This is a genomic window from Actinomadura bangladeshensis (assembly GCF_004348335.1).
Classification (GTDB): domain Bacteria; phylum Actinomycetota; class Actinomycetes; order Streptosporangiales; family Streptosporangiaceae; genus Spirillospora; species Spirillospora bangladeshensis.
Genome location: NZ_SMJW01000040.1, coordinates 1 through 41,918, shown reverse-complemented (window position 1 = coordinate 41,918; position 41,918 = coordinate 1). Strand labels below are relative to the sequence as shown.

Below are 41,918 nucleotides of genomic sequence, written 5' to 3'. Positions count from 1 at the left end.
GTGACACACCGTCAGCGGCAACCGCCGCAACAGCGCCTCCTCCACCGCCCACCGCAAAGCCAGCTCACTCTCGCCGGACCCGTCATAGCCCACCACCACATCGCTCATCACATACCTCCTCAACTCGCCCGAACCCCATCCCACCGCCGGACAGGCCACCGCCACAGAGCCGAAGGACCCCTTTCACCGGGACCTCCGCCTCGGGGTCAGGCGGCCTTGCTCGCAGTTTCGACGTGTACGCCGATTCGCGGCGCATTGAAGATCGAGTTGCGCACCGCGCACATCTCCACGGCCCTGCGCAAGCCGTCAACGGCCTCATCCGGGACCGGGATGCGGGGACGCAGCCACAGGACGATCTGCGACACCCGGGCCGGAACGTCTCCGTTCATGGCGAAGTCAGCGGTGACCTCCAGCCCCTCCGCGGGAAGGCAGTGCCGTACCAGGTGCCTCCGCGCGGAGTGCGCCGCGCAAGCCGCGAGCGACGCGACGAAGAGCTCGACCGGTGTGAGCCCACCGTCCATCCCGCCGGCAGAGTACGGCTGGTCCACATGGAGCACGTGATCGCGGACGAGCACGGCGAAAGCGTCATCGTCCTGATGAACGACCAACATCTCGCTCATCGCGTCATCCCCCTAGCTCGGACTTTTACGCCTTGGCTCCAGCCTCGGCGGTGCGCTGCTCCGCAGGTAAGAGCCATTGGTCCTTCCGACGGAGACCAGACGTCATGGACAAGGGCCTTCCCTCGATTTGCAGGATTTCCCTGCTCTGGCGGTCTTCCCAAGCGGTGACGGCGCGCAACAGGGCGCCCGCCGCGAGGCGGACGCCCTGCTGGGAGCGCGGTCGGCTACTTGAGGATGGGGAACCGCTTGACCAGGCCAGTGCCTGCCCACCAGCGGCCGAGGCCCAGGGTGTCGCCGGCGCTGACCAGGGCCAGCCCGACGATCAGGAGCGCGTAGACGATGTGGTCGTCCATGAACAGGTTGTTCTCCGGGGGCAGGACCGCGGTCCACATCAGGACCAGCAGCGCCGCGCCGCCGGCGGCCGCGACCCGCATCCCGATGCCCAGGATCAGCGCCGCGCCGACCCCGGCCAGCCCGATCATGAACAGCCAGTCCGCCCACGCGGCCCCGGCCAGGTCGTTGTAGAACCCCGCGAACGGGCCCTTGGGCGCGTGCGCCAGGAACCCCTCGGTCGGGCTGCCGCCGTCCAGCCAGCCCTTGCCCGCCGGAGTCTCGTGGCCCAGCCCGAACAGCTTGTCCACGAACGCCCACGCGAAGATCCAGCCCAGCGCCAGCCGGGCCGCGGCCCAGATGTAGCGGGCGGCGGGCGTCTCGGTCAGCGGCTTGGGAGCCACCACCCGGATCAGGGTGCCGCGTCCCGTGTGCGTCTTGTGCTCGGAGACTGCCATCGCCGTCTCACCCTCCATCACATCGCCGGTTTCTGCACTCCTCACTCAACTCCCCCCGGCACCTCGGCCATAGGACCGTTCGGTCCATGATCACAGGGACCAACGTCCCGCGACCGGCGCTTCCGGGACTGAGGGTCGATCCGCCGCGGACCGCGGTCAGACCTGCTTGAGCGGTGCCCGCCAGGTGAGGATCGTGCCGCCGTCCGGGCGGGGACCGGCGGCGAAGGAGCCGCCCAGCTTCTCGGCCCTCTCGGCCATGTTGCGCAGGCCGCTGCGGCGCCCCTCCCCGGGAATGCCGACACCGTCGTCCTCCACGCGCAGCAGCAGATCGTCGTTCACATCGATCGCCACCATGACCTGGGACGCGCGGGCATGCCGGGCGACGTTGGACAGGGCCTCGCGGACGACGGCCTGCAGATGCTCACCGATATCGTCCTCGACCGCGGTGTCCAGCAGACCGTCCAGCCGCACCGACGGAGCGAACCCCAACTGCTCGGCCGCGTCGTCGACCAGAGCATGCACACGGCTGCGCAGCGACTCGGTATCGGCCGGCGCCTGCAACGCGAAAATCGTCGAACGGATCTGGCGCATGGTGTCGTCCAGATCGTCCACCGCCCGCTGGATCCGGACCGCGACCTCCCGCTTCTGCGTGATCTTGATCGCCGCCATCAACGTCATCGCCGTGGCGAACAACCGCTGGATGACCGTGTCGTGCAGATCCTTGGCGATCCGGTCGCGGTCCTCCAGCAGCGCCAGCCGCTCGGTGTCACGGCGCCGGTGGGCCAGCTCCAGCGCCACCGCCGCCTGCCCCGCGAACGCCTCCAGCAGCCGCTGCGACGCCTCCGAGAACACCGGCCCGCCCGGCGGATTGACCACCGACAGCACCCCCAGCGCCGACGACCCGAGCCCCAGCGGCACCACCAGCAGCGGCCCCACCGGCACCCGCGGCGGCACCTCCGCCTTCCGGGCCGCCTCGCCCCCATCCGGCAGCCGCTGCGCGACCCCCTCGTGGAACACCGCCCCGGCCACCGGGTGGTCCCGCGGCACCCGCAACCCGGCGAGCCGTTCGGCGCCCTCGCCGTGCGCGGCCTCCACCACGAACTCCGCGCCGCCCTCCTCCAGCAGCGCCACCGCCGCAAGCCCGGCATCGGTGATCTCACCGGCGCGCTGCGCCACCAGCGCGGTCACCTCGTGCGGATCAGTACCCGACAGCAGCGCCGTGGAGATCTCCGTGGACGCCTGCAGCCACCGCTCCCGGCGCCGCGTCTCCTGGTAGAGGCGCGCGTTCTCGATGGCGACGCCCGCGGCCGTGGCCAGGGCGGTCACCACGACCTCGTCGTCGTCCTCGAACTCCCCGCCGCCGGCCTTCTCGGTCAGGTACAGGTTCCCGAACACCTCGTCCCGCACCCGGATCGGCACCCCCAGGAACCTGCGCATCGGCGGATGGTTCGCCGGGAACCCCACCGAATCGGGATGCCCGCCCAGATCCGCGAGCCGGATCCCGCGCGGCTCACGGATCAGCAGACCCAGGATGCCGCGCCCGTGCGGCCAGTGCCCGATCGCCTCGATCTCGTCCTCTCCCACCCCCACCGTGATGAACTGGACGAGCCGCTCCCCCTCCTCAGCGATCACGCCCAGGGCGCCGTAGCGGGCGTCCACCAGAGTCGTCGCCGCCTCGGTGATCCGCCGCAGCACCGACTCCAGATCCAGCTCGCTGCCGATCGAGACCACGGCCTCCAGCAACGCATGCACCCGGTCACGCGTCGCCCGCGCCGCCTCCAGCCGCGACTGCAACTCGGTCAGCAGATCATCGAGTTGCAGCTGCGGGAGAACCAGCCTCGCCCGATCTCCGCCCGCCTGAGACTCGCCCGCCATAGGCCCAGTATTCCCAATGCCTCCCGCGATGTCAGCTCCGCGACCCATGGGGCCCGCTCACCCGGTCAGGGTTCTTCGATCATGACCTCTTCGACAGGGCGGCGAACCGATCCGAGGTCCTCACCGGCGGCGATGCCGAGTCTCAGCAACATCTGCGGGTACGAACCGCCGCAGAACCGGTCGCGGATGAACACGCGCAGTTCGGGGACTTCGAGGGCCTGGGTGTGGAAGGCCGCCGACAGGCCGCCCTCTGTGGCCCTCAGCAGCGCACGCTGGAGCGCCTGCCCCGCGCGCAGCCAGTCGGCGGGCCCATCGCCGTCTGAGACCAGCAGCAACGTCGACCCGGCCTGCACCGTTTTCCCGTCCTGTGCGGTCTGCGCGCCCCAGCCGTGGCCGCGAGCGAAGTCCCGGGCCGGGAAGTGCGGCCTGGTCTGCGGGACCTGCCGCGGGTAGGCGGCCTCCTGGACACCGTCCGCCCGGGAGGTCCGGGGCGAGGGCGCCCAACGGGCGATCTCCGCCGCATAGGCCGGCGTGCGCTCCTGCACATGCTCGGCCGCCTCGGTCAGAGCCGCCAACGCCCCCTTGACATGAACGTCCACCGCCTCGACCAGCCGAGCCCCCTCACGCTCGGCGTCATGCCGCATGGCCGACAGAACCCCGGCGGGCACCGGATCGGAACCGAACCCGCCCCGATGGGTACGACGCCGCCGCACCTGCGCATGCTCGCCCAAATCCCGCTGATCCGGCCGCTCCCCCGGCTCCAGATGGACATCCGCCAGAAGATGCGGCCGATCGGGATCGGGCAGCAGCCGCACACGCGGCTCGTACCCGAGCGCACGCAGCGAACTCCTCAGGGTGTACAGCGCCGCACCGCAGCTGATCAGCATCTCGCGGCCGTCCGGGTCCGCGACATCGAGACGGCGGTCGATATCCGCGCTCAGGCTGATCCGGGCCCCCCGCACCCCGAAGCGCCACGGCTGCGTGTTGTGCACCGAGGGGGCCCACACCGCGTCCTCGATGGCCGCTCTGACATCCGCCGATACTTGTTCGGACGGATCTACCGCATTGCCGTATTGCATTGGTCACTCCCTCCCAGGCCTGCTGTTCCCATTCATGCCCCGTATGCCGGGCGACCTGCAGGGACGAAGGTCTGTTGCGACGACGGCCCCCTGCGCCCAGTCGGCCGGGAACCCAGGCGACCGCGCAAATCTTCGCCCTCGCGACCCTCCTGCCGACCGGGTAATGTCCAACAAAGCACCAGCGAGATGGGAATGATGGGATGACCAGCCCGAGCCCTGAAGCCACCGGGTCCATCCGGGTGTTCCTGCTGGACGACCACGAGGTCGTCCGCCGCGGGGTGGCCGCACTGCTGTCGGCCGAGGACGACATCGAGATCGTCGGGGAGGCCGGCACCGCCGAGCACGCGCTGGCCCGCATCCCCGCCGCCCGCCCCGACGTGGCGGTACTGGACGTCCGGCTGCCCGACGGCGACGGGGTCGGCGTCTGCCGCGAACTCCGCTCCCAGATGCCCGACCTGGCCTGCCTGATGCTGACCTCCTTCGACGACGAGGACGCCCTGTTCGAGGCCGTCATGGCCGGCGCCGCCGGATACGTCCTCAAGCAGATCCACGGCTCGGACCTGGTCGGCGCCGTCCGCACCGTCGCCACCGGCCAGTCCCTGCTCGACCCCCGCTCCACCGCCCGCATGCTGCAGCGGCTGCGCGACCGCCAGGACAAGCAGGACCCGCTCAAGGGCCTGACCGAGCAGGAGCGCCACATCTTCGACCTCATCGGCGAAGGGCTGACCAACCGGCAGATCGGCGAGCGCCTCTTCCTGGCCGAGAAGACCGTCAAGAACTACATCTCCAACATCTTCGCCAAGCTCGGCATGAGCCGCCGCACCCAGGCCGCCGCCCTCGCCGCCAAGCTCAAGGCCGACTCGGCCCGCCCCGGGAGGCGGCGCGAGTGAGGCGCTGAGGCGACCCCGGCCTGCGAATCGCCGGGTCGTGGGGGACGGACCGCGTTGTCAGGTGACTTGCCGCGGCTGCGGGACGATCGCCACCGCGCACGGAGCGTGGTGCAGCATGGTCGAGCTCGTCGCGCCCAGCAGCAGCGGATCCAGGCTTCCGGTGCCGCGATCGCCCACCACCAGCAGATCGGCTTCCGCGGCCGCCGCCAGCAGGGCCTCGCGAGGACGCTCCAAGAGCAGTGATACCCGCACGGCGACCGTCGGGTAGCGCTGCCTCCAAGGCTGGACGGCCTTGTCCAGCATGGCGGCGCGCGTCTCGAAGAGCTTGCTCTTGTCGGTGAACAGGGGCAGGTCGGCCTCGGGGACGGCCCCGGGTTCCCAGGCCCCGTAGACCACGCGCAGGTCGGAGCCGCGGAGGGCGGCCTCCTCGATCGCGAAGCCCAGAGCCGCGTCCGCACCGGCTGATCCGTCGACGCCGGCCACGATGAGCCCGCGCCGTCCGCCGGCGCCGCGGACGGCGATCACCGGGCGCCGCGTCCGCGCCGGCAGTTGCACCGCGGTGGACCCGTCGAGCAGCTGGTACCGCTCGTGGGAGCCGACGACGATCAGCTCCGCGTCGTCGGACTCGTGGACGAGTGTCTCGGTGACGGGTTCGCGTCTGAGCAGCGTGGAGACTTTGCCTCCCGCTCCCAGGTCGCGGGCTCGCCGGGCGCCTTCGCGCAGCAGGTTCTCACCGGCTCGCTGGACGGTCGCCTCGACACCGGCGTCCGCGTATCCCGGTGGATAGGGCCAATGCCAGCAGTGGCACACGATCAGGTCGAGTTCACGGAGCCGGGACTCCTCGGCCGCCCAGGACAGCGCGGGCTCGTTCTCCTCGGTCCCGTCATAGCCGAACAGGATGTTCGGCCGCTGGGTCCGTGTCAGCGCGGTCATCCGCCCGCCCCCTTTCTCAGGCCATGGACGCAGTTCCAGTCTTGGCAGGCCGCACACACCTCGGAGGGGCCCAACGTCCCGGGGCGGGCAGGTCGTCCGGCACTGCCCGGGAGGGGACGGCCGGTGAGAACGTGACGGTGCCGGGAATGCCCTGCGGACGGCCCTGGAAACTGCGAGAGGTCACCATGGAGCGGTGGATCCTGTCCTATGACGACTACGCCCCTGAAGCCGAGGGGCTGCGGGAAGCCCTGTGCACCTTGGGCAACGGCTACGTCGCCACCCGGGGCGCCGCCGCCGAGACGTCCGCCGACGGCGTCCACTATCCGGGGACCTACATCGCGGGCTGCTACGACCGGCTGCCGGCGGAGATGGACGGGCGGCACACCGACAACGCCGACCTGGTCAACATGCCGAACTGGCTGCCGCTGACCTTCCGCGCCGCCGACGGCGCCTGGTTCGACCCGGACCGCGCCCAGCGGAACGGGCGCCTGCTGTCGTACCGGCAGGAACTCGATCTGCGGCGCGGCGTGCTGACCCGCCTGGTCCGGGTGCGCGACGCACAGGGGCGGACGACACGGGTGGCCCAGCGCCGGATCGTGTCCATGGACGATCCCCACCTGGCCGCGCTGGAGACCACCCTCGTGGCCGAGGACTGGAGCGGCCCGATCCAGATCGAGTCGGCGGTGGACGGACGCGTCACCAACTCCGGAGTGGAGCGGTACCGGAACCTGCCCGGTGCGCACCTGGCACACGAGGAGAGCACCCCGCAGAGCGACCCCGAACTGCTCCTGCTGCGCGCTTCGACCGTCACATCCAGGATCGGTGTCGCCGTGGCGGCCCGCACCCGGGCGTCGGCTCCGGTCGAACGCGCCCACCGCGCCGAAGAAGGCTGGACGGGCCAGGACCTCACCATGCACGTCCGCGAGGGTGTGCCGGTCACGATCGAGAAGGTCGCCGCCGTGTTCACCTCCCGCGACCGCGCCATCGAAGAGCACGGCCGGGCGGCCCTGTCCGCGGCCGCCGACGCCGGTGACTTCGACGCCCTGCTGGAAAGGCACACGCTGGCGTGGTCCCGGCTGTGGCGGCGCTGCCAGCTGAGCGTCGACCACGTCGACGTGCAGCGCGTTCTCAACCTGCACATCTTCCATCTGCTGCAGACGGTGTCGGAGCACATCGTCGACCTCGACGTCGGCGTCCCCGCCCGCGGCCTGCACGGCGAGGCCTACCGCGGCCACGTCTTCTGGGACGAACTGTTCATCCTGCCGTTCCTGACCATGCGGTTCCCCGGGATCGCCCGCGCGCTGCTGATGTACCGGTGGCGGCGCCTGCCCGCGGCGCGCCGCGCGGCGGCCGGGGCGGGCCACCGCGGCGCGATGTACCCGTGGCAGAGCGCGGCCGACGGAGGCGAGGAGACCCAGCGCATCCACCTCAACCCGCGCTCGGGCCGGTGGCTGCCCGACCACTCCCACCTGCAGCGCCATGTCGGGCTGACCATCGCCCACAACGTGTGGCGCTACTACGAGGCGACAGGGGACGCCGAGTTCCTCGCCGAATACGGCACCGAGACCATGCTGGAGATCGCCCGGTTCTTCGCCGACCTGGCCGTCTACGACCGCTCCACCGACCGGTACCGGATCCGCGGCGTCATGGGCCCCGACGAATACCACGACGCCCACCCCGGACGCGACGAGCCCGGCCTGGACGACAACGCCTACACCAACGTCCTCACCGTCTGGGTGCTGCGCCGGGCGCTCGACGCGCTCGCCCTGCTGCCCGAAGACCGCCGCGTGGAACTGCGAGAGCGCCTCGCCCTCACCCGCGAGGAGATCACCCGCTTCGAGGACGTCGCACACAAGATGTACGTTCCGTTCCACGACGGCGTGATCAGCCAGTTCGACGGCTACGCCGACCTGGAGGAGCTCGACTGGGCCGGCTACCGGGAGCGGTACGGCGACATCCGCAGGCTGGACCGCATCCTGGAAGCCGAGGGCGACTCCACCAACCGCTACAAGGCGTCCAAACAGGCCGACGTGCTGATGCTCTTCTACGTCCTGTCCCCCAGCGAACTCGACGACATCCTGCGCCGGCTCGGCTACGGGCACGGCCCCGGCCTCGCCGCCAAGACCATCGACTACTACCTGCCGCGCACCTGCGACGGCTCCACGCTCAGCTCACTGGTCCACGCCTGGATCGTCGCCCACACCGACGGGGACGAGGCCTGGCGGATCTTCCTGGAATCGTTGTTCAGCGACATCACCGACGCCCAGCACGGCACCACCCCCGAAGGCGTCCACCTGGGCGCCATGGCCGGGACCGTCGACCTCGTCCAGCGCTGCCACGCCGGGATCACCACCCGCGGCGGCACCCTGCACCTGGAGCCGCGGCTGCCCTCGGCGATCAGCGAACTCCGCCTCGGCCTCCGCTACCGGGGCCACTGGGGCATCGACCTGACCTGCCGGCAGGACCTGGTCCGCGTGGCACTCCGGCCCGGCGCCGCCTCCCCCATCCGCATCCGCTACGCGGACGAGGACGTCCAGATCCCCCCGGGCGCATCGTGGGAGAGCTCGCTCCAGTACGGCAGGACGGCACCACCCGCCGCCTGACCCCGCTGGGGCACGACCCGAGATGACTTTGGTCCCGGCCGCGGGTGACTCATGGCCGTGGGGGCGATCCGCGTCCGGCGGAAACATGAAGGTGCATGCCACCGATGAGGAGCGCAAGCATCCGGATGCCGACCACGCCCCTCACCCGTGGGTGCCGCTCAGATCCGAGCCGAGGGAGGCATCATGAGCGCACTGGAGCGGCGCGAAACGCGCGGCATCTTCCCCGAACTGTTCGACTGGATCGAGTCGCCGTTCACCGTGTTCCGCACCGGGACCGGCCAGGCCATGCGGGTCGAGAACTACATCGACGAGGGCGACCACGTCATCCGCGCCGAGCTGCCGGGCATCGACCCCGACAAGGACGTCGAGATCACCGTCACCGGAGGTGTCCTGCGCATCCACGCCGAGCGCCACGAGGAGAAGAAGGAGGGCCACCGGTCGGAGTTCCACTACGGCTCCTTCACCAGGTCCTTCACCCTCCCGGCCGCCACCGAGATCGACGCCATCAAGGCGTCCTACGACAAGGGCATCCTCACCGTCCGGGTGCCGATGCCCAAGGCCGCCAAGGCCGAGGCCAAGCGGATCACCGTCGAGAAGTGAGACCGGCGGGCGGAGGGCATCGCATCGAGAACTCGGTTCGATGCCCTCCGTTCTCGTTCGCGCCCGGTTCAGGCCGGAGCACAGGCCGGAGCCATCGGCACGTCGGCCTCACACCCCGGTGGGACAGGAGACCACTGCGACCGGGCAGTGCGCGTGGTGGATGAGCGCGTGCGTCACCGCGTGGCTGCGCGCCACCGGCAGGCCCGTGCGCGGGTGCGTGCCGGCGATCACGAGGTCGACGTCGCGGGACGCGGTGACGAGGGCGGCGGCGGGATTGTCCTGGACGATGTCCTCGACGACGTCCACACCCGGGTGGAGCTTGCGCATCGGGGCGTGCGCCTCGATGACGCGCCACCGCGCCCGCTCCTCGATGCGCCGCAGGTCGGCTCCCGCGCCGGGCTCGTCCAGCGCTTCGGGGAACGGCCAGGCGTGCACGATCCGGAGCCTGGCGTTGCGCGCCGCGGCGGCCCGGAAGGCGTACTCCAGGGCCGCGGAATCGTCTCCGAGGCCGATGCCCACGGCGATCTCGCCCCGCCCCGCCGCCGGTTCGCCGCGTACGAGCACCACCGGGGACACGGCGTTGCGGACGACTCCGAGCCCGACCGACCCCAGCAGGAGCCCGGCGAAGCCGCCGAGGCCGCGGTGCCCCACCACCAGCTCGAACGACTCCCTGGAGTGCTCGGCCAGCACCTGGACGGTCCGTCCGGACGCCAGTTCGACGCCCACCTGCACCTCGGGCCGGCGGGCGTGGGCGATGCGCTCGGCACCCGCGAGCACCTCGCCGCCCGTGCGGGACAGCGAGCCCGCCTCCCCGGGCGCGAGGGTCAGCGGCACGTCGAACGGCCATTTCTCGATGGCGTGGACGATTCTCAGGTCGCTCTTGTACCGGGCCGCCTCGTCGGCCGCCCAGGCCACCGCGTGCTCGGACGGGGCCGAGCCGTCGGCGCCGACGACGATCGGATTGGACATGATCAACGCCTCCTTTCACACCTTCAAGGGCTGCCCTTGCACCCGCTCCCACCCCGGCAGCCGCCGTCGTCCCGGGGCGGAGGCGGGGAACTGCGGCCACCACGGGGATGACCGCAGGTCCCATCGTTGAATCAGCGGGTCAGGACGACCTTGAGCGCGCCGGTGTCGGCGGCGTCGCCGAAGACGTCGTAGGCCTTGATGAACTCCTCCATCGGGAAGTGGTGGGTGATGAACCGTCCGGCGTCGAGCTGACCGCCGGCGACCAGCCGCAGCAGGGTGGGCGTGGAGTAGGTGTCCACCAGCCCCGTGGTGATCGTGATACCGCGGATCCACTGCTCTTCCAGGTGCAGGGTGGCCGGGCCGCCGTGCACACCGATGTTGGCGATCCGCCCGCCCGGCCGGGCCAGCGCCACCGCCGCCTCGAAGGTCGCGGGCACGCCGACGGCCTCGATCGCCACGTCCGCGCCCAGCCCGCCGGTGAGCTCACCGACGGCCGCGAGCGGATCCTGCCGGGAGTTGTTGACCGTCACATCGGCGCCGAACCGCTTGGCCGCCTCCAGGCGGCTGTCGGCCAGGTCGATCGCGATGACCCGGCTGGGGCTGAACAGCCGCGCTCCCATGATCGCCGACAGCCCGATCGGGCCGGCGCCCACGACCGCGACCACATCCCCCGGGCGCACGGCGCCGTTGAGGACACCGACCTCGTACCCCGTCGGCAGGATGTCGGCCAGCATCAGCACATCCTGGGCGGGCACCCCGCCCGGGAGCGGATGGACCGAGGTGTCGGCGAACGGCACCCGCACGTACTCCGCCTGCGTCCCGTCGATCTTGTGCCCGAGGATCCACCCGCCACCGCCCACGCACAGCCCGTAGCGGCCCTCCCGGCAGAACCGGCAGGTTCCGCAGGCGGTGATGCACGACACCAGCACCTGATCGCCCGGCTTGACCGTCCGCACACCCGCGCCGACCGCCTCGACCGTCCCGACCGCCTCATGCCCCAGGATCCGCCCGTCGGTCACCGCCGGGACATCGCCCTTGAGAATGTGCAGATCCGTCCCGCAGATGGTCACCGCGTCGACGCGCACGATCGCGTCGCCGTCCTCGACGATCCGCGGCTTGGGCACTTCCTCCCACGCCTTGTTCCCAGGGCCGTGGTACACCAGCGCTCGCATGATGCGCCTCCTCCATCGATTCGGCTGGAACTCCAGAGTCGAACCCGCCGGCACGGCACCGGCAGTGGCCAACGTCCCGGGACACGGGCGCTAGCGTCCCTGCCCGGCCATCTCGGTGTGCGTCGCCGGCTCCGCTCCGCCCATGTCGAGCCGGAACGGCGGGTACCGGTCGGTCATCAGAAAGGCGTAGGCGGCCACCCGCAGCGTCCAGCGGTTCATGCCCATGACGAAGCCGAAGACACCGCGCAGGTAACGCGTGGTGAACAGCAGCGCGACGGCCGCGATCAGGACCAGCACCCCGACCAGGCCGGGGACGTTCCGGCTGCCATCGTCTGAGCCGAAGCCGATGCCTCCGCCGGTGAACAGGGCGATGACGAGGTAGTGCGGGATCGCCAGCAGCCACCACTTCACCAGCACCAGCCCCCGCGACAACCGCTCCGGGTAGTCGATGTCCAGGCGGGCCGGATAGTCGGGGACGTCCTTCAACGTGAAGGGCGGGTACTGGTCGGTCGCCAGCGCGCCGTACCCGTAGAAGGCCACCCGCCACACCCAGCGCAGAACACCGAGATTGAACTCGAAGACCGACCGGGGATAGCGGCCTGTGAACAGGATCGCGAAGAACGCGACCACGGTCAGCACCGCGAACGCGATCCCGAGGAAGAACAGCACGATGTAGTGCGGAATCAGCAGCAGCCACTTCAGCAGCCACAGCCATCGCGACAGCGGCTCATCCAGCCGACCGTCCACCCGGACCGGGATCTCACGACCGTTCATATCGGCCTCCACGGGTCTAGCGCCCCGGCCATGCGGTGACGACCGGGCACCACCTACTGCGACCGTCGTCGCCATGGCCGTCGAACTGTAGGGAGATAGGTCCCTTTCCCTCCGGGACCTAGGTCATCCCGTCCTTTGGGGACGTTGGTCCCCGGTCCGGCCGGACCAACGGGGGTGGAGGGAGGGGCCGGCAGCGGAGACATTGGGTCCTGGAAGGGCATCCGACCCGGCAGGAACGGCGGCCGCACGATGAGAGCTGACCATGACACCAGGCCTTGGAGAGAGCCCGGCCTGCTCGTCGGCTATGACGACTCCGATGACGCACGCTTCGCGCTGGGATGGGCGCTCGCCGAGGCACGGCTGCGGCACTGCGCCGTCACCGTCTGCGGCGTTTGGAGTCCGCCATGGGACGCGGGCATCGACGACCTGACCGCCGGCCTGTTCCGCAGCGGGGAGAGCCGCATCATTGGTGACGCCGTCGCCATGGCCCGCCGCTGGGAACACGGGATCCCCGTGCACCCCTTGCTCCTGCGAGGGTTCCCGGTGACCGAGCTGAGGCACGCGAGCTCGCAGGCGGACCTGCTCGTCGTCGGTTCACGCGGGCACGGCGCCATCGGCCGCGTACTGGGCTCGGTGAGCGCCGGTGTCGCCGCGCACGCCCTGTGCCCCGTCGTGATCGCACGACCTCCCCTCGCGCATCGGCCGGGAACGCCCATCGTGGCCGGGTTCGACGGTTCCGATCTGGCACGGCGGGCGCTCGAGATCGCCTATGCGGAAGCCGAACTGCACAACGCCCCGCTCGTCGTCCTGCGCGCCCTTCTACCGGGCACGGGCTGTGACGACGACCCGGCGGGACCCGGACTCGACCTGGAGATCGACAGGCTCGGTGCCGACCACCCATCGGTGCGATGCCGGGTGGGAACGAGTCCCGGCAAACCCCGCGACGTACTGCTGGAGGCCGCCCGGGACGCGAGGATGCTGGTCGTCGGATCGCGCGGCGCCGGCGGAGTCCGCGGTCTGGTGCTGGGCTCGGTCAGCCAGCACCTGGTCCACCATGCGCCCTGCACGATGGTCATCGCTCACCATCGCGGCGCGCCTTAGGGCGCGTCCAGGGCCGAAGGTCTCTTCTCCCGGGCCGCTCCGCGGACGCACACCGCGACGAAGGTCCCTGGCGTCGCCCACTCGGTTCCACCGAGCCTGGAGGGGTCGCGGAACCATGCCGGCCGGGGAGAGTCCTTGAGCCGGCACCGGCCAACCCTTGGGAGACGAGATGCCCGCCCCGGTAGGAATCAATGGCTTCGGGCGCATCGGACGCAATTACCTGCGTCTGGCGCTGGAGCGCGGTCGTGAGGTCGCCGCCATCAACGACGTCACCGACACCGCCACGCTCGCGCATCTGCTGATGTACGACTCCACCTATGGCCGGCTCGGCCGGACGGTCGAGCACGACGACGCGGCGCTGATCGTCGACGGCCACCGCATCCCGGTCACCGCCCACCGCGATCCCGCCGACCTCGACTGGGGCGCGGCCGGTGCCGAGATCGTGATCGAGTCCACCGGCCGGTTCCGGCGGCGCGAGGACGCCGCCGCGCACCTGAAGTCCGGCGCCCGCAAGGTCATCCTCTCCGCCCCCGGCAAGGACGCCGATGCCACGCTCGTGATGGGGGTCAACGAGCACGTCTACGACCCGGAGCGGCACACCGTCATCTCCAACGCGTCCTGCACGACCAACTGCGTCGCCCCCATGGCCAAAGTGCTGCACGACACGTTCGGGGTGGCCAAGGGCTACATGACCACCATCCACGGCTACACCAACGACCAGAACCTTCTCGACTCACCGCACAAAGACCTGCACCGCGCGCGGTCCGCTGCCGTGAACATGATCCCCACCAGCACGGGCGCCGCCCGCTCCGTGGGCGCGGTGATCCCCGAGTTGCATGGACGGTTCGACGGCATGGCCCTGCGCGTGCCCGTCGAGGACGGATCCCTGGTCGATCTCGCCTGCCTGCTCGACCGCCCGGCGACCGCCGACGAGATCAACGCGGCCTTCGAACGGGCCGCCGACGGCCCGCTCGCCGGAATCATCCGGTACAACACGCACCCGATCGTGTCCCGCGACGTGATCGGCGACCCGGCCTCCTGCGTCTTCGACGCCCCCCTCACCCAGTCCAGCGGCGATCTGGTGAAGGTGTTCGGCTGGTATGACAACGAGTGGGGCTACACGTGCCGTCTCGCCGACCTCGCCGACCACGTCGCCGCCCGCCTCTGACGGCGCTTAGATCACCATCGCGGCGTCGTCGGCCGGCCTCCTTTACCCCGCAGTCCGGCATGCGGGCCGAGTAAGGGGGCACGTGCACTCCGACTCATCCCGGGGTCCGGATGGGACCTTCGTCCGTTGCGCACACGGTGTGCGAAGTATTCGCTGGTAAGCGAGGGGAAGGAGAAGGACGATGCGAGCATTGCGACTGCGGGAATGGAAGTCCGATCCAGTGTTGATCGACGTCCCGGATCCCGAGCCCGGCCCCGGGCAGGTCGTCATCCGGGTCGGCGGCGCAGGGGCATGCCACTCCGACCTGCACCTGATGCACGAGTTCGAGGGCGGGCTGCTCCCCTGGGGACCTCCGTTCACCCTGGGGCATGAGAACGCCGGGTGGGTGGTGGCACTCGGTGACGGCGTGTCCGGGCTCCAGGTCGGGCAGCCCGTCGCGGTCTACGGACCGTGGGGCTGTGGGACGTGCGCGCGCTGCCGCCTCGGCGCGGAGAACTACTGCGAGGACCCGGCGAACGCCCCCGTGCCGTCCGGCGGTGGCGGCCTCGGCCTCGATGGCGGCATGTCCGAGTACATGCTCGTTCCCGACGCCCGCCTCCTCGTCCCGCTGCCCGACGGACTGGACCCGGCGAGCGCGGCGCCGCTCACCGACGCCGGCCTCACGCCTTACCACGCCATCCGCCGTTCCTGGCCGAAACTGCCGCCCGGCGCGACCGCCGTCGTGATCGGCACCGGCGGGCTGGGGCACCTGGCCATCCAGATCCTCAAGGCCACCACCGCCGCGACGGTCATCGCCGTTGACACGCGCACCGAAGCCCTCGATCTCGCGCTGAAGAACGGCGCCGACCTGGCCCTCCCGTCCAACGACGGCACGGCCGCGAGCATCCGCGACTCGACCGGTGAGCACGGCGCGGACGTGGTTCTGGACTTTGTCGGCGCGGACGCGACCCTCGCCATGGCGGCGGCCGCCGCCCGGACGCTCGGGGACGTGACCATCGTCGGCCTCGGTGGGGGCACCCTGCCGCTGTCCTTCTTCTCCGTTCCCTACGAGGTATCCCTCCAGACGACCTACTGGGGCACCAGGCCCGAACTCGTCGAGGTCCTCAATCTGGCCGCGCGCGGGCTGCTGCGACCCGACATCGTCCAGTTCCCGCTGGAAGAGGCCATGGACGCCTACCGGCAGATGCAGAATGGAGAGCTCACCGGGCGGGCGGTGATCGTTCCTTCGCAACACCGGTAGCGGACGCGCCGACGACGCTGCGGGCCAACGGGGAAGGAAGATCAGCCGAGCGGCGAAGAGTGTGCGGATCTCGCGGCTCAGGCTTGCCGGTCGCCACGAAGATTGAAATGGGGGATCCCGTTGTCCGCACCGATCGTCGCCGGCACCGATGGGTCCGATGGGTCGGCACGCGCCCTCGACTGGGCCGCCGCCGAAGCCACCTTGCGGGAACGTCCGCTGAAGATCGTCCACACCGTTGGAGGCCGGCCGTACGAGAAAGCGCCCGTCGCACGAGACGAGGCCGCCGCGTCCATGGCCCGTGCAGGCAGAATGCTCTTGGGGGCCGCCGTCGAACACGTCCAGGAGCGGTGGCCGGGCCTTGCAACGACGACCACTCTGGCGAGCGGGGAGCCTTGGAGGGCTCTGAGCGCGCAGTCGGAGGAGGCGTTCGAGCTCGTACTGGGAAGTCGCGGCCAGGGCGGTTTCGCCGGGTTGGCGCTGGGCTCCACGAGCCTGCGCATGGCCGAGCGGTCCACCATCCCGGTGGTGATCGTGCGCGAGGGCGCCTTCGACGACGGTGACATCCTCGTGGGCGTCGACCCGGTGCGCGACGTCGGCGCGATCCTCGACTACGCCTTCGACGCCGCCGAGTCCCACCATGCCCGACTCCGTGTTGTCCACGCGTGGCAGACGCTCGCGACCTTCATCGCGGCCGGTTACGCCGATGCCGAGCAGATCGAGGCGGAGTTGAGGAAGGAGGTCATGGCCGCCTGCCGGCCACTTCGACGTCGCCACCGCGAAGTCGACGTAGTCGTCGACATCGTCTTGGAACACCCAGTGGCCGCTTTGTCCAAGGCCTCGCGCACGGCCCGGTTGCTCGTGGTCGGTGCCCACGACTGGCGCTGGAGCTCGCCCCAACTCGGTTCCGTCAGCCACGGGGTCCTGCATCACGCGCAGTGCCCGGTCGCGATCGTTCCCGCCTGCTGATCTTCACCCCCACTGTCCAGCGCCCGGTTCCCCTCCAAGCCCGCTTTCGCCGCTATCGGCAGGACTTTCGTCGGGGGTTTCGGGACCTCCATCCTCTGGTACGGGTAGTACGGTCCGATCAGGCTCGATCACGAAGGGTAGATCTTGGAAGAAGGGCCAAGCCGGATGAAGCGCCCGACAGTGGAAACGGTCATGACATCCGACGTCGTGACGGTAGCGTCCGACGCCTCCATCAAGGAGGTCATCGCAACTCTCGCCGACCACGGGATCAGCGGAGCCCCCGTTGTGGACGCGGAGAGGCGCGTCATCGGCGTGGTCACCGAAGCTGATCTCCTCATGCTGGAACGAGCCGAAGCCCGCACTGCCGGGAAGGCCATGAGTTCACCCGCCGTCACCACGACTGCGGGCACCACGGTCACCGAAGCGGCCCGATCCATATGCCGCCACGGCTTCAAGCGGCTCCCGGTCGTGGACCCCGATGGCCGGCTCGTGGGCATCGTCAGCCGCGCCGACCTGCTGAGCGTCTTCTTGAGAACGGACGCGCAGATCCACAGCGAGGTGACCCACGAGATCGTCATCCAGAGTCTCTGGCTCGACCCCGCAGAGGTGGAGGTCAGCGTGCGCGAGGGTGTGGTGACCCTGCGGGGCCGCGTGCCGCTCGCGAGCCTCATCCCGATCGCCGAACGCCTCACGGCCTCCGTCTACGGCGTCGTCCAGGTGATCAACGAGCTCGACTATGACGAGGACGACAGCGCCCGCCCGCACCCGCGCCGCGCGGGTCCAGCGGCATAGCCAGGTCGTCCCGCACAGAGTCCACGGCCACAGTTCCGCAGACAGGAGCGGCTGACTCCCAGGTACGCGAACTGGACGAGTGACTTGTCGCCCTTGGCGCGGTCAGGACTTGGGTGGCCGGTGCGGTCCGTCTGGGGCCTTCACCTTGGCGGCGATGTGCTCCAGGGCGGCGAGGTCGTCCGGGGTCAGAAGATCGATGAAATGGTGGCGCACCGATTCCACGTGTGCGGGGGCGGCGTCCATCAGGGTGTCCAGGCCGCGTTCGGTGAGGACGAGGAGGCAGCCCCTTCCGTCGGCCGGGTCGGGCACGCGGCTGATGAGGCCGCGCGCCTCCATGCGGGAGGCGTGCCGGGACAGGCGGCTGCGCGACCAGCCCATCTTCGCGGCCTGGCCGTGCAGGGTGCCGGCGTGGTCCGGCCGTTCCGACAGCGTGCTGAGCACCTCGTAGTCGGGCTCGGAGAGGCCGGCGCGGGCCAGGTCGCGCGCGGTGCCGGTCTGGACGGCGATCACCATGCGGCGGAAGGCCCGCCACGCCCGTTCCTCGTCTGCGGTCAGCCAGCGCACGGGCTCATGCGAGGGTTTCATTGACATGTAAACAACCTATCCGCTAGTTTCGTTTACATGTCAACGAAACGGGCTCGCATCCTCGTACTGGTGTGCAGCACCCGCCCCGGCGCCCTCGGCCCCGCGGTGGGAGCATGGCTGACCCGGACGATCACGCCCCGCGCCGCCGAACTCGGCGCCGAACTGGTGCCGCTGGCCCTCGCCGACCTCGACCTCCCGTTCCTCGACGAGGAGGAGCATCCGTCCGCGGGCGTGTACCGCCACGAGCACACGCGCAGGTGGAGCGCGATCGTGGACGCCGTGGACGGCCTCATCGTCGTGACGCCGGAGTACAACTACGGGATGCCGGCGTCCTTGAAGAACGCGCTGGACTACCTCTCCGGCGAGTGGGCGTGGAAACCGGTCGGTTTCATCAGCTACGGCAACACCTCGGCGGGCACGAGGGCCGTGCAGCACGCCAAACAAGTGGTGACCACGCTGCGCCTGGTACCGCTGGGATCCACGGTCGCGCTGCGCATCGCCGACGTCGTGCGCGACGGGCAAGTGCGCCCCGCCGCCGCTGCCGGCGAGGCCGCGATCGCCGTCCTGGACGAACTGGTCCGGGTCGCGCACGCGCTCCGGTCGATGCGGGAGCGGGCGCGGCCCACCTCGCCGGCCGGCCCCGAACCGGGATCCTACCTGCGGCGATTGACGCCGGACGACGCCCCCGAGGTGACCGTCCTGCAACGGTGCTGCTGGGTGGAGGAGGCCCTCGCCAACGACCCCCTGACCGTCCCCGCGCTGCACGAGTCCGTGGAGCAGGTACGCGACTGGCTCGCGGACTGGCACGCGATCGGGCTATGGCGCGACGGCCGGCTCCTCGGCATGGTGCGCACCCGCCGCGACGACGCCGAATGGCACGTGGGACGGCTCGGCGTCGTCCCCGATCTGCGCGGGCGCGGCCTGGGACGCTGGCTGCTCCGTGAGGCGGAGGCCGCCGCCGACCCGGCCTGCCGCCACATCGTGCTGTCCACGGGAGCGGGCAGCCGGAACAACATCGCGCTCTACCAGAGCGAGGGATACCGGCCGGCCCCCCGCCCCGGCGAGGACGGCACCATCCGCCTCACCAAGACGCCCCTCGCCACTGGCTGAGCAGCCGGCCGAGCAGAGGGCTTGCCCGCCGACTCGGCGTCAGTTCGTTCGCTGAGGTTTCCAGGTGCCGACCGGTGGGGTGTCCTGTATGAAGTTCAGGGTCGTGTGGCGGTCTCGGGTCAGGCGACGGGGGTGAGGTGTTCGAGGGCACGGAGGATGCCGTCGACCTGCTCCTTTGCGTCGCCGAAGAGCATGCGGGTGTTGTCGCGGAAGAAGAGCGGGTTCTGGACGCCGGCGTATCCCGTGGCCATGGAGCGTTTGAACACGATGACCCGCCGGGCGTTCCAGACCTCGAGGACGGGCATGCCGGCGATGGGGCTCGCCGGGTCCTCTTCGGCGGCCGGGTTGACGATGTCGTTGGCGCCGATCACCAGGACCACGTCGGTGGAGCCGAAGTCGTCGTTGATCTCGTCCATCTCCAGCACCAGGTCGTAGGGCACCTTGGCCTCGGCGAGCAGCACGTTCATGTGGCCGGGAAGGCGGCCGGCGACCGGGTGGATGCCGAATCTGACCTGGGCGCCGAGGTCGCGCAGCCGCGCGGTCAGCGCGGCGACGGGGACCTGGGCCTGCGCGACGGCCATGCCGTAGCCGGGCACGATGATCACCGAGGAGGCCGCGGTGAGCGCTTCGGCGGCCTCCGCGGCGCTGATCTCCCGGTGCCGTCCGTGCTCGGCACCGGACGCGGCGGGCGCCTCGAGGCCGAATCCGCCGGCGATGACCGACAGGAACGAGCGGTTCATCGCCTTGCACATGATGGCCGACAGGTAGGCGCCGGAGGAGCCCACCAGCGCGCCCACGATGATCAGGAGGTCGTTGCCGAGCAGGAACCCGGACGCGGCGGCCGCCCAGCCGGAGTAGCTGTTCAGCATGGACACCACCACCGGCATGTCGCCGCCGCCGATGGACGCGACCAGATGCCAGCCGAGCAGCAGCGCCACCGCGGTGACCGCGACGAGCTGCCACGGCCGGGGCTCGACGACGAAGGCGGCGGTGAGCACGGCGAACACGACGAGCGCCGCGACGTTGAGCAGGTTCTTGCCCGGCAGCATCAGCGGCGCGGACTTCAACCTGCCCGACAGCTTGCCGTAGGCCACGACCGAGCCGGTGAAGGTGACGCCGCCGACGAGGACGCCGATGAAGACCTCGGCGCTGTGGATGCCGAGCATGCCCTCGCGGGCGAGCGCCGCCGCCTCCGTCCCCTCCGGGTGGTGCTCGACGTGCAGGTAGCCGCTCCAGCCGACTAGGACCGCGGCCAGCCCGACGAAGCTGTGCAGTAGCGCGATGAGCTCGGGCATCGCGGTCATCTCCACCGACCTGGCCCGCTGCAGTCCGATCAGCGCGCCGACCGCGACCGCGGCCACGAGCAGTCCGAATGCGGGGAGGCCGATGCCGTCGTCGATGGTGAGGGCGATGGTGGCGACGAGCGCCACGGCCATGCCGAGCATGCCGTAGGTGTTGCCCAGGCGCGCGGATTCGTGCCGTGAGAGCCCGGCCAGCGCGCGGATGAAGAGCAGCGCCGCGACGATGTACGCCGCGGTCGCCGCGGTTGCGACCGTCATTTCCTAGCTCCTGATGAACATGGCGAGCATGCGGCGGGTGACCGCGAATCCGCCGAAGACGTTGATGCTCGCGAGCAGGATCGCCGCGAGTGAGAGGACGGTGATCGCAGCGCTTCCCGTGCCGATCTGCACCAGTGCTCCGACCACGATGATCCCGGAGATCGCGTTGGTCACCGACATCAGCGGGGTGTGCAGTGCGTGGTGCACGTTCCCGATCACGTAGTAGCCGATCACGATGGCCAGCGCGAACACGGTCAGATGCACCTGCAGCACCGCCGGCGAGACCGCGATCAGGCCGAACACCCCGGCGGCCGCGATGGCGGCTCCGAGCCGGCGCGGCACCGGTCTCGTACTGCGGGCCGGCTCGTCCGCCCCGGCCTCGGACCGCACCGGTTGGACGGCCGCCGGTGCCGCCGACACCGCCACCGGGGGCGGCGGCCAGGTGAGCTCCCCCTCGCGGACGACGGTCATCGAGCGCTGCACGACGTCGTCGAAGTCCAGGACGAGTTCGCCGTCCCGCTGCGGGGTCATCAGCTGTATCAGGTTGACCAGGTTGGTGCCGTACATCTGGGACGCCTGCGCGGGCAGCCGTCCGGCCAGGTCGGTGTAGCCGAGGATGATCACGCCGTTCCCGGTGACCACCCGCTCGCCGGGCACCGTCCCCTCGACGTTGCCGCCGTTGGCCGCGGCCATGTCGACGATCACCGAACCCGGCCGCATCGCCGCCACCATCTCTGCGGTGATCAGCTTCGGCGCGGGCTTCCCGGGGATGAGCGCGGTGGTGACGACGATGTCGACGTCACGGCACTGCTCGGCGTACAGCGCGGCGGCGCGGACGTTGTAGTCGTCCGACATCTCCTTGGCGTAGCCGGTGCCCGGAGCGTCGTCCGGCTCGGGCTCGGCGACGGCGAGGTAGTCGCCGCCGAGCGAGCGCACCTGGTCGGCGACCTCCGGCCGCGGGTCGGTGGCCCGGACGATCGCGCCCAGGCTGCCGGCCGCGCCGATCGCCGCGAGCCCGGCGACACCGGCCCCCGCGACCAGCACCTTCGCCGGCGGCACCTTGCCCGCCGCGGTCACCTGACCCGTGAAGAACCGCCCGAACTCGTGCGCGGCCTCGATCACCGCCCGGTACCCGGCGATATTGGCCATCGAGGAGAGCACGTCGAACGACTGCGCCCGGGAGATCCGCGGCACCGCGTCCAGGGACAGTGCCGTGATGGGACGCTCGGCGAGGTCCTCCACCAGGTCCGGTCTGAACCGGGGGCTCAGCAGGCCGATCAGCGTGGCGCCCGGTCGCAGGGCGTCCAGTCGCCCGGGTGAGGGCGGGGCGACCCCCAGCACCACGTCCGCGGCCTCCGCGTCGCCGATGGCGGCACCCGCGGCCTCGTACCGGTCGTCGGGGAAGCCCGCGCCGGCTCCGGCGCCGGACTCGACGATCACCTCGTACCCGAGCTTCTGCAGTCGAGTAACGGTGTCCGGCGTCACCGCCACCCGCCGCTCGCCGGGCGCGTCCTCCTTGAGGATTCCAACGATCATGACAACCACCTATCTCCCGCACATCAGCGATGTGAGCGCGCAGTACGGGCCATCGCGCCGGGTTGCCGGGGGCGCCTGCCCGCCAGTCCGGACGTGGACGAGCGGACGGCGCCAAGTATCTCGGCATCAAGGTAATTCTGCCGCGAGCCGGACCGCTTCCGCTACGTACTGTGTGCCAGTCTTCGGCGCGAAAGTTGGGCACTTGCGTACTGTCCTGTGAAAACACAGCGGCCCGGTTCAGCGGCGACCGACGGGCCGGCCGGCGCCGGCTCCTCCCGCCGGCCCACCCGCAGCCCTGTACCTCCCGGGGACGATCGGAGTTCCCGGCACGGTGAAGCAGCGCGGTTGCCTGCGCGGCCGGAGCACTCGCCGCCGACGCAGAGAACCGGCAGTGTGATCTACGAAACTCTGTAGCGGCCAAGGTAGTTTTTCAACCGGGAAGCGGGTAGTGTTCCTGTCATCGAAGAGAGACGAGTCCATGAGGACCGGCAGAGGACGAACTGCCGGAAGACACGGAAGACACCGGCCGGGCGTGCCGGGGCCAGCGCAGTGGAAGGGGCCCGGCAGCCGGTCGGCCCGGCGGCCAACGGGCCGCCGGGGGCAGTGCACAGCACAACGCAGTAAGAACACGCAGTACCGGTAGTGATGTCGAGGAAAGGAGGGTTCGACGCCATCGGGATCGCCCGTCGCAGGCTCCAGTCACGCCGCGCGGGTACCGCAGCTCCACAGATTGGACGGTGGTCTACGGTCACGCATACGCGATCCCCGCATCCCCGCCCCCATCCGGGCGGCCGACGCGGAGGACCGGCCCGTCAGGGCCGGTAGATGGTGTTGTACCTCTGGGCCCCGGCGCCGCAGTATGGCGCCGGGGCCCCTGTCGTCGTCACTGCCCACCACAAGGCAGTACGGAAGGTTTAGTGAAAGCATCCCAGCCGGCTCAGGCCGGCGACCAGCCAGATCGGTATCTCGCGCAGACCCCGGTGGAATCCGGCGGGCTCGAGGGCAAGCTCGACGACGAGGACTACCCGGCCTACAGCATGGGCCGCGCCGCAGAGATGCTGGACGTCACCCCGGCATTCCTGCGCAGCCTGGACACCGCCCGCCTGATCGTTCCGCAGCGCTCACCCGGCGGGCACCGCCGCTACTCGCGCTACCAACTGCGCTTGGCACAACGCGCCCGCGACCTGATCGACCAGGGCACACCACTGGAAGCCGCCTGCCGCATCATCATCCTGGAAGACCAACTCGCCGAAGCCCAACGCATCAACGCCCAACTCCAAAAGGACCGCACCAACCAGAAACAGCCCCGCGACACGCCCTAGAGCGCCGGTTCCCCGGCACAAGGTCGCCTTTGACCGGCAGTTACAGGCGATAGACCTCCGGCACAGGCCTCTGGCCGGCCAATGCCCCACGCATTGCCCGCATGGCAGCCGGTCTTCTACGATCCCGAACTCGCCGACGAGATCTTCGGCGAGCCGCCGGCGGAGGACCGAGGGCGAGCTCGCGGCGACCCGTGCCAGGGGTCCGTGCCGCCCTCGCCGAGGCGGTCAGCGCGTCACCGGCGATGAGGTGGTGGGCCGCCGACGGCGGCCGCGGCACGGCCGACGCCGCCGTGGTCGTCACCTACGCGCGCTTCGCCGGACGCCGGTGACGAGTGGCGCCGGATCCCGTTAGGGTCGTGACCTGGTGAGCCGGGAAGTCTGGTCGGCACTGCTGTCGCCGACCCCGGAAAGACTCACATGACGAATCTGCTGCTCGCCTTCGCCGCCATGCTGCTGCTCGCGGTGCTGGTGTCGAACCTGGCGCACCGGACCGTGCTGTCCACGGCGGCGCTGTTCCTGGTCGGCGGGTTCCTGCTCGGCGACGGCGCCACCGGCCTGGTCTTCCTTCAGCCCGGGGACGAGATCGTCTCCCGGCTGGCCGAGCTGGCGCTGTTCGCCGTGCTCTTCACCGACGGAATGCACGCCGGCTGGCAGGACCTGCGCAGCGCCTGGCGGCTGCCCGGACGCGCTCTGGGCTGGGGCCTGCCCCTCACCCTGGGGATCACGGCGCTCTTCGCGCACTACCTCGTGGGGCTGGGATGGGTGGAGTCGCTGCTCATCGCGGCGGTTCTCACCCCGACCGACCCGGTGTTCGCCGCCGCGCTGGTCGGCAACGAGAAGGTGCCGCCGCGGCTGCGGCACCTGCTGAACGTGGAGTCGGGGGTCAACGACGGGCTCGTCCTGCCGTTCGTGGTGATCTTCCTGGCGATCGCGCAGGGCGAGGAGGACCTGCACTTCGGTGAGCTGGCGGGCGAACTGGCCGGCGGGCTGGCCATCGGGGTCGCGATCCCGTGGGCCGCGATCATGCTGGTGCGGACCCGGTGGTTCGCGATCGCGCCCAAGTACGAGCCGCTGAACGCCGTGGCGATCGGCCTGCTGGTGCTGGCGACGGCGCAGGCCACGCACGGCAACCTGTTCCTGGCCGCATTCGCCGCCGGCGTGACCGTCGCCACCATCGGGCACGAGCACCGGGAGGCGTTCGAGGAGTTCGGCGAACTGGTCGCCGAACTCCTCAAGCTCGCCGCGCTGCTGGTGTTCGGCGCGCTGCTGTCCCCGGCGTTCCTCGGCGACGTCGGCTGGACGGGCTGGGCGTTCGCCGTCCTCGCGCTCGTGGTCGCCCGGCCGGTCGCGATCTGGGTGTCGTTCCTGCGGTCGCGGCTGACCATGCGGGAGCAGGCCGCGGTGATGTGGTTCGGGCCCAAGGGCTTCGCCTCGGTCGTCTACGGGCTGCTGGTGCTGGAATCGGGGATCGCGGCCGGCGACCACATCTTCCACCTCGTCGGCGCCACCATCGCGCTGTCGATCCTCGCGCACTCCTCCACCGACATCATCGTCGCACGCAGCTTCGACGACGAACGTGAAGTGCCCGCCTGGCACGGTCGGGCCCGGGCACGCCTGCAGAAGAACCGCCGCCCCGCGCCGGACACGGCCGACCCGGTGGCGGGCTCGGGCGACGACGTCGCGGAACGTCCGGAATGAGCAGGAGTCGCCCCCTGCCGCGCGGGCCTCTCCCCCATCGGGCGATCCCGGTGTGACCGCCCGGCACCCGTCCGCCCGGGCAGGGCGGACGGTGCGGCGTCATGCCTTGGACGTGAGGTCTCGGCGGTCGAAGGCGCGCAGCGCGAGCACCGTGAGGACGGCGGCCAGAAGGGCCAGGACCCCGACCGCCGCGCCGCTCACGTCTTCGCGCGGATACTCGCCGACGTGCGCGAACGGCGAGACGTCCACTGCGCTGCCGGGGATGTCGAGGATCGGGGCGAAGAACCCCGCGACGACGCCGTAGCCGAGGACGGCCCAGACGACCGGCATCGCGCGGGGCAGTGCGCCATAGAGCATTCCGGCGGCGGCGAGGAGCAGCCACACGGCCGGCGTGTGGGCCATATGCCCCAGGACCGTCTTCCACAGGAGAGCGGCGTCGCCGGTGCCGACGGCGGCGGCCGCGCCGGTGCCGAGGCCCGCGAGGAACAGCAGCCACGGGACGGCGAGGGCGGTGACGGCGAGGTTGCCGCCGAGCCAGCCGGTGCGGCTGACGGCGGTGGCCAGGACGGGTTCGGTGCGTCCGGCCGACTCCTCGGCCCGTACCGACTGCACGGCCAGGATCGCGAACACGGCGACCGTGAACGCCATGGTCAGCCCCATGACGCCGAGGTAGCCGGCGACCAGGTCACCGCCGCCGCCCATGACGGCGATCAGGTCTTCCGGGGCGTCGTCCAGCCCGTCGGCCATCGGCTGGGCGAACGCGCCGTAGGCCACGCCGGCGACCAGGAGCGCGACGCTCCAGCCGGTGATCGCGGCGCGCTGGAGGCGGAAGGCCAAGGTCGGCGCGCTGCGGAGCCAGGCGGCGGCGCCGGGCGGGCCCGGTCGCGGTGGAAGGAGTCCCGCGTCCAGGTCGCGGCCGCCGGACAGGCGGTATCCGGCGGCGGCGGTCGCGGCGGCGCAGGCCAGTGAGAGGGCCAGCGGCCACCACCGGTCGAGCACGTAGGGCGCGGTCTGCTGCGACCAGCCGATCGGGGACAGCCACGACAGCCAGGAGGCGCCGCCGCCCTGGACGGCCGCCATGTCGCCGATGCCCCGGACGACGAACGCGGCGCCGAGGACCGCTCCGGTGAGTCCGGACGCGCCGCGCGGGTAGGCGAAGACCTGCACGGCGGCCGCGGCGATACCGCCGAACACCAGGCCGACGGCACCGACGGACGCCCCGAACAGGACCGACCCCGCAGGGGCGTACCCGCCGGCGAGCGTGATCGCGGTGACCAGGACGGCGACGGCGGCGCACATCAGCGCGGTGAGGATCAGCGCGGCCGTGAGCTGGGCGGACCGTCCGACGACGTTCGCGCGGACGAGTTCGGCGCGCCCCGAGCGCTCCTCGGCGCGGGTGTGCCGGGTGACCGTCAGCAGCGCCATCAGCGCCGCGCCGAGCATGACGTACAGCCCGTACTGGCCCGACAGGAACCGTTCGATGGTGATGGCGTCGTAGCCGTACCCCGGGCCGCCGAAGATCGCCCCGGCAGGGCTGGTGGAGAAGGCGCTGACCGACTCCAGCTGCTCGGTCGTGGTGTAGACGGACTTCAGCGCGGTGGTGAAGTAGCCCATCAGCAGCGCCACACCGAGCGTCCAGGCGGGGAACCTGACGCGGTCGCGGCGCAGCATGAACCGCAGCAGCGTGCCCGTTCCCGCCAGTGCTCCCCCGGACGCGGCCCGGACGGGCGCGGGCAGGGTCGTCGCGGTCATGACGTCCTCCCGGCGGCGGCCGCGCCGTTGCCGGTGCGGGCGAGCTCGTCGCCGTAGTGGCGCAGCAGCAGCTGCTCCAGCGTCGGCGGGTGCGCGGTGAGGGCCTGGACGTCCAGCTCGCCGAGGCGGGCGACGGCGGCCGCCAGATGGTCGCCGTCGACGTCGAAGCGGATCTGCCCGTTCTCGGTGCGGAGGTCGTGGACGCCGGGCAGGCCCGCGAGGGCGCCGGTGTCCCGGTCGGTGGTCGCGGTGACGGTGGTGCGGGTCAGGTGCCGCAGCTCCGTCAGCGTGCCGGTCTCCACGATCCGGCCGCTGCGGATGATGGAGACGCGGTCGGCGAGGGCCTCCACCTGGGCGAGGATGTGGCTGGACAGCAGGACCGTCCGCCCGGCCTCGCGGGCCTCGCGGATGCACTCCTGGAAGACGGCCTCCATGAGCGGGTCGAGTCCGGCGGTCGGCTCGTCCAGCAGCAGCAGGTCGACGTCGCCGGCCAGCGCGGACACCAGCGCGACCTTCTGCCGGTTGCCCTTGGAGTAGGTGCGGCCCTTCTTGGTGGGGTCCAGGTCGAACCGCTCGCACAGCTCGTCGCGGCGGGCCGGGTCGGTGCCGCCGCGAAGCCGGGCGAACAGGTCGATGGCCTCGCCGCCGGTCAGGTTGGGCCACAGCTCCACATCCCCGGGGACGTAGGCGAGGCGGCGGTGCAGCGCGACGGCGTCGCTCCAGGGGTCGCCGCCCAGGAGCCGGGCCCGTCCGGCGTCGGCGCGGAGCACGCCGAGCAGGATCCGGATCGTGGTGGATTTTCCGGCGCCGTTCGGCCCGAGGAACCCGTGGACGTGGCCGGCCTCGACCGACAGGTCGAGCCCGTCCAGCGCCGTCACTTTCCCGAAGGACTTGCGCAGGTCGTTGATCTCGATGGCAGAAGTCATTGTTCAGCCCTCGCTGAAAAGCATGAAGAAAGGGAGCGTCGAACACGGTCGACAGACCACTCGGTGGAGTGGTGAGAATGGCGCGGCGCGTCAGTCCTGCGAGCCGTCGCGGGGCGGGTCGGGAACGTACAGGAGGTACTCCTCCAGGAGCGCCCGGTCGGTGTAGAGCCCCTCGGTGAACATCTCCAGCATGGGGGGTGTCACCTCCTCGATGTAGGCGCGCAGGGCCTTGCCGAAGGACGCCGGTTCGGCGTGCTCGGGGTGCAGCGTGAGCCACATCAGCATGGAGCCCATCGCCTGGTAGGCCATCACCCGCGCCCGCGCGGCCGGGTCGCGGCTCGGCCGGATCACCCCGGCCGCCACGCCCGCCTCCAGGTAGTGCGTCGCGTCGTCGATCATGTCCTCGAACAGCTCGACGGCCAGGTCACCGCCCTCGCGCAGCGATCGCACCACGTACAGGACGATGGGGGCGAACCGCTCGATGTCGGCCAGCCGCGCGAGGAGCTGTGCGGCGCTGCCGTCGGTCGTGGCGGCCCGCTTCTCCGTGGCGATCACCTCGCGCACGTGCGCGTCGCACGCGCGCCGCAGGCCCTGCTTGGAGCCGAAGTAGTGCACGACCAGCCCCGGGGAGACCGCCGCGTCCTCGGCGATGGACCGCAGCCCGGTGCTGAAGCCGTCCCTCCCGAACCGGTCGATCGCGGCGTCCCGGATACGGGCTGACGCGCCGGGGTCGCCGTCGGCCGGAGACGTGTTCCGCGTTCGCACGGGGACCACGTTAAACGCTCGTTCAATGATCAGCAACAGACCGCCGGAAAAAGAGGCTCCGAAAGAATGGGGAGCCTTCACTCCTGGCTCGGTACCTCCCGCGATGACTCTGGCTGAGGCTCGGCGGCCGGCCCCTGAGTGCACCCGGGTGCCTCGATCGCCGCATCCAGGAGGTGCCCGGGTCCTCGCTTCGGGAGGGGGCCCGCGACGAGAAGCGGACCGTCGAGCAGATAGCGTGTGTTCCAGGTGTGCCGGGAAGTCTGGTCGGCGGTCCGTTCGACAACCCCGCAGAGTGGAGACCCGTGCACCCGACCTCCCCCGGCCTGTCCCGCCGTACCGACGACCGCGGCGCGGCCGCCACCCTCGGCGACTTCCTCCGCCAGGAGACGACCGGGGGACGGCTCCTCCTCCTGGCCACGGCGGTGGCCCTCATCTGGGCGAACGCGGCTCCCGGCGCCTACGCGCAAGTCTGGGGCGCGGAGGCCGGGCTCGGTCCGGACTGGCTGCACCTGCACCTGACGCTGGCCGGCTGGGCGTCGGACGCCCTGCTGGCGATCTTCTTCTTCGTCGCCGGGGTCGAGGTCAAGCGCGAGCTGACGGTCGGGGAGCTGGCCGGATGGCGGGCGGCGGCGCTGCCTCTGTTCGCGGCCGGCGGCGGGATGCTCGTGCCCGCCGCCATCGCGCTGGCCGTGTCGCGCGGAGCCGCCGCCGACAGCGGCGCCTGGGCCATCCCCGTCGCCACCGACATCGCGTTCGCCCTCGGCGTCCTCGCCCTCGCGGGCGCCGGCCTCCCCGCCGGCGTGCGCGTCCTGCTGCTGTCGATGGCCGTCATCGACGACCTGGGCGCCATCGCGCTCATCGCGCTCCTGTTCACCTCCGGCGTCAACCTGGCCTACCTCGTCCTCGCGGTCCTGCTCTGCGCCCTGTACTGGTGGCTGCACCGCCGCCGCATCACCACGCCGTGGGTCATGGTGCCGCTGGCCGTCGCGGTCTGGATCTGCGTCCACAGCACCGGCGTCCACGCCACCGTCGCCGGCATCGCCCTCGGACTGCTCACCCCCGTCGCCCCGATCGGCGACGAGAACGAGAGCGCCGGCTCACGGCTGGAGCACCGGCTCCACCCGCTCTCGGCCGGGCTCATCGTCCCGCTCTTCGCACTCGCGGCCGCGGGCATCTCGCTCGGCGCGTTCAGCGACGCCCTGACCGACCCGCTCGCCCACGGCGTCTTCTTCGGCCTGCTCGCCGGCAAGTTCCTCGGCATCTTCGGCGGCACCTGGCTGGCCGTCCGGCTGCGCATCGGCACGCTCCCGAGCGGCGTCGGCTGGGGCGACGTCGTCCCGATCGCGATGCTGGGCGCCATCGGCTACACCGTCAGCCTCCTGGTCTCCCAGCTCGCCACCCCCGACGCCGCCACCGCCCAGATCGCCTCCACCGCCGTCCTGGCCGCCTCCCTGCTGGCCTCGGTGATCGCGATCGTCCTGCTGCGCCGCCGCGGCCGCGTCCACCGTTCGTCCCCGCCCCGCCCCGCACCGCCGGCGGCTGAGGACCGTTGACCGTCGCCCTCCACCTGGCAGAACGGACGACGTGATGACGAACGGAGCGATTCGGCGGTCGCACCGCCCGGCCTCGGGGTCGTACGCACCGCAGTGCAGAACCCCGAGGTGGCCCTCCGCGCACCCGCCGTTATGACTCGGTGAGCCGCCGGTCTCCGGGTTACCCGGCGGCCGCCGGCGCAGCCTGGGACAGGAAGGAGGTGATGAGGTTCCGCCACTCTTCCGGGCGCTGGGCGAAGGGGAGGTGCCCGGTGTCGAGTGCGGCGAGTTCGGCGCCGGAGAGGGCGGCCGCCTCGCGGTGAAAGTGCGGCGGGACGAGTCCGTCATCGGTGGTGGAGATGACCAAGGTGGGGACGCTGAGCGCGGCCAGGTCGGCGCGGACGTCGACGCGGGCGACGAGGTCGGCGTGGTCGGCGGAGCCGGGCGGCAGGGTCCGGGCGGTGTCGGCGATGACGGCTTCGAGATCGGGGACGGCGGGGCCGAGCGCGAGGGGGACGATGTGGCGGGCGACGCCGTCGTGGTCACCGGCGAGGCAGAGGTCGCGCCAGCGCTCGGCGACGGCGCGGAACGGGGCGTCGGGGTGCGCGAACGGGGCGGTCAGCACCAGGGCGGTGACCCGGTCGGGGTGGCGCGTGGCGGCGCGGGCGGCGACCGCGGCGCCGAGGGAGTAGCCGGCGATGGCGAAGGTGTCCAGCCCTTCGGCGAGTCCGGCGGCGACGAGCTGGTCGGCCAGGTCGTCGAGGGAGAGCGGCGCGGTCGCCTTCGGGGTGTCGCCGGTGCCCGGGTAGTCGATCGCGACGACGGTGCGGGCGGCGGCCAGGTCGTCCAGGATCGGGCCGAAGTTGGCGGCGACACCGCCCCCGGCGCCGTGCGCGAGGAGCAGGCCGGGGCCGTGGCCGTGCACAGTGCGGGCGTAGGCGGCGCTGGACATGGTGGACCTCCGAGTTTTGTAGTGCTCGCTACAACTAGCGTTGATCATAGTAGGTTTCTTAGCGATCGATATAAAATGGAGGTGTGAGCCGACCTCGATCGTTCGACCGCGGCGCCGCCCTGGAGCAGGCGCTGATGACGTTCTGGCGCCACGGGTACGAGGCGACGTCGATCTCGATGCTGACCAAGGCGATGGGGATCAACGCGCCCAGCCTCTACGGGGCCTTCGGCGACAAGCACCGGGTGTTCACCGAGGCGGTCGGGCGCTATGCCGAGACCTACGGCTCCTTCAGCACCCGGGCCCTGGCCGAGGAGCCGACCGCGCGGGCGAGCATCGAGCGGCTGCTGCGCGAGGCCGCGCGCGAGTACACTGACCCCGCCCTGCCGCCCGGCTGCATGATCATCAGTGCCGCGACCAACTGCTCGTCCGCGGAGGTGAAACGGGAGCTCCGGGACCGGCGGGAGGCGAGCAAACGGGCCTTCCGCGACCGGATCGCCGCGGACCGGCAGACCGGAGCGCTTCCGGGCACCGCGGACCCGGCGGCCATGGCCGCGTTCTACGCCGCCACGCTGCAGGGCATGTCCGTCCAGGCCGCCGACGGGGCGTCCCGGGAGGAACTCGACCGGATCGTCGACCTGGCGATGGCCGCCTGGCCCACCTGACCCGGCCGGAGCACGCCGGGACGCCGGTGATCAGCCGCCACGGTAGACCGACCACAGCCCACCGCAGACAGGCCGGTCGTTGGAGCAGTGCCTGCGCCGGCGGGCGCAAGCCGGGTCGAGTCGTCCCGGTCGACACGGGGAACAGATGGCGGGCGCCATCATGGGCGCCTTCAGGCCAGGACTCTGGTCTTCGCCCGTTGGTACTCCGCTTCGCTGATGTCACCGTGTTTTCTGAGCTCGGCGAGCTTGACCAGCTCGTCGGTGCTCGTCGGCTCTGCCCCGGCGGTCTCACGGACATAGGCACGGAACTGCTCATCGCGCTTGCGGACCGCTCGCAGGTCGCGTTCCCCCATGTCCCGGCCGCGCGCGATCAGGTACACGAAGGCACCGAGGAACGGCAGCACGATCACGAAGATCGACCATCCGGCCTTGCCCCAGCCGCTCAGCCGGTCGTCGCGGAAGATGTCGGCGATGATCCTGAAGAGCAGCATCAGGAACAGCACCCAGAGGAAGAACCAGAGCATGGTCCAGAAGACGTTCAGCAAGGGGTAGTCCGTTGCGGCGATGGTGCCGGCGAGTTCGTCCATGGTGGTCCTCCAGTCGTCCGCCCTCCGCATCCGATGCGGCCCATGCTCCCTGCGCCCCTCGACTCACCGCATCACCCACAGCGGGTGACATGGCCGGCCGGCGGACATAGCGCGCTTCGACGGTAGGGCGGCGCCGCTCCGGGCAGGCCGTCTCCTGCGGCGTTCCGGTCACGGCTCTTCCGCCGGACGTCACTCACCCCGTGCGGGTGAAGCGTCCCGCCTGCGGCATCGCCGAGGATGCCGTTCGTGCGGCTGACGGGAGGGGTTGCGTCCATGACCACCATCGGTGCCGCCGTCCGGACTCCGGGCGAGCGGGCGGCCTACGGGAAGCGGGCGCGCGCCGGGCCATCGGCGGGAGGCCCGGGAGCGTAACGCGGGCGGGGACGGGGACACGGCGTATCGGAGGCGCGCGATGGGACGATGGGGGCCGCTGCTCGCACTGGCGACCGCGCAGTTCGTCATGGTCCTCGACCAGTCGGTCATGAACGTCTCGATCAGCACGCTGGTGGACGACTTCGACACGACGGTCCCCGCGATCCAGGCGGTCATCACCCTCTACTGCCTGGTGATGGCGATGTTCATGCTGACCGGCGCCAAGATCGGCGACATCATCGGCCGGCGCCGCGCCTTCGTCACCGGGCTGGTCGTCTACGCCTGCGGATCGGCACTGACCGCGGCGGCCCCGACCCTGGCCGTTCTCGCGCTCGGCTGGTCGGTACTGGAGGGCATCGGCGCCGCGCTGGTCCTGCCCGCGCTGGTCGCGCTGGTCGCCGACAACTTCACGGGGCACGAGCGCACGGCCGCCTACGCCGCGATCGGCGGGGTCGCGGGGGCCGGGATCGCGGTGGGGCCGATTCTCGGCGGCTGGGCGACGACCGAGCTGACCTGGCGGGTGATCTTCGTCGGCGAGGTGGTCCTGGTCGTGCTCGTCCTCCTGGCGGCGCGGCTGCTGGCGGAGTCCGCCCGCGGCCGTCCGGCTCCCCGCCTCGACGTCACCGGCACCGCGCTGTCGGCCTGCGGAGTCGGAACGATCGTGTTCGGCACCCTGCAGTCCAGCACCTGGGGCTGGGTCCGGCCGAAGGACGCTCCGGTCGAGCCGTTCGGCCTCTCGCCGACGCTGTTCGTCGTCGCGCTCGGCGGGACGCTGCTCTGGGCCTTCATGGCCTGGCAGCGGCACCGCGAGCACGCGGCCGGCGATCCCCTGCTGCACCTCGACCTGCTGAAGTCGCCGCCGCTCCGGGCCGGGCTGATCGGCCTGTTCGCCCAGAACCTCATCCTCATGGGCGTCTTCTTCGTCATGCCGCTGTACCTGCAGCTCGTCCTCGGCCTCGACGCGCTGGAGACGGGCGTCAGGATGCTGCCCGTCTCCGTCATGATGTTCGCCGCCTCCGCGGCCGGAGCCCGGCTGTCGTCCCGGCTGTCGGTGCGAGCGATCGTCCGGACCGGCCTGGTGCTCACCGGCGCAGCGGTCCTGGCCCTGATGGCGGCCGTGCGGCCGGATCTGGCCGGCCCCGCCTTCGCGCTCTCGATGGGGGTGCTCGGCACCGGCATGGGGCTGATGGTCTCCCAGCTCGGGAACCTGGTGCAGTCCTCCGTCGGCATGTCCGGCAGCCGGGCGGAGGCGGGCGGCCTGCAGTACACCGGCCAGCAGCTCGGCTCCTCGCTCGGCATCGCGCTCATCGGAGCGATCGTCCTGGCCGGCCTGACCGGCGCGTTCGTGTCGAAGGTCGAGCAGGACGAGCGCATCGGCGCCCAGGTCGCCGAGCAGGTCGGCGTGGCCGCCGGCACCGGCGTCGACTTCGTCGACGCCAGCCAGATCCAGGCGGCCGCGCGGAAGGCGGGCCTCGACAGCGCCACCGCGGACGCGCTCGTCGACGGCTACGAGGAGGCGCAGCTCCTGTCGCTGAAGGTGGGGCTGCTGGCCACCGCGCTACTCGTGCTGGGCTCGCTGGCGTTCACCCGCGATCTCCCGCGCACGCCGGCGGCACCCGGCGGCGGATCCACCGGCCGCCGCCGGCGATGACCGGCGCCGCCCGGGCACCGGCACCACGGTCCTCGTCCAAGGCGATCACGACGACCGACCACACCGGGTAGCAGGGCAGGAACAGGAACTGGGCGATCCGGCCGCGCCTCAATCACCCGCTGCGGAGGATGCGGCACGGTCCGCGGAAACTGTGTCATTCCGGTACCGGCCCCGGCCAGGACGGACGAGTCGTCCAGGGGGCCAGAGACGTCGTACGGGGACACGGGAGGAGCGACGATGTCGACGACATCTCCGAGGACGGGTGGAACCGTCCCCGATCACAGGCAAGGCACGACGCTCACGCACATGGTGACCGAGCACCAGGCGATGGCCCTGGCTCTCGGCGGCATCTCGTTCCTGCTGGGTGTCGTTGTGGTGGCCTGGCCCGGGGTCACCGTCGGGGTACTGGCCGTGCTCATCGGGCTCCAGCTCATCATCAACGGGGTCGTCCGGATCGCGCAGTCGGTCGCCCCCGGCCTCACCGCCGGCACCCGCACCCTCATGGCCGTCCTCGGGGTGCTCTCGCTCTCGATCGGCGTCCTCGCCATGCGCCACCTGTTCCAGACCGTTGCCGTACTCGCCGTGCTCTTCGGTATGTTCTGGCTGCTCGGCGGCATCATCGAAGCCGTCGCCGTGCTCTCGGACAGGGACCGGCCGGGACGCGGTCCCGAACTGGTCCCGGCCTGCCTCTCCGTGCTCGCCGGGATCGCCGTCCTGGCCTATCCGGAGGCCAGTCTGGTAGCCCTGACCTGGCTGTTCGGTCTCTGGTTGATCACCTGGGGGATCATCGGCGTCCTCGTCACCCTGTGGATCCGCCGCGCCGACCGGCAGGCCGCGTCCGCACGGTGACCCCGCGATCCCGCGAGGGGCGGGACCGCGACCGGCGGGGCCGAGAGGAGGCGACGTGCCGACGGACATGCCGACATCGGGCCACGGCCCACCGCATGCGGCGTGCGACTACGAGATAAGGATCAAGGGACGGGTCGGTGCATCGCTCCGGCTCGCCTTCGAGGAGCTCAGCGTCACGCTCAACCCCGGCGAGACGGTGCTGTGCGGCCGGGGTCTCGACCAGGCGGCCCTGTACGGGATCCTGGACCGTGTCCAGGCGCTGGGGTTCGATCTGGTCGGGGTCCGTCGGCTACCGCCCGCTCCGCCCTGACCGGGCACGCTTCAGGACGGGGTCACAGCAGCCGGTAGCGGCGTGCGCGGCGGACCGCCTCACCCCGTCGCGTCACCGCGAGCTTGCGGTAGATGTTCCTCAGATGGGTCTTGACGGTATTGACCGAGAGGTACATCTCGGTGGCTATCTCGTCCGTCGTCAGCATCGTGGAGAGCAGGGTCAGCACCTCCAGTTCCCGCTCGCTCAGCGGCCCCACGACGGCGGGGGCGGCGGCATCCGCGCGGCCGGGAACCCCGCCCAAGCCGAGCCGTCCGAGGAACCGCCGGTGCGGCTGCAGGAGCTCCGGATCCCGGTGCAGCACGGGGAGCAGCCAGCGCCGCGCCCTGGCGAACGGCAGCCCGATCTTCTCGCGTTCACCCAGCCGCAGCGCGCGCTCCAGCGAGCGGCGGCCCCGGGATCGGTCCTCCTCCCGGTAGGCCAGGCAGGCGTCCAGCAGCCATGCGTCCACCCGGACGGCGGCCGGCGCGGACGGCTCCATCAGCACGGGACGGACCGCCCGGGACGCCGCCGCCGGGTGCCCCTCGTGCAGATGGACGCGGGCGAGCGCGACCGCGCCCTCGGCGCCGCCGGCATCGCGGGCGGCATCCCGCGCCTCCGCCGGCACGTCGCCCGCGAGGTGCGCCTCGGCCTCGGCCAGCCGCACCCTGCGCCGGAACCACGGCATGGCGGCGGCGTCCCCGCCGATGGCGTCCAGCACGGTCAGCGCCCGGTCGGGCCGGCCGGCGGCCACGTCCAGGCGCGCGGTGAGCAGGTCGTGCAAGGCGGAGAAGAGGGCGTCGGGACAGTCGGCGATCGCCATCCGGCTCTTGTCCAGTTCGTCCCGCGCCTCGTCCAGGCGGGCCTCCTCCAGTGCCACCCAGGCGCAGGTCAGATGGACCGCCGCGACCCGCCGCCCGGCAGGACCGGTGGAGACCTCGGGCAACCGCGCGGCCGCCGACATCAGCCGGGCCGCTCGGCGGAAGCCGCCCTGGAGCGCCTCCGCCAACGCCAGCCCGCCCAGGCACCGGCGGTGCTGAAGATCGCCACCGGCCTGCGCGGCGGGCAGGGCGCGCTCGAACCGCTGCTCGGCCCGCCCCGGCCGCCCGGCGCGCAACTCCAGGAGGCCGTGCGCGTAGCCGACCAGAGCGTCCAGCTCCGGAAGGTCGTGCCGCGCCCCGTACGGGAGGGCGTCCAGTGACCGGTCCAGGCCGTGGACGAGGTCGCGAAGATCCGCCCGCCGCTCCGGGCAGGCGGCGACGAGCCTGATCAGTCCGGCCGCCAGCCGCGCCGGGATCGCCCGGTCCTCGGGCAGGTCCGCCAGAAGGCGCTCCGCCCGGGCCAGGTGCGCCGCGCGGCCCGCGTCGTCTCCCCGGTCCAGCGAGACCGCGGCGGCCACGAGGTGCGGTTCGGGTCCGGCGGCTCCGGCAAGGGCACGGTCCGGGAGGTCGCCGAAGAGCGGAAGGAGCGCCCGGCCGTCCGACAGGCCGAGCACACGGCCGATCGCCAGATCGTCGACGACGAGCCGGGAGGCGTAGGCGGGGTCTCCGGCCAGCACCGCGTGCTGGACGGCCTCTTCGAGCGCCCCGGTGCGGCTGAACCATTCCGCCGCACGCCGATGCAGCCCGGCCTCGTGCGCCGGATGCTCTTGGCGCAGCGTCAGGTGCAGGGCCGCACCGAGCACCGAGTGGAAGCGGTACCACCCATGGGCCACCGGCAGGACGAAGGCGTTCTCGCGCACCAGGTTCGCGAACAGCTCATCCGCGTCCGGTCCGGCGAGTTCTGCCGCCAGTTCCGCGTCGAACCGGTCTACGACGCTGAGCCTGAGCAGCAGCCGGCGGACCGCGGGAGGCTGCACGTTCAGCACCTCCGCGACGAGGTAGTCGACGACGGCGTGGTCGTCACCGGCGAACACGGCGGCGAAGCCGTCGGGGTCCGGATGGCCCTCCATCGTCATGGCGGCCAGCCGCAGACCGGCCGCCCACCCTTCGGTCCGCTCGCGCAGGGCGCTGACCGACGCCGGGGTCGCCGACACTCCGTGGTGGGCGAGCAGTGTGCGGATCTCGCCGTCGTCGAAGGCCAGATCCGCGCTCCTGATCTCGACGAGTTCACCGGTCAGCCGGTAGCGGTGCAGGGGAAGGGGCGGGTCGGTCCGGGAGATCAGCACCAGCCGCAGCACCGGACCGGCCCCTTTGAGGACGCGGGCCACGTCGCGAGCGAGATCGGAGCCGGTCGGCGGATGGAAGTCGTCCAGCACGAGGACGACCGGGGCCGCGCGGCCGGCCAGGGCGAACGTGAGCCGCGCGCAGAAGATGTCGTGCCCGCCCTCCGAGGGCCGGGGGACATCGGCGACTCCCGCCTGTTCCAGCGCCGCGGACACGAGACTCCAGAATGCGACCGGACGGTGGTCCGCCTCGTCCAGGGAGACCCAGGCGACCGGCCCGGGCCGACGTCCCGTTGTCGCCCAGGAGGCCGCCGCGACCGACTTGCCCGCCCCGGGAGGCCCCGTCACGACCGTGAGCGGGCCCCGCGTGCCCTGCTCGAGCCGCTCCGTCAGGCGTTGCCGGGTGATGAACCAGCTGCGGCGGCCGGGCACCCGCACCTTCGCCGCCGAGATCGGCGACGGTGTCCTCGGACGCTCGCGATCGGGAGCCGGATCCGGCGGCAGGGCTTCGTTCACGATGCCTCCTCCTCCACTCGCGAGAGCCCCTCACAAGAGAATGGAAAAGCAACAAATTTGCACATAACGGTACCTAGCGGAATCTTTGCGCTTATCTACGACAAACCCATATGTGCGGAAAAGTGGCCGGGCAGAGCCGCGGATCCCTCGGAGACGTCCCACCCGGGGACACGGTCTCCGGACGGACGGGCGCCCTCCCCGTCGCCCCCGCAGCCACTTCGCCCTCGACCTCGGCCGCGTCGCGGGCCGCGCCTTCGTGAACAATGCCTCGTAGGCGACCCCGCTCCGCCGCACCTCGGCGGCAAGGGCGCGCAGCGGCCGCGGATGATCAGCCGCCGCCGGTCGCGGTAGGTCCGCTGGCCCGGGCCGGTCGTCAGCCCGGCGGCCGGGTTGTGGCCGGGGCCGTCGAAGGGGCGGCGGTGTCGGGAGTCCGGACGGCGATCACGGCGATGTCGTCGGTGCCGGTGACGGGCAGGTCGGCCACGAGCGCGTCGCACATGTGCTCCAGGGGCTGGTGTGCGAGTGCGCAGGCGTGGCGGCGAAGCCGGTCCAGGCCCCTGTCCAGATGCTCGCCCGGATGCTCCACCAGGCCGTCGGTGTACAGCAGCAGGGTGGATCCGGGCGGGAGCGGTTCGGTCGCGCTGTGGTAGGTCCCGAAGGGCATGCCCAGCAGCGGGTTGGCCGCCTCCTCGAGGAAGCGGCCGTCGCCGTCGCCGGTGACCAGCAGCGGCGGCGGGTGCCCGGCCACGGCGTAGTTGAACTGCCACCGGCCCGGTTCGGGCTCCTCGACGCGGGCAAGGACGCAGGTCGCCGTCGCATCCGGCGCCACGGTCTCCATCGCGCTGTTCAGGCGGCGCAGGATCTCGCCGGGCGGGGCGAGCCGGTCGGCGGTCAGCACGCGGAGCATGTTGCGCAGCCGGCTCATGTCGACGGCGGCGGCCAGGTCGTGGCCCGCCACGTCACCGATCGCCACCACGGTCGCGCCGTCGGGAAGGACGAACGAGTCGTACCAGTCGCCTCCCACTTCGGCCCCGGCGGGGCTGGCCGTGTACCTGGCGACGATGTGCAGGTCGCGGTGCTCCGGGGGCTCGGCGAGCAGGCTGTGCTGCAGGGCCAGGGCGACCTGCTGGGTCCGGTGGAACTTGACGGCGCCGCTCAGCGCGTCGTTGGTGTGTTCGAAGATCTGCTCCAGGAGGGCGATGTCGTCGGGACTCATCGGGCCGCGGTCACCGCGCCTGGCGGCGGTGACCACCGCGGCCACGGCCCCGTCGACGGCGACCGGCATCAGCACGACGCTGGTGGCGCCGGACTCGGTCAGCCAGGCGGTGGTGCTGCCGGGCAGCAGGTCGGCCGGCGGCCGCCCCGGCGGGAAGGTGCGCTGCAGCGGGCGCCTCCGCTCCAGCGCGCGGGCGAACCCGCTGTCGGGGGCGAACCGCTCCTCGCCGGCGGGCGGCTGCTGCCGCAGGTCGCGGCGCGCGGCGGTGGCGACGCGCTGCACGGTGATCGGAGCACCCGCGGGACGGTCGCCCAGGTCGGAGAGCAGGTGCACGCCGCACCCGTCGGCGAGTTCGGGAACCAGCACCTCGGCGAGCGCGGCGAACATCTCGGTCAGTTCGGTCCGCTCGGCCGCGGCCGCGGCGGCGCGGGCGAGCAGTTCGCGGCGCTGCCCCTCCCGCCACTCCTCCTCCACGTCGAAGCAGGTGCCGATCCACTCGACCACGGCACCGTCCTCGATCACCGGCGCGGACCGCACCTCGAAATGCCGGTACTCGCCCTCGCGCGTGCGGACCCGGTAGAAGTAATGCCAGGGGCGGACCTGCCGGCGCGTCTCGTCCCACGACCGCGTCGTGGGTTCGCGGTCGTCCGGGTGCAGCGCCCGCATCCAGCCGTCGCCGAGGAACTCCTTCCGGCTCTGCCCGGTGATGTGCTCCCACCCGCCGGTCGATTCGATCACCTGGCCGTCCGCGTCCGTCATCCACACGACCTGCGCGTTCATCCACACCAGGCTCTCCAGCCGGCGCCGCGACCGGCGCTGCTCCTCGGTCGCCCGGTCCGCCCGTCCGACCGCGGAGACCTGTTCGGTGACATCGACCGCGACCACCAGCACCCCGGGCCGCTCGTGGGTGAACCGCGAGAGGCTGAAGGAGAAGTACCGCTCCTCCGCCTCGGCGTCCGCGCCGGCCGGCTTCACCGGTGCATCCACCAGGGTCACCGGTTCACCGGTGGCCAGCACACGGTCGAACAACTCGCCGTAGTCCTGCTTGGCCGCGGCGCCGAACGCCTCCCCGATCGGCTCCCCGAGCGGACGGTCGCCGACGAACGCACGGTAGGCGAGGTTGGTGTACACCAGACGGTGATCCGGCCCGATCGTCAGCGCCACCGCGACCGGCGCCGGATCGAAGGCCTCCAGCGCAAGCCACCCCATGCCGTGTACGCCCGCACCACCCATCGTCGAGCCCCCCAGTGGTCCTGTCTTCCCGGTCCCGTGCGGCGCATGCCCCGGAATCTCGCTCGATCGCGGTACGGCGTCACGAGCCTCTGATGAGTGCCTCGGACTCCTGGTGATCGCTGCCGGAAGGGGCTTGAAATTCCGGGCGCCGTCCCATACCGGCCGGACATGGCCGCAAAGGCATACCTGCATGCGGCCCGGGGGATACGCGTGTGCACCGGGGGCGTGCCGGTGACACAAGGGGAGACGACGTGGACCCCCACACTGAAGACCTGCACAAGCAGATCGAAAGGCTTACCAGGGAGAACGCCCAACTGCGCAGCGAGTTGGCCGTGCGGCGGCTGTGGAACCCGCCGCCCGAACTGGAGCACGCCTTCCAGGACGCGCATGGGTGGAAATGCCTGCCGGTACCGCCGACCGGCTCCGGCCAGGCCTCGACCCTGATCCTGATCGCCGGCACCGAAGCGGGCGCCGAAGCGGAAGACACCGACGCCGCCGGGCAGGTGTGGCGGTACCTGCTCACCGCCGCGCCGGTCCGCGGCGGGATCGGCCCGTTCGCCCGGGCGTCGATGCCCGCCCGGCTGCTGGGCTATGTCGGCGAGCAGGACGGCCGCGCGGTCATCGTCCTCAACAAGGATCTTCGGCGGGGCCAGGTGGCGTGCGCGGCCCGGATACTGCGGTCCGAGGCCAAGACCCAGCGGCCGAGACCACGCCTGCTGGAGCTCTCCGCGGTCCCGCTGCTGGCCTTATGGGAGCTGTTACGCGAGGGAGGCTTCCGCAGCCTGCTGGCCGCCGCGGTTCCCGCCGCCACCATCGTGGCCACGGCGGAACTGCTTCCCGGCAATGCTCCCGCCGAGGTCAGGCCGGCCCCGCCGGCCGCCGGCCCGTCCTGGAACCGCGACCAAGTCGGAGGCAACCGACCGGGCCGATCCCCCTACGCCATGACCGGGACTCCCCGGCCGGCCGGCACACCGGCCCCGGCCGCACGCCGGAGCACCTCCCCCGGGCCGGCCTCGACGCTCAGCCCCCGCGCGCCTGCTTATCCGTCACCTTC

Annotated in this window: 37 protein-coding genes; 18 read left to right on the top strand and 19 right to left on the bottom strand. The window is 71.6% G+C overall.

Annotated elements, in window-relative coordinates:
• From E1284_RS10770 to E1284_RS10750, 5 genes are all read right to left on the bottom strand, one after another.
• Positions 1–108, bottom strand: a 108-nt coding sequence (locus E1284_RS10770; protein WP_131938885.1) for a universal stress protein, incomplete at its 3' end; no start/stop codon positions are given.
• 98 nt (positions 109–206) lie between these two features.
• Positions 207–620, bottom strand: coding sequence for an OsmC family protein (locus E1284_RS10765; RefSeq protein ID WP_131938884.1), 414 nt, complete (start codon positions 618–620; stop codon positions 207–209).
• A 224-nt stretch (positions 621–844) separates the two neighbouring features.
• Entirely contained in the window at positions 845–1,408 is a 564-nt protein-coding gene (locus tag E1284_RS10760; RefSeq protein ID WP_131938883.1) for a DoxX family membrane protein, read from the bottom strand.
• A 156-nt stretch (positions 1,409–1,564) separates the two neighbouring features.
• Positions 1,565–3,283 carry a GAF domain-containing sensor histidine kinase gene (locus E1284_RS10755; RefSeq protein ID WP_131938882.1) on the bottom strand — a complete coding sequence of 573 codons (1,719 nt, stop codon included), beginning with the start codon at positions 3,281–3,283 and terminating at the stop codon, positions 1,565–1,567.
• 65 nt (positions 3,284–3,348) lie between these two features.
• Positions 3,349–4,362: an Acg family FMN-binding oxidoreductase gene (locus tag E1284_RS10750; protein ID WP_165965212.1), complete on the bottom strand. Its 1,014-nt coding sequence runs from the start codon at positions 4,360–4,362 to the stop codon at positions 3,349–3,351.
• A gap of 200 nt (positions 4,363–4,562) precedes the next feature.
• On the opposite strand from E1284_RS10750, the gene E1284_RS10745 reads away from it, so the two are divergent.
• Positions 4,563–5,252, top strand: coding sequence for a response regulator transcription factor (locus tag E1284_RS10745; RefSeq protein ID WP_131938881.1), 690 nt, complete (start codon positions 4,563–4,565; stop codon positions 5,250–5,252).
• A 57-nt stretch (positions 5,253–5,309) separates the two neighbouring features.
• Here the strand turns inward: E1284_RS10745 and E1284_RS10740 are convergent, their stop codons facing one another.
• Positions 5,310–6,185, bottom strand: coding sequence for a universal stress protein (locus E1284_RS10740; protein ID WP_131938880.1), 876 nt, complete (start codon positions 6,183–6,185; stop codon positions 5,310–5,312).
• Between the two features lie 185 nt (positions 6,186–6,370).
• Here E1284_RS10740 and E1284_RS10735 point away from each other — a divergent pair, with 185 nt between their 5' ends.
• Positions 6,371–8,788 carry a glycoside hydrolase family 65 protein gene (locus tag E1284_RS10735; RefSeq protein WP_131938879.1) on the top strand — a complete coding sequence of 806 codons (2,418 nt, stop codon included), beginning with the start codon at positions 6,371–6,373 and terminating at the stop codon, positions 8,786–8,788.
• A gap of 183 nt (positions 8,789–8,971) precedes the next feature.
• Positions 8,972–9,388, top strand: a complete 417-nt coding sequence (locus E1284_RS10730; RefSeq protein WP_131938878.1) for an Hsp20/alpha crystallin family protein — start codon at positions 8,972–8,974, stop codon at positions 9,386–9,388.
• Between the two features lie 108 nt (positions 9,389–9,496).
• Here E1284_RS10730 and E1284_RS10725 read toward each other — a convergent pair whose 3' ends face one another.
• The 3 genes from E1284_RS10725 to E1284_RS10715 all read right to left on the bottom strand — a co-directional run bounded on the left by E1284_RS10725 (position 9,497) and on the right by E1284_RS10715 (position 12,303).
• On the bottom strand, positions 9,497–10,357 hold the full coding sequence (locus E1284_RS10725; protein ID WP_131938877.1) for a universal stress protein: 861 nt from the start codon (positions 10,355–10,357) through the stop codon (positions 9,497–9,499).
• A 131-nt stretch (positions 10,358–10,488) separates the two neighbouring features.
• Entirely contained in the window at positions 10,489–11,529 is a 1,041-nt protein-coding gene (locus E1284_RS10720) for a zinc-dependent alcohol dehydrogenase family protein (protein ID WP_131938876.1), read from the bottom strand.
• Between the two features lie 90 nt (positions 11,530–11,619).
• Entirely contained in the window at positions 11,620–12,303 is a 684-nt protein-coding gene (locus E1284_RS10715; RefSeq protein WP_131938875.1) for a DUF4389 domain-containing protein, read from the bottom strand.
• Between the two features lie 249 nt (positions 12,304–12,552).
• Between E1284_RS10715 and E1284_RS10710 the strand changes: the two genes are divergently transcribed.
• From E1284_RS10710 to E1284_RS10690, 5 genes are all read left to right on the top strand, one after another.
• Positions 12,553–13,404, top strand: a complete 852-nt coding sequence (locus E1284_RS10710) for a universal stress protein (protein ID WP_131938874.1) — start codon at positions 12,553–12,555, stop codon at positions 13,402–13,404.
• Positions 13,405–13,573: 169 nt separating this feature from the next.
• On the top strand, positions 13,574–14,572 hold the full coding sequence (gene gap, locus E1284_RS10705; RefSeq protein WP_131938873.1) for a type I glyceraldehyde-3-phosphate dehydrogenase: 999 nt from the start codon (positions 13,574–13,576) through the stop codon (positions 14,570–14,572).
• A 181-nt stretch (positions 14,573–14,753) separates the two neighbouring features.
• Positions 14,754–15,812: an NAD(P)-dependent alcohol dehydrogenase gene (locus tag E1284_RS10700; RefSeq protein WP_131938872.1), complete on the top strand. Its 1,059-nt coding sequence runs from the start codon at positions 14,754–14,756 to the stop codon at positions 15,810–15,812.
• Positions 15,813–15,932: 120 nt separating this feature from the next.
• The gene (locus tag E1284_RS10695) at positions 15,933–16,778 is read left to right on the top strand and encodes a universal stress protein (RefSeq protein ID WP_165965211.1); all 846 of its coding nucleotides are present in this window, start codon (positions 15,933–15,935) and stop codon (positions 16,776–16,778) included.
• 192 nt (positions 16,779–16,970) lie between these two features.
• On the top strand, positions 16,971–17,570 hold the full coding sequence (locus tag E1284_RS10690) for a BON domain-containing protein (protein WP_243714394.1): 600 nt from the start codon (positions 16,971–16,973) through the stop codon (positions 17,568–17,570).
• 102 nt (positions 17,571–17,672) lie between these two features.
• Here the strand turns inward: E1284_RS10690 and E1284_RS10685 are convergent, their stop codons facing one another.
• Complete coding sequence (locus tag E1284_RS10685; RefSeq protein ID WP_131938869.1) at positions 17,673–18,161, bottom strand: MarR family winged helix-turn-helix transcriptional regulator; 489 nt, start codon at positions 18,159–18,161, stop codon at positions 17,673–17,675.
• A gap of 30 nt (positions 18,162–18,191) precedes the next feature.
• Here E1284_RS10685 and E1284_RS10680 point away from each other — a divergent pair, with 30 nt between their 5' ends.
• On the top strand, positions 18,192–19,265 hold the full coding sequence (locus tag E1284_RS10680) for a bifunctional NAD(P)H-dependent oxidoreductase/GNAT family N-acetyltransferase (protein WP_131938868.1): 1,074 nt from the start codon (positions 18,192–18,194) through the stop codon (positions 19,263–19,265).
• 119 nt (positions 19,266–19,384) lie between these two features.
• Here the strand turns inward: E1284_RS10680 and pntB are convergent, their stop codons facing one another.
• Both pntB and E1284_RS10670 read right to left on the bottom strand, forming a co-directional pair.
• Complete coding sequence (gene pntB, locus E1284_RS10675) at positions 19,385–20,824, bottom strand: Re/Si-specific NAD(P)(+) transhydrogenase subunit beta (protein ID WP_131938867.1); 1,440 nt, start codon at positions 20,822–20,824, stop codon at positions 19,385–19,387.
• A gap of 3 nt (positions 20,825–20,827) precedes the next feature.
• Positions 20,828–22,360: a Re/Si-specific NAD(P)(+) transhydrogenase subunit alpha gene (locus E1284_RS10670; protein ID WP_131938866.1), complete on the bottom strand. Its 1,533-nt coding sequence runs from the start codon at positions 22,358–22,360 to the stop codon at positions 20,828–20,830.
• Between the two features lie 1,037 nt (positions 22,361–23,397).
• Between E1284_RS10670 and E1284_RS10665 the strand changes: the two genes are divergently transcribed.
• The 3 genes from E1284_RS10665 to E1284_RS10660 all read left to right on the top strand — a co-directional run bounded on the left by E1284_RS10665 (position 23,398) and on the right by E1284_RS10660 (position 25,380).
• Positions 23,398–23,682 carry a MerR family transcriptional regulator gene (locus tag E1284_RS10665; protein WP_131938890.1) on the top strand — a complete coding sequence of 95 codons (285 nt, stop codon included), beginning with the start codon at positions 23,398–23,400 and terminating at the stop codon, positions 23,680–23,682.
• Positions 23,683–23,873: 191 nt separating this feature from the next.
• On the top strand, positions 23,874–24,011 hold the full coding sequence (locus E1284_RS41360) for a hypothetical protein (protein ID WP_165965210.1): 138 nt from the start codon (positions 23,874–23,876) through the stop codon (positions 24,009–24,011).
• 88 nt (positions 24,012–24,099) lie between these two features.
• Positions 24,100–25,380: a cation:proton antiporter gene (locus E1284_RS10660; protein WP_131938865.1), complete on the top strand. Its 1,281-nt coding sequence runs from the start codon at positions 24,100–24,102 to the stop codon at positions 25,378–25,380.
• Positions 25,381–25,479: 99 nt separating this feature from the next.
• Here the strand turns inward: E1284_RS10660 and E1284_RS10655 are convergent, their stop codons facing one another.
• From E1284_RS10655 to E1284_RS10645, 3 genes are all read right to left on the bottom strand, one after another.
• Entirely contained in the window at positions 25,480–27,132 is a 1,653-nt protein-coding gene (locus E1284_RS10655; protein ID WP_131938864.1) for an ABC transporter permease, read from the bottom strand.
• Positions 27,129–28,058, bottom strand: a complete 930-nt coding sequence (locus tag E1284_RS10650; protein ID WP_131938863.1) for an ABC transporter ATP-binding protein — start codon at positions 28,056–28,058, stop codon at positions 27,129–27,131. Before E1284_RS10650 ends, E1284_RS10655 begins: the two co-directional genes overlap by 4 nt.
• A 90-nt stretch (positions 28,059–28,148) precedes the next feature.
• Positions 28,149–28,823, bottom strand: coding sequence for a TetR/AcrR family transcriptional regulator (locus E1284_RS10645; protein WP_131938862.1), 675 nt, complete (start codon positions 28,821–28,823; stop codon positions 28,149–28,151).
• Positions 28,824–29,125: 302 nt separating this feature from the next.
• Between E1284_RS10645 and nhaA the strand changes: the two genes are divergently transcribed.
• Positions 29,126–30,376, top strand: a complete 1,251-nt coding sequence (gene nhaA, locus E1284_RS10640) for a Na+/H+ antiporter NhaA (RefSeq protein ID WP_207923681.1) — start codon at positions 29,126–29,128, stop codon at positions 30,374–30,376.
• A gap of 160 nt (positions 30,377–30,536) precedes the next feature.
• On the opposite strand, the gene E1284_RS10635 is transcribed toward nhaA, so the two are convergent.
• Positions 30,537–31,307: an alpha/beta fold hydrolase gene (locus E1284_RS10635; RefSeq protein ID WP_131938861.1), complete on the bottom strand. Its 771-nt coding sequence runs from the start codon at positions 31,305–31,307 to the stop codon at positions 30,537–30,539.
• 83 nt (positions 31,308–31,390) lie between these two features.
• Between E1284_RS10635 and E1284_RS10630 the strand changes: the two genes are divergently transcribed.
• Positions 31,391–31,969: a TetR/AcrR family transcriptional regulator gene (locus E1284_RS10630; RefSeq protein ID WP_243714393.1), complete on the top strand. Its 579-nt coding sequence runs from the start codon at positions 31,391–31,393 to the stop codon at positions 31,967–31,969.
• A gap of 170 nt (positions 31,970–32,139) precedes the next feature.
• Here E1284_RS10630 and E1284_RS10625 read toward each other — a convergent pair whose 3' ends face one another.
• On the bottom strand, positions 32,140–32,556 hold the full coding sequence (locus tag E1284_RS10625; RefSeq protein WP_131938860.1) for an SHOCT domain-containing protein: 417 nt from the start codon (positions 32,554–32,556) through the stop codon (positions 32,140–32,142).
• A 412-nt stretch (positions 32,557–32,968) separates the two neighbouring features.
• Here E1284_RS10625 and E1284_RS10620 point away from each other — a divergent pair, with 412 nt between their 5' ends.
• The 3 genes from E1284_RS10620 to E1284_RS10610 all read left to right on the top strand — a co-directional run bounded on the left by E1284_RS10620 (position 32,969) and on the right by E1284_RS10610 (position 35,738).
• Positions 32,969–34,579 (top strand): MFS transporter, encoded by a 1,611-nt coding sequence (locus tag E1284_RS10620; protein WP_131938859.1) that lies wholly within the window; start codon positions 32,969–32,971, stop codon positions 34,577–34,579.
• A gap of 237 nt (positions 34,580–34,816) precedes the next feature.
• Positions 34,817–35,428 carry an HdeD family acid-resistance protein gene (locus E1284_RS10615; protein WP_131938858.1) on the top strand — a complete coding sequence of 204 codons (612 nt, stop codon included), beginning with the start codon at positions 34,817–34,819 and terminating at the stop codon, positions 35,426–35,428.
• A gap of 55 nt (positions 35,429–35,483) precedes the next feature.
• Positions 35,484–35,738, top strand: a complete 255-nt coding sequence (locus tag E1284_RS10610) for a hypothetical protein (RefSeq protein WP_207923680.1) — start codon at positions 35,484–35,486, stop codon at positions 35,736–35,738.
• Positions 35,739–35,760: 22 nt separating this feature from the next.
• On the opposite strand, the gene E1284_RS42460 is transcribed toward E1284_RS10610, so the two are convergent.
• Both E1284_RS42460 and E1284_RS10600 read right to left on the bottom strand, forming a co-directional pair.
• A complete protein-coding gene (locus E1284_RS42460) occupies positions 35,761–38,415 on the bottom strand; it encodes a winged helix-turn-helix domain-containing protein (RefSeq protein WP_207923679.1) in 2,655 nt (884 codons plus the stop codon).
• Positions 38,416–38,788: 373 nt separating this feature from the next.
• Positions 38,789–40,840 carry a SpoIIE family protein phosphatase gene (locus E1284_RS10600; RefSeq protein ID WP_243714392.1) on the bottom strand — a complete coding sequence of 684 codons (2,052 nt, stop codon included), beginning with the start codon at positions 40,838–40,840 and terminating at the stop codon, positions 38,789–38,791.
• Positions 40,841–41,115: 275 nt separating this feature from the next.
• Between E1284_RS10600 and E1284_RS10595 the strand changes: the two genes are divergently transcribed.
• Positions 41,116–41,918: hypothetical protein (locus E1284_RS10595; protein ID WP_207923678.1), on the top strand; the 803-nt coding region annotated here is incomplete at its 3' end.

Excerpts from the sequence above, each read along its gene's own strand:
- E1284_RS10765 (WP_131938884.1), bottom strand. The coding sequence starts at position 620 with ATGAGCGAGATGTTGGTCGTTCATCAGGACGATGACGCTTTCGCCGTG.
- E1284_RS10760 (WP_131938883.1), bottom strand. The coding sequence starts at position 1,408 with ATGGCAGTCTCCGAGCACAAGACGCACACGGGACGCGGCACCCTGATC.
- E1284_RS10755 (WP_131938882.1), bottom strand. The coding sequence starts at position 3,283 with ATGGCGGGCGAGTCTCAGGCGGGCGGAGATCGGGCGAGGCTGGTTCTC.
- E1284_RS10750 (WP_165965212.1), bottom strand. The coding sequence starts at position 4,362 with ATGCAATACGGCAATGCGGTAGATCCGTCCGAACAAGTATCGGCGGAT.
- E1284_RS10745 (WP_131938881.1), top strand. The coding sequence starts at position 4,563 with ATGACCAGCCCGAGCCCTGAAGCCACCGGGTCCATCCGGGTGTTCCTG.
- E1284_RS10740 (WP_131938880.1), bottom strand. The coding sequence starts at position 6,185 with ATGACCGCGCTGACACGGACCCAGCGGCCGAACATCCTGTTCGGCTAT.
- E1284_RS10735 (WP_131938879.1), top strand. The coding sequence starts at position 6,371 with ATGGAGCGGTGGATCCTGTCCTATGACGACTACGCCCCTGAAGCCGAG.
- E1284_RS10730 (WP_131938878.1), top strand. The coding sequence starts at position 8,972 with ATGAGCGCACTGGAGCGGCGCGAAACGCGCGGCATCTTCCCCGAACTG.
- E1284_RS10725 (WP_131938877.1), bottom strand. The coding sequence starts at position 10,357 with ATGTCCAATCCGATCGTCGTCGGCGCCGACGGCTCGGCCCCGTCCGAG.
- E1284_RS10720 (WP_131938876.1), bottom strand. The coding sequence starts at position 11,529 with ATGCGAGCGCTGGTGTACCACGGCCCTGGGAACAAGGCGTGGGAGGAA.
- E1284_RS10715 (WP_131938875.1), bottom strand. The coding sequence starts at position 12,303 with ATGAACGGTCGTGAGATCCCGGTCCGGGTGGACGGTCGGCTGGATGAG.
- E1284_RS10710 (WP_131938874.1), top strand. The coding sequence starts at position 12,553 with ATGAGAGCTGACCATGACACCAGGCCTTGGAGAGAGCCCGGCCTGCTC.
- gap (WP_131938873.1), top strand. The coding sequence starts at position 13,574 with ATGCCCGCCCCGGTAGGAATCAATGGCTTCGGGCGCATCGGACGCAAT.
- E1284_RS10700 (WP_131938872.1), top strand. The coding sequence starts at position 14,754 with ATGCGAGCATTGCGACTGCGGGAATGGAAGTCCGATCCAGTGTTGATC.
- E1284_RS10690 (WP_243714394.1), top strand. The coding sequence starts at position 16,971 with ATGACATCCGACGTCGTGACGGTAGCGTCCGACGCCTCCATCAAGGAG.
- E1284_RS10685 (WP_131938869.1), bottom strand. The coding sequence starts at position 18,161 with ATGTCAATGAAACCCTCGCATGAGCCCGTGCGCTGGCTGACCGCAGAC.
- E1284_RS10680 (WP_131938868.1), top strand. The coding sequence starts at position 18,192 with ATGTCAACGAAACGGGCTCGCATCCTCGTACTGGTGTGCAGCACCCGC.
- pntB (WP_131938867.1), bottom strand. The coding sequence starts at position 20,824 with ATGACGGTCGCAACCGCGGCGACCGCGGCGTACATCGTCGCGGCGCTG.
- E1284_RS10670 (WP_131938866.1), bottom strand. The coding sequence starts at position 22,360 with ATGATCGTTGGAATCCTCAAGGAGGACGCGCCCGGCGAGCGGCGGGTG.
- E1284_RS10665 (WP_131938890.1), top strand. The coding sequence starts at position 23,398 with ATGGGCCGCGCCGCAGAGATGCTGGACGTCACCCCGGCATTCCTGCGC.
- E1284_RS10660 (WP_131938865.1), top strand. The coding sequence starts at position 24,100 with ATGACGAATCTGCTGCTCGCCTTCGCCGCCATGCTGCTGCTCGCGGTG.
- E1284_RS10655 (WP_131938864.1), bottom strand. The coding sequence starts at position 27,132 with ATGACCGCGACGACCCTGCCCGCGCCCGTCCGGGCCGCGTCCGGGGGA.
- E1284_RS10650 (WP_131938863.1), bottom strand. The coding sequence starts at position 28,058 with ATGACTTCTGCCATCGAGATCAACGACCTGCGCAAGTCCTTCGGGAAA.
- E1284_RS10635 (WP_131938861.1), bottom strand. The coding sequence starts at position 31,307 with ATGTCCAGCGCCGCCTACGCCCGCACTGTGCACGGCCACGGCCCCGGC.
- E1284_RS10625 (WP_131938860.1), bottom strand. The coding sequence starts at position 32,556 with ATGGACGAACTCGCCGGCACCATCGCCGCAACGGACTACCCCTTGCTG.
- E1284_RS10620 (WP_131938859.1), top strand. The coding sequence starts at position 32,969 with ATGGGACGATGGGGGCCGCTGCTCGCACTGGCGACCGCGCAGTTCGTC.
- E1284_RS10615 (WP_131938858.1), top strand. The coding sequence starts at position 34,817 with ATGTCGACGACATCTCCGAGGACGGGTGGAACCGTCCCCGATCACAGG.
- E1284_RS10600 (WP_243714392.1), bottom strand. The coding sequence starts at position 40,840 with ATGGGGTGGCTTGCGCTGGAGGCCTTCGATCCGGCGCCGGTCGCGGTG.